A 57,671-nucleotide genomic window follows, 5' to 3' on the forward strand; every position below is an offset into this window, starting at 1 on the left:
AAGCGCGCGCCGACTACACCCTTCAGGCCGCGATCGCCGCCTGATCCACAAAGAGATCGTCTACGAAACTTGACACAGCCCAGTTCGCTGCCGGCTGGTCGGGCGTCGTTCGGCCCGGTCGCACCGCGGCCGTCGTCGGAACGGGGATCCTGCATCGCTCACCTCGCCGGGGTATCCGGTCGAACACAGTGTCAGCTGCGTCGATGACACTCCATCGCCACGCACACGATAGATGTAGTCAGAGTATCAGACGTAGTCGGTGAGCACCCGGACCATGTGATCGGCCATCAGCCGACCCTGCAGGGTCGGGGAGAACCGACCCTCGGCCATCGCCTCGGCGTCGAGGAGTCCCTGCTTGACGAACGTCCGGATCGCCGCTTCGCTGCCGGGGGCGAGCGAGTCGAGGGGCAGTTCGGAGTCGATGCGGGCTGCGAGCATGATCCGCTCGATCTCCCGGGTCGTCTCCGAGAGCACTTCGCGCCCGATCGCCGGGGAGTTCCCGCCGAGCAGCCGGTCGGACCAGGCACGCGGATGCTTCGCGTTCCAGAACCGCACACCTCCGATGTGGGAGTGCGCGCCCGGGCCGAAGCCCCACCAGTCGGCATTGCGCCAGTACGCCATGTTGTGCTCGCACCGGGTCTCCGGTGTCTTCGACCAGTTGCTCACTTCGTACCAGCGCAGACCGGCCGCGGTCATCGCGGCGTCGGCGATCTCGTACTTGTCGGCGAGGTCGTCCTCGTCGGGCATCGGCAGCTGCCCGCGCCGGACCATGGCCCCCATCTTCGTGCCCGGTTCGACGATGAGCGAATACGCCGAGACATGGTCGACATCGGCAGCCAGCGCCGAGTCCAGCGAGGCCCGCCAGTCGGCGATGGACTCCCCCGGGGTGCCGTAGATGAGGTCGAGGCTGAGTTCGAGGCCCGCCGCCTTCACCCAGCGTGCGACGTCGGGGATCTTCGCCGGATCGTGAGTGCGGTCGAGGGTCGCGAGCACATGCGGCACCGCCGACTGCATGCCCACCGAGATGCGGGTGAAGCCGGCACGGGCGAGCGTGTCGAGATACGCGGGATCGAGTGTGTCGGGATTCGCCTCGGTGGTCACCTCGACACCGGGACTCAGCCGGTAGCGGGCGCGGATGTCGTCCATGACCCCGGCGAGCACCTCGGCGGGCAGGAGCGTCGGAGTGCCTCCGCCGAAGAAGATCGTGCCGACCTCACGGTCCCCGGCCCCCACCTCGGCGAGGACCCGGGTCGAGAGATCGAGTTCCCGGGAGATCATCTCCCGGTAGTCCTCCCGGTTGGCTCCGGGACCGAGTTCATCGGCGGTGTAGGTGTTGAAGTCGCAGTACCCGCAGCGGACCCGACAGTACGGGACGTGGACGTAGAGGCTCAGCCCCTGCCCGTTCCCCGCTCCCGCCGAGGCGGGAAGGGAGCCGTCCAGGGGCGGAATCTCACCGATCGGCTGCTCCGGCACCTACTTCTTGGCGTCCTTCTTGTCCGGTTCGTCCGAGGACAGGGCTGCGATGAAGGCCTCCTGCGGCACCTCGACGCTGCCGACCATCTTCATCCGCTTCTTGCCCTCCTTCTGCTTCTCGAGCAGTTTGCGCTTACGGCTGATATCGCCGCCGTAGCACTTCGAGAGCACGTCCTTGCGGATCGCGCGGATCGTCTCGCGGGCGATGATGCGCGAGCCGATCGCGGCCTGGATCGGGACTTCGAACTGCTGGCGCGGGATGAGCCCGCGCAGCTTGCCGGCCATGAGCACACCGTACGAGTAGGCCTTGTCGCGGTGGACGATCGCGGAGAACGCATCGACCTGATCGCCGTGGAGGAGGATGTCGACCTTGACGAGGTCGGCGGCATCCATGCCGTCGTCGGCGTAGTCGAGGGAGGCATAGCCCTTCGTCCGGGACTTCAGCTGGTCGAAGAAGTCGAAGACGATCTCCGCGAGCGGCAGCCGGTAGCGGATCTCGACCCGGTCGGAGGAGAGGTAGTCCATGCCCTGGAGTTTGCCGCGACGGTCCTGGCACAGCTCCATGACCGCGCCGATGTAGTCGCTCGGGGTGAGGATCGTCGCCTTGACCATCGGCTCGCGGACCTCGCGGATCTTCCCGGTCGGGAACTCGCTCGGGTTCGTCACAACGACCTCGGAGCGGTCCTCGAGGGTGACGTCGTAGATCACGCTCGGGGCCGTGGAGATGAGGTCGAGGTCGAACTCGCGCTCAAGGCGTTCACGGACGATCTCGAGGTGGAGGAGACCCAGGAACCCGCAGCGGAAGCCGAAGCCGAGCGCCGTCGAGTTCTCGGGTTCGTAGACCAGGGCCGCGTCGTTGAGCTTGAGCTTGTCGAGCGCGTCGCGCAGCGCCGGATAGTCCGAACCGTCGATCGGGAAGAGCCCGGAGAAGACCATGGGCTTGGGCTCTTCGTAACCGGCGAGCGGTTCCTCGGCAGGGGCTGCGGTCGCGGTGACGGTGTCGCCGACCTTCGACTGGCGGACGTCCTTGACGCCGGTGATGAGGTAGCCGACCTCGCCGACGCCGAGTCCCTTCGTCGCATTCGGCTCCGGGGAGGACACGCCGATCTCGAGGAGCTCGTGGGTCGTGCCCGTCGACATCATCGTCACCTTCTGGCGCGGAGAGAGGTCGCCGTCGACGACGCGGACGTAGGTGACGACGCCGCGGTAGGTGTCGTAGACGGAGTCGAAGATCATCGCCCGTGCCGGGGCGTCGGCGTCGCCCACGGGGGCCGGGATGTCGGTGATGATCCGGTCGAGGACGCCTTCGACGCCCTCACCGGTCTTGCCGGAGACCCGCAGCACGTCCTCGGGGTCGGCGCCGATGAGGTTCGCGAGCTCCTCGGCGTACTTGTCCGGCTGCGCGGCGGGGAGGTCGATCTTGTTGAGCACGGGGATGATCGTGAGATCGTTCTCCATGGCCATGTAGAGGTTCGCGAGCGTCTGGGCTTCGATGCCCTGCGCGGAGTCGACGAGGAGGAGCGCACCCTCACAGGCGGCCAGCGACCGCGAGACCTCGTAGCTGAAGTCGACGTGGCCGGGGGTGTCGATCATGTTGAGCGCGTACGGGGTGCCGTCGGTCTCCCACGGCATGCGCACGGCCTGCGATTTGATCGTGATGCCGCGTTCGCGTTCGATGTCCATCCGGTCGAGGTACTGTGCGCGCATGTCGCGGGGCTGGACGACGCCGGTGATCTGGAGCATCCGGTCGGCCAGCGTCGACTTGCCGTGATCGATGTGGGCGATGATGCAGAAGTTGCGGATCAGCTCGGGTGAGGTCGCGGAGGGTGTGATCCGCTTCAGTGATTGCGCATTCACCTGAGGTGACATTGACGCCCTTTCTTCGTGTCGAACCGCCGGATCGGCCGAACCTCCATTGTTCCATGAAGTGCCCGGCGGGTCTCAATCCGCCGAGGCGGGGCGGGGTCGCGTGCGATCGGTCGTCCGCGCGTGGTCCGCCGCCCGTGGTCGTCCGCGCGTGGTCCGCCTGGTATCGCAGGCGATGCGCGATGATGGTCCTATGAGCGACTTCACCGTCATGAGCTTCAACCTCCGCTACCCGGCCCGCGACGGGCACCCCGTCGAGGCGCGGCTGCCCGTGGCCGCCGAGCTCATCACCGAAGCCCACCCGCACCTCATCGGCACGCAGGAGGGTGAGCTCGATCAGCTCGAGAAGCTCATCGAGCTCCTCCCCGACGAGTACATCTGGCTCGGCGAGGGGCACTCGGGCGGCAACGCCGGAGAGTTCACCGCCGTCATCTGCGACTCCTCCCGCTTCGAGGTCCAAGCCGTCGACATCAGCTGGCTGTCGGAGACCCCGGAGACCGTCGCCTCCGAATCGTGGGGAGTCTCCCATGCCCGGACGCTGACGACGGTCGACTTCACCGACCTCGAGGCCGGCCGGTCCCTGCGCCTGCTCAACACCCACCTCGACCACAAGTCCGAACGGGCGCGTCTCGAGTCCGCGAAGATCATGGCCGAGACCATCGCCGAGGTGGACGTCCCCAGCATCGTCACCGGCGACTTCAACGTCGCCACCGGGGCTCCCGTCTACGAGTACTTCGTCTCCGAGCTCGGTCTCACCGACACTGCCGCGAAAGTGCCCGGTGAGGACATCGGCACCTTCCACCGCTACAAGGGTCCGAAGGCCGGGGCGCCGCGCATCGACTGGATCCTCACGACACCGGGGATCGAGACGGTTGCGACCCGCATCGACACGTACAGTTCGGGCGGTACCTACCCCTCCGACCACTTCCCCGTCGAGGCCACCCTGCGCTGGAGCGAGGTCACCGGGGCGTGAGCCGCCTCGGGCAGAGCGTGGGCTGCGTCGACTAGGCTGACTGGCATGAGCTGGAGATCGATCGTCAACCGCGCCGTCCAGATCGGCGTGCGCGAGGGCATGAAGTTCCTCAGGGAATCACAGAGCAGGTCGCAGTCGCAGAAGGGGCCGAGCAGTGCCCCGGACTCTCGGGGCGCAGACCGCCCCTCCCCGCCGCGCACCCAGGGTCGGTCGTCCGACGGAAACGCGAGGACCACCTCGGCGAGGCAGGGCCGCCCGGATGCGAGCGGCGGGTATCCCGGCGACTACCGCGGTCCCGTGCGGGTCAGCTACTCCCCCGATCTCGACGGGGACGCCGATCCCGGAGAGGTCGTGTGGGGCTGGATCCCCTTCGAGGAGGACCACACACAGGGCAAGGACCGGCCCTCGCTGGTCATCGGCAAAGACGGGGCGTGGGTGCTCGTGCTCATGCTCACGAGCAAGGACCACATCCCCGGCGGCATCGGCGAGGTCCGCTCGGACAACGGCACCCGGTGGATGAACATCGGCAGCGGGGACTGGGATTCGCAGGGACGTCCCTCGGAGGTCCGACTCGACCGCATCATCCGGCTCGACCCGAACGGCATCCGCCGCGAAGGCGCGATCATGGACCGCGGGGTCTTCGCCCTCGTCGCCGCCGAATTCGACTGAGCAGACCGTTCACGACTGAGCAGTCCGATCACGGCTGAGCAGTCCGTTCACGACGGAGACGTCTGAACTGAACAGCGCAGTCCGATCAATAGCCCGAACTCGACTGCTCGGCCCGTTCGTGACGGCGCTCCGGTGCCTTCACCCCATCACTCGGCCTGCGGGTCACCCTGCGACCCGAGTCTCCGAGCCCTGCGCATCTGCAATCGACGCGTCGGCAATCGCCGACCCCGCAGCCCCCGCACCCGCAGACCCACCGCGACGACGGCGAACAGACCGACCGGCACGAGAAGATGCCAGCCGGCGAAGGGCACGGCGATGAGAAGGAGTGAGAACGCGAGGACAGCGACGAGGCGCGCCCTCCCGGTGAACGTCCTCATCGCGGCCGCCGTGCCGATGAGATAGGTCGCGAGCACGAGGACCGCGGGGATGAAGACGAGGTCCTCGGCACCCCAGCCGAACACCGCACACCCAATGAGTCCCGCCGCCCCGATGCCCGTGACGGTGAGCAGGGAGACCGCGGGCACACCTCGGCGATCGAGGACCGCCAACGATCGGGGTGCCCACCCGCGCTGGGCGAGCGAGAACCCCAGACGGGAGACCGACTGCGCGAAGGCGAGCGTCGTGCCGGTGCAGATGACGACCGCGGCCACAGCGACGACGGCCGCCGCCGCGATCCCCCAACCGGTCTCGACGATGAGCCCCAGGGAGATCCGGTCGACCGCAGCTCCCCCGTACGTGCCCGTGCCGACGACGGCCGTGGCGACGGAGAGGTAGAGCACGGTGACGATGAGGACCGTGAGCAGGGTCGCCCGCGGCAGGGTCGTGCGCACGTCCCTGAACTCGGCGGAGAGGTGCGCGATCGCCTCCCAGCCGGCGAACGCGAAGAAGAGGACGACGACGGCCTGCCCGACCCCGGCGATGCCTGCCGGGGCGAAGGGAGCGAACGCCGCGGGGTCGAACTGTCCGAGCGAGACGATGACGACGGTGACGAGGATCATAGCGACCCCGATCGCCAACCCCATCTGCACCCGCGCCCCGATCGCGACATCGGCCAGGGCCGCGGCCACGGCGAGGGCGAGGATGACGAGCCCGAAGACGGGGGCGGCGAACGGCGGGAGGCTCAGTGCTGCGGCGAGGTAGTAGCCGGCGGTCAGGGGGACGATCGTCTGGCCGACGGCGACGGCGATGAAGTACCACCAGCCGGCGGTCGCCCCCGCGACCGGTCCGAAGGCGCGTTCGGCGTAGCTCGCGACTCCCCCGGCGTCGGGGAAGCGGGAGGCGAGCCTGGCGAAGGTGAAGGCGAGGGGAATCCCGAGGAGGGCGCTGATCAGCCACGCGATGAGCGAGGCCGGTCCGGCGAGCGTCGCGACCTGGCCCGGCAGGACGAGGACGCCGGCGCCGAGGATCGCGCACGTGTAGAGCGCAACGCCCTGGCCGAGTCCGATGTGGGGCTGCACGCGGGAGGAGGTCTCAGTGGTCATGGATCCCAGTCAACTCTCGCCCGCCCCGCCTGCCCAGTGGCAGAATGGACGACATGCGCAAGAGTTCTGCCGCACATCGTGTCGTCCTCGCCCTCATGCCGGGTGCCCCGCTGTTCGAGCTCGCCGTGCCGTGCGAGGTCTTCGGCATCGCCCGGCCCGACATCGTCTCCCCGTGGTACGACTTCACCGTCGCCGCGACCGAACCCGACGCCGAGGTGGCCGCCGGTTTCGTCGCCGCCCGGGCTCGCGGGCTCGAGGCGATCGCCGAGGCGGACACCGTCATCGTCCCCGCGTGCACGAACGTCCACGTGTCGCAGCCGCCGGACCTCGTTGCGGCGGTCGCCGCGGCGCATGCGCGCGGGGCGAGGATCGCGGCGATCTGCTCGGGTGCGTTCGTCCTCGCCGAGGCGGGCATCCTCGACGGCAGGCGGGCGACGACCCATTGGATGCACGCAGACGAGTTCGCCCGCCGGTATCCCCGCGTCGAGGTCGATTCGAACGTCCTCTACACGTGCGACGGCACGGTCTTCACCTCGGCGGGGACGGCTGCGGGCATCGATCTGTGCCTCGAACTCGTGCGGCAGGATCATGGCACGGCTGCGGCGAATGCGGTGGCCAGGCGGATGGTCACTCCCCCGCACCGGGTCGCCGATCAGGCCCAGTACGCGCTCGGTCCCGTCCCGCAGGCGGCGGATGCCCCGCTCGGTGCGGTCACGGATTGGGCCAGGGACCACCTCGGCGAGTCGATCAGGGTCGCCGATCTCGCGGCCAGGGCGCATCTGAGTCAGCGGCAGCTCTCACGGAAGTTCCTCGAGGTCCACGGACTCCCGCCGGGTCAGTGGCTGGTGCGGGAGCGGATCCGACTGGCGCAGGAGCTCCTCGAGACGACGGGCGACAGCGTCGAAGCGATCGCGGTGCGCACAGGCTTCGCCACCGCGGCAGGGCTGCGGGCGGCGTTCGCCGCGCAGGTCCACGTCTCCCCGAGTGAGTACCGGCGGACCTGGGCGGCGTGACGGGCGATGAGGATCACCCTTCCTCGGGCAGGCGGCGATTATCGATGGGCACGGGCCCGCTGGTAGGATTGGGTCTCGTATCTTCATCATGGCGTGTGTCTCGCCGAGGTCGGGTGAAGATGCCATCCGCTGCGATGTCGTCGGAGTGTTTCCCCGCCGAGACGATACCTGTCGTACGGATGCGCCCTCACGACCATGCAGTACGAACACGAAAGAGTGTTGAAATTGGCTAATATCAAGTCCCAGATGAAGCGGATCAAGACCAACGAGAAGGCTCGCCTGCGCAACAAGGCAGTGCGTACCGAGGTTCGTGGCCTCGTCCGCAACGTCCGTGAGAGCATCGCCGCCGGCAACAAGGACGAGGCACAGCAGGCTTATGCTGTGGCCGCCCGGAAGCTCGACAAGGCTGTTTCGAAGGGTGTTCTGCACAAGAACAACGCTGCGAACCGCAAGTCGAAGCTGGCCAAGCAGATCAACGCTCTCTGAGTCGATGGCTTAAGGTTTGCCTGAAAGGGCCCGATCCGCCCAGCGGATCGGGCCCTTTCGTCATGTCCGGGCAGATTCTGCGGTGGGTGAGCGACGTCGCGGGTGCACGACTCAGCGCGCGCCCGCGCCAGCGCGGGCGGGACCTAGCGGGTGCGCGAGAGGCGGCAGACCTCGGAGACGAAGGACTCGACTGCGTAGACAGGGTCGCGCCCGCCGCCTTTGACGGCTTCGTCGGCCTCGGCGGCGGCGATGAGCGACTGGCCGAGTGCGACCTCGTTCCAGCGTCGGACCTCCCGGCGGGCGCGGTCGACCTGCCACGGTGCCATCTTCAGCTCGGAGGCGAGCTCACCGCTCGATCCGGAGAAGCCCTGCACCTTCGCCATGCCGCGCAGCTTCATCGCGACGGCGGCGACGAGCGGCACCGGGTCGGAGCCGGTCGACAGGGCATGCCGGAGCAGGCTGAGCGCGCTCTTCGCGTCCCCGGACACGGCGGCGTCGGCGACCTTGAAGCCGGTGGCTTCGACGCGTCCCCCGTAGTAGCGGTCGACGACGGTGTCGGTGATCGTGCCTTCGGTGTCCTCGATGAGCTGGTCGACGCCGGCGTTGAGTTCGGCAAGAACCGAGCCGAGAGCCGACATGAGCGCGGCCATCCCTGATTCGTCGATCTGCCGCTTCGCGGACTTGAACCGCGCCTGCGCGAACTTCGCCCGGTCGCTCTCGCTCTTGAGCACGGCGGCGTCGACGCGCGGGAACCCGGCGGCGTCGAGCTTCTTCACCAGCTTGGCCCCGCGGTTGCCGCCGCCGTGGAGGAGGAGGACGACGGCATCCTCGTTCGGAGCGTCGAGGTAGGCGAGCGCGTCCTCGAGGAACGCCTCGGAGCACTTCTCGACGGCGTCGACGACGATGAGCTTCGCGCTCGAGAACAGCGACGGCGAGGCCGCCATCTCGAGTTCCCCGCCCTGGTATGCGGCGGCATCGAACTCGACCTCCTCGGGGTCCTTCTTCCGGGCGGCGGAGACGATGCGGTCCTTGGCCATGCGCACGAGCACGGACTCACCGCCGGAGATCATCACGACGGGCGCGGGCTTCGCCGAGCTCCACGGGATGAGGGTCTTCTTCGCTGCCATGTCCCCAGCCTATCGTCCGCCCGGGACACGGGGATGCGCGGTGCCGCTCAACGTTCGCATCCGCGGGCCGTGCTGTACCGACCCTCGGCGTAGAGGGCGATCGTCCCGCACAGGTCCGTGCGCAGCACCGGCACCGGGCCGAAGGCGGACAGCGACTCCTCCGTCGGGTGCCCGTACCGGTTCTCCCCGACGGAGACGGCGCCGAGGCGAGCGCCTGCTCCCCGGTAGAAGTCCTCCGAGAGATCACCCGAACCGTGGTGGGGTGCGACGAGCACATCGACCGGTTGCAGGCTCTGTGCGAGCACGGTCTGTTCCTCCTCGCCGATGTCGCCGGGCAGGAGGACGCTCAGCCTGGCGAGGTCGATGCGCAGGACGACCGAATCCTCGTTCCGCGCGGCCGTCCCCGCCGAGGCGTCTCGCGGTGCACCCGGCCGCGTGCCCGCTCCCGCCGAGGTGTCTCCGGGGACACCTGCACCGGTACCCAGGCCCGACCCGACCGCTCCTGCAGGCGCACGGCCTCCGGGCGGCCACAGCACCTCGGCCTGCACCCCGCCGAGATCGATTCCGTCTCCTCGGGAGAGGGGAACCACCTCGGCGCCGGTGTCCCGGACGATCTGTGCGACCTCGGGACCGCCGGCGGCGTTGGCGGAGACCAGCAGCCGTCGCAGGGACCGCGACCATGTCGTCCCCGCATACCCACCGCTGTGGTCGGCGTCGAAATGGGAGATGACGAGGTCGAACTCCGTGATCCCGCTGCCGTCGAGGCACTCGTCGACCGGTGCCGGTTCTTTGCCCGCATCGACGACGAGCCCCCGTCCCCCGCCGAGGTTGACGACCGCAGCCGAGCCCTGACCGACATCGCAGACGAGCACGAGCCAGTCACGGGCAGGCCCCTTCGGACTGCCCGTGACGACGACCACCGCGCCGAGGGCGACCGCGAGGACGATGACCGGCAGCCCCCACAGCCGACGCCGCACGAGCAGGACGATGCCCGCGGTGAGGACGGCGAGGAGGACGAGTGCGATGATCGACCCCTGCGGCGGGTCCGGCCACGCCAGGGACGCTCCCGGCAGTCGCGCGCACACCCGGGCGACGGCCACGATCCACCATGCGCACAGGGATCCCAGCCAGGCCGCGGCATCGGCGAGGATGGGCAGCCAGGGAAGGCCGAGCAGCCCGAGACCGCTGCACACGAGCGAGACGAACCCAGTGATCGTCGCCGGCAGCACAGCCGGCGAGGCCAGGGCGTTCGCGACGACGGACCACCCGCCGATCCGCGGGTCGATGGCCACGAGCACCGGGGTGCACGCAAGTTGCGCAATGAGCGGGACGACGAGGGCGGTGAGCAGGATGCTCGGCACCCGCGGCCAGTGCACGTTGAGCCGTCTGAGCAGGGCCGGGACGGCGAACATGATCGCGCACGTCGAGATCACCGAAAGCGCGAACCCGACGGAGGCGGCGAGCATCGGCAGTGCCGTGAGCAGGAGGCTGACAGTGCCGGCGATGACGGCGACCGGGGCGATCCCGCCCCCGCGGAGGAAGACGACGGCGACCGCGACGGCCATGCCGGCAGCCCTGATCGCACTCGGTTCGACGCCGACGACGAAGACGTAGCCGAGGCACGTGAGCACCCCGACACTCACCCGGGTGCGCGGTCCCGCACGGCAGGCACCGGCAAGCAGTCCCGCGCCGAGGCTGACGATCGTCACGTTGGTCCCCGAGACCGCGGAGACGTGGGTGAGGGAGACGGTGCGCATGTCCTCGACCATCTGCGCATCCTGTGGCGCGGTGTCGCCGATGACGAGCCCGGGCAGCAGGGCTCCCCCGTCGTGTCCGACGGCCGTCGAGTCGGCCCGGAAGCGTTCACGCAGCTGCGCCCGCCACTGCCAGATGCGGTTGGGGGCGCGGATCACCGCCGGCTCACTGCGGCTGATGCGGATGCGGTCGAGGCGGTCGGTGCGCATGCGCACGTGCGCTCCCGCCGGCGGGGTGCCCGGGGAGAGGACTTCGGTGAGTCCGCCCGGGGTGAGCAGTGTCAGCCGTGACCACCCCGAAGGCCCGGGCTGGGTGGAGCCGATGACGATCCCCGTCGTCTCCGCCGGGCCGTCGGGTCCGCGGGCCGCGGTGAGGGACGTGAGCTGGATGCTCGCGAGGCATGCGAAGACGATGAGGCCGACGCCGAGGTGGTGGCGGGTGCGCAGGAGCAGGAACCCGATGAGGCCGACGACCGGGGTGAGCAGCAGTGCCGAGGGTCCGGGGGCGAGCAGCGCGAGCGCCCACAGTCCCGCGGCGCAGGCGACGAGTCGCACGGACCCCGGCCACAGCGTCCCGGTCATCTTCGCCCAGTCGAGGGCAGCACGCCGGCAGCGCCGCAGTGTCGAGCCGAGGTCTGACCCCCTCCCACCGTCGGCTGACCGCAGGGTTCGCCGCTCACCCGACCGTGACACGGTCCTTGAGGCTTTCGAAGGTCTTCGGGCCGATGCCCTTGACGAGGAGGAGGTCGTCGATGCTCGTGAACGGGGTCGCCTCCCGGTAGGCGATGATCGCCTCCGCGGTGACGGGGCCGACACCGGGCAGGGTCTGCAGGGTCGCGGAGTCGGCGGTGTTGAGGTCGATTTTGGCACCCGACTCCCCCGGCCCGGCGGTCGATCCCTGGGAGCTGTCCGCATCGTTGCCCTCCCCCGGCGGACCCCCTCCCGAGGAGTCGGGTGCGGGGCCGGTCGGTGCCGGAGGGGGCGGGCTCTCACCGACGGCCGGAATACGGATCTGCTCGCCATCGGCGAGGACGCGGGCGAGATTGACCGCCTCGGCGTCCGCGTCGGGCGTCAGTCCGCCGGCGGCCTCGACCGCGTCGCGCACGCGTGACCCGCCGGTCAGGGTGACGACCGAGGGGTTCTCGACCTCCCCCGTGACGTGGACGACGACCTCAGCGGTCGGCGGCGCCCCGTCCGCTGCGGCCTCGGCGCGTGCGCCGGTCGATGCCCCGGCGGCCTCGGGTTCGGCAGGCTGCGATGTCGGGGCCTGTTCGGTCTCCGCCGGACGGAAGACGTAGAACGCGAGGCCGAGCACGGCGATGGCGGCGATCGCCAAGGCGATGAGCACGGGCAGGCGGACGCGTCGGGGTTCGACGGGTTCCTCCTCACCCGAAGCATCGCAGGTGACGACGTCACCGGGCACCCAGCCGCCGCGTTCGGCGCTCGAGGTGAGGAGACCGGCGAACCTGTCGTCAGGAGACACAGCCATGCGCGCACGCTAGGCCTCCCGCTCTCGCCATCGCCAGTGCCCGGAAGGGGCCTGTGGAAACCGGGTGAGCGTCCACAGGCTCTGAGCACACGAGTGGACCCGTCATGCACAGGCGCGTGCACTCGAGTGCCGACGATCGCTGAGCCGGGCTCACCCCGACACGGTCACCACGTTGGGCAACCTCCCCGCCCGCGCAGCAACTTCCGAGACGCCCTCAGGGCGTGGTCTGCACCGTGATGCCCAGCGTGCCCGGACCGACGTGAGCGGTGATGATGGGTGAGAGCGTGCGGAAGCTCGGCGACAGACCCCGTTCGTTGAGCTTCTCCTGGAGAGTGAGGACATCGGCGTCGTCGGGGCGGCCGTCGGCCTGCTGGATCTCGACCTCGAGGCTGCGGTCGTCCGCGCTCAGGTCTGCGGCCGCCTCGGCGGCGATGAGGCTCATCCGCTCGAGCGCCTTCGCGCGGGTGCGCACGCGCGCGATCGGGGTGACGACCCCGCCGGTCAGACCGAGCACCGGGACGATCTGCAGGGCCCGACCGAGCAGGGAGGACGCGGCGCCGATCCGGCCACCGCGGCGCAGATGTTCGAGGTTGTGCGGGGCGAAGACGGTCATCGTCTCCGCCGCACACCAGTCGGCGACGGTGCCGGCGATCGAGGCGGCGTCCTCACCTTGGGCGATCCCCGCCGCTGCGACGTCGACGGCCCCGGCCAGTCCCGCCGAGGTGGTGCGGGAGTCGACGACATCGATGAGCACCGGCCGGTCGGCGGCCGCGGAGACCGCGGAATCACGAGTGCCGGAGAGTTCCCCGGACATCGTCACGACGATGATCGCCTCGGCGCCGTGGTCGATGAGGTCTGCGTAGGCGGCGGCGAACTGTCCGGGGGTCGCCATCGAGGTGCTCACCTCGGCGCCCTCATCCATCGCCCGGCACAGCTCGTCGACGTCGAGGTCGCCGTCGGTGAAGGACTCACCGGCGATGAGCACGGTGAGCGGGACGACGCGGAAGAGGCCGCCGGCGGTCTCTTCCAGCCGGGCGACCTCCTCGGCGCGCAGCTGCGCCGTGGAATCGGTGACGAGGCCGATCCTCACGGACGCCCCAGCGCCCGATACGTCCATCCCGCCGCACGCCACTGCTGCGGATCGAGGACGTTGCGCCCGTCGACGAGCACCCGGCCGGAAACCAACCCCGCGACCGCCGTCGGGTCGAGGTCCCGGTACTCCTTCCACTCCGTGAGCAGGAGCACCGCGTCGGCCCCCGTGAGCGCCTCGGTCGTGTCGGTGACGAAGGTGAGCTCCGGGAACGCCCGGGAGGCGTTGGCCACGGCCTCGGGGTCGGTGACCGTGACGACCCCGCCCTGCGTGCCGATGAGCCGAGCCACCGCGAGCGCCGGCGAGTCCCGGACGTCGTCGCTGTCGGGTTTGAACGCAGCACCGAGGATCGTCACCTTCTTCCCGATGAACGACCCGCCCAGTGCCTCCCGGGCGATGTCGACCATCCGCACCCGGCGGCGCATGTTGATCGAGTCGATCTCCTTGAGGAACGCGACCGCCTGATCGGCGCCGAGCTCCCCGGCCCGGGCCATGAACGCGCGAATGTCCTTGGGCAGGCAGCCGCCGCCGAACCCGAGGCCGGCGTTGAGGAACTTCCGCCCGATCCGGTCATCCATCCCGATCGCATCGGCGAGCATCGTGACATCGGCCCCGGAGGCCTCGCAGAGTTCGGCCATCGCGTTGATGAAGGAGATCTTCGTCGCGAGGAACGAGTTCGCCGCAGTCTTGACGAGCTCCGCGGTCGCGTAGTCCGCGACGAGTCGCGGCGTGTCGGCGGCGAGCATCGGGGCGTAGACCTCGTCGAGGGCCTCAGTCGCCGTCTCACCGGCATCGCCGTCGGGCACACCGTAGACGAGGCGGTTGGGGTGGAGGGTGTCCTCGACGGCGTGTCCCTCGCGGAGGAACTCGGGGTTCCACATGAGCACTGCCCCGGACGGCTGGAGGAGTCCGGCCAGTCGGGCGGCGGTGCCGACCGGGACCGTAGACTTGCCGACGACGACGGCACCCGGGCTCAAGTACGGGAGGAGGGAATCCACAGCCGAATCGACATAAGTGACGTCGGCGGCGAACTCCCCGGGCTTCTGCGGGGTGCCCACGCACACGAAGTGCACGCGCGCCTCGGCGGCATCGGCGATGTCGGTGGTGAAGTCGAGGCTGCCCTTGTCCTGGGCGCCCAGCAGGAGGTCGGCGAGGCCGGGTTCGAAGAACGGGGGCCTGCCTGCGCGCAGGGCCGCGATCTTCGCCTCGTCGACGTCGACGCCGACGACCTCGTGGCCAAGAGAGGCCATCGCCGCCGCGTGCACGGCTCCCAGATACCCACAACCGATGACCGAGACCTTCACCCGCACACTCCCCGCTTCGTCAGAGCAATTTCACGCACACTATATGCCACCTGCTTGCACGATATATGGAGGCAGAAACAGTACGCTTGGATTCGTGAAGCGTTTCCTCGATTTCCTCACCAATTCGACGGCTGCGGTGGTCCTCTCGGCCCTCGTCGTCGTCGGACTCGTCCTCCTCCTCATCCCCCCGCTCCACCCGTTCGCGTGGGTGATCGGCATCTTCGTGTGCCTCGGCGCGGCCGCTGCCCTGCTCATCTTCCACGGCGAATGGCGTCAGTCGCAGACCCAGATCGATTCCCTGCGCCAGGCCCTGAGCACCGAACGCGGGCGCCTCGACGCCGTGGGGCTGACCCCCGTCGACGAGGAGGTCGCCCAGATCCCCGACGAAACCCGCGCGCAGCGGATCCTCGCGCTCCTGCCCGACGAGGACGGACTCGTCCAGTCACTGCGCCTCGATGCGACGTTCGGCACGCTCGCCGTCGACGAGCTCGCCCCTCTGCACACGTTCCGTGAGGAGTTCGCGAAGTCGAGCTTCGACAACCCCCGTTCGCACACCGCGTTCATGAACCTCTACCGGGCCGCCGAGGCGCTGTCGATCTGGGTGAACGAGGAGACGCGGGCCCTGTCCGACGACGACACGCAGCGCGAGATCCGGCCCGGCGACACGCGCGAGGGCGGCTGGCGCGAGTACACCGAGGCGCGCAGCCGCGGTGAGGGCCTCGGCGACCGCTTCGTCTCCGCCCGCTGGGAGTTCAAGCAGACCGCGCTCGAGCTCGGCCTCGTCGCCTGAGACGAGCGCCGTCAAGGCATTAGCCGTCGGGGCAGCCCGACTGCACCTTGACGCACAAGCCCACAATCACAGACGACCCCGGCCATGTGGCCGGGGTCGTCTGCTCAGAGCGGAGATCCGTCGCGAGTTCTTCAGTGCCGGATCCACCAGTCGTCAGTGGGGGTGACCGGGGTGCGCCGTTTGTGCTCGGTCGCCCGGTAGCGGGCGATGATCCGGCCGGCGACCGCCTCGGCGACGGGCTTGCCCTCGAGGAAGTCGTCGATCTCCTCGTAGCTCAGCCCCAACGACGACTCGTCGGTCTGCCCGGGATCCTCGTCGAGGAGGTCCGCGGTCGGGGTCTTCGTCGTCAGATGCTCGGGCGCGCCGAGGTGGCGCAGCAGAGCCCGACCCTGCCGTTTGCTCAGACCCGAGAGCGGGATGACGTCGGCGGCACCGTCGCCGAACTTCGTGAAGAACCCGGTGACCGCCTCGGCGGCATGGTCGGTGCCGACGACGAGGAGGCGCTTCTCCCCCGCGATCTCGAACTGGGCGACCATCCGCAGGCGGGCCTTGACGTTGCCCTTCCCGAAGTCGGACAGGGCCTCGCCCATCGCCGCCCGGTACTCCTCGGCGGCCGCATCGGTGGCGGCGCCGATGTTGAACACGACCTCATGGTCGGCGTCGATGAAGGCCAGCGCATCCTGGGCATCGGCCTCATCGGCCTGCACGTGATGCGGCAGGCGCACCGCCCAGAACTCGGCCTTCGCACCGCGCCTGCGCAGATCCTCGACGGCGAGCTGGCAGAGCCTGCCGGCCAGGGTCGAATCCTGACCGCCGCTGATGCCGAGGACGAGTCCGTGCACGCCGGTGGTCAGCACGTAGTCGACGAGGAACTCGACCCGCTTCCTCACCTCGGTCGCCGGATCGATGACCGGGCGCACGCCGAGGGCGCTGCGGATCTCGTCCTGGACGGCGTCGTGTGTGCTCACGTCTGGGCCCTTCCGGATCGGGGAGGTGGGGATCATGCGTCGGGGACGATGTTGACGAGCTTCGGCGCCTTGACGATGACCTTGCGGATCCCGGCGCCGTCGAGGGCGCGCTGGACGTTCGGCGACTCGAGAGCGAGCGCCTCGAGTTCGTCGGCCCCGATGTCGGGGGCGACCTCGAGGCGGGCGCGGACCTTGCCCTTGACCTGGACGACGGCGGTGACGGTGTCGGCGACGAGATGCGCGGGGTCGGCCTCGGGGAAGTCGACGTAGGTGATCGACGACTCGTGCCCCAGCCGCTTCCACAGCTCTTCGGCCAGGTGCGGGGCGAAGGGCGAGAGCATGATCGCCAGCGGCTCAAGGACATCCGCCGTGGCATCACCCTGCTTCGTCAGGTGGTTGGTGAGCACGATCAGCTTCGAGATCGCCGTGTTGAACCGCAGGTGGTCCATGTCGTCGCGGACACCCGCGATGACCTGGTGCGCGACCTTGAGGGTCTCATCGTCGGCCGTGCCGGAGGCGATGACCGATTCACCGGTGGACTCGTCGACGAAGAGGCGCCACACCCGTTGGAGGAAGCGCTGCGCACCGACAACGGCGCGGGTCTCCCACGGCCGGTCCTGTTCGATGGGACCCATCGACATCTCGTAGACGCGAAACGTGTCGGCCCCGTAGGCGTCGTACATCTCATCGGGCATGACGGAGTTCTTCAGGGACTTACCGATCTTGCCGTACTCACGGATGACCTGTTCGCCCTCGTACCAGAACGTCAGCTCACCGTCGGCCTCGACGCGCTCCTCCACCTCGGCGGCGGGAACGTAGACGCCGCGGGCATCCGTGTACGCGTAGGCCTGGATGTAGCCCTGGTTGACGAGACGGTGGAACGGCTCGGACGAGCTGAGGTAGCCGAGGTCGTGGAGGACCTTGTGCCAGAAGCGCGCGTAGAGGAGGTGGAGCACCGCGTGCTCCTGGCCGCCGACGTAGAGATCGGCGCCGCCGCGCGGCTTCGATTCCCGCGGACCCAGCCAGTACTCCTCGTTGACGGGGTCGACCACCGCGGTCTCGTTGTGCGGGTCGGCGTAGCGCAGCTGGTACCACGAGGATCCCGCCCAGTTGGGCATCGTGTTCGTCTCGCGGAAGTACGTGCGCGGGCCGTCGCCGAGGTCGAGTTCGACCTCGACCCAGTCGCGGTTGCGGCCCAGCGCCGGCTCCGGCTGGGAGTCCGCGTCGTCGGGGGCGAAGGTGCGGGGAGCGAAGTTGTCGACCTCGGGCAGTTCGACGGGCAGCATCTCATCGGGCAGCGCGATCGGGGTGCCGGTCTCGTCGTAGACGATCGGGAACGGCTCGCCCCAGTAGCGCTGCCGGGAGAACAGCCAGTCGCGCAGTCGGTACTGCGTCGACTCCTCGGCCAGGCCCTTGTCGGACAGCCACGCCGTGACGCGGGCCTTCGCCTCGTCGACGGCAAGCCCATTGACATCGACCTCGGCGTTGGCCGAATTGATCATCACGCCGGACCCCGTGTACGGGGTGTCCTCGTCGTGATCGGCCGGCGGCTGCACGGTGCGCACATAGGGCAGACCGAAGGCCTTCGCAAACTCCCAGTCACGGGCGTCCTCGGCCGGCACGGCCATGATCGCGCCGGTGCCGTAGCCCATGAGGACGTAGTCGGCGACGAAGATCGGGATCTGCTGCCCGGTGGCCGGGTTCGTCGCATACGACCCGGTGAAGATGCCCGTCTTCTCCTTCGACTGCTGCCGGTCGGCGTCGGTCTTGGCCGCAGCCGTGCGCTGGTAGGCGGCGATTGCCTCGGCGGGGCTCACCTCACCGCCGCGCCACGCCTCCGGTGTCGCAGGATCCCAGGCGTCGGCCGTGAGTTCTGAGACCTGCGGGTGCTCGGGGCTGAGCACGAGGTAGGTCGCACCGAAGAGCGTGTCGGGTCGGGTCGTGTAGACCTCGACGGCGGATTCGCCTCCGGCCACGGGCAGGCGCAGCAGGGCGCCCTTGGACCGGCCGATCCAGTTGACCTGCATGCGGTGGACGGCACTGGGCCAGTCGAGGGCGTCGAGGTCGTCGATGAGACGGTCGGCATACGCCGTGATCCGCATGTTCCACTGGCGCAGGGTGCGGGTGTAGACGGGGTAGTTGCCGCGTTCGGACAGGCCTTCGGCGGTGACCTCCTCGTTCGCGAGCACGGTGCCGAGTCCCGGCGCCCAGTTGACCGGTGATTCGGAGACGTAGGCCAGGCGGAACTCCTGGAGGATCGCCTCGTGTTCGGCGGGGCTGAGCTCCGCCCACTCCCGACCGTCGGGGGTGCGGCGCTGACCCGAGGCGAACTGCTCGATGAGCGTGGAGATCGGCCGGGCGGCACCGCGGCTGTCCTCGCCCGGGGTCGTCGCCTCCGGGTCGTACCAGGAGTTGAAGATCTGGAGGAAGATCCACTGCGTCCACTTGACGAAGTCGTCGTCGGTCGTCGCGAAGCTGCGGCGTTCGTCGTGGGCGAGGCCGAGCCGGCGCAGCTGGCCCTTCATGTTCGCCATGTTCGCATCCGTGGTGATGCGCGGATGCTGTCCGGTCTGGACTGCGTAGAGGTCGGCGGGCAGACCGAAGGCGTCATAGGACAGGGCATGCATGACGTTGCGGCCGCGCATGCGCTGATAGCGGCCGTAGACATCGGTGCCGAGGTAGCCCAGCGGGTGACCGACGTGGAGTCCCGCCCCCGAGGGGTAGGGGAACATGTCCATGATGTAGAGCGATTCCCGCTCGCCGAGGTCGTCAGGCGGCCCGTACGAGGAACCCTCGAGGTCCTGGCTGAGGTCACCGGTGGGGTTGGGCGTGTGGAATGTGCCCGCCTGCTCCCACGTGTTCTGCCAGGACGTCTCGATCTTCTCCGCCAGCTCCGCGTCGTAGCGGAAGCCCGGATCCTCAGGGTTCGTCGTCATTACCAACCTTTAACAGACTTGAAGTTTGGTCCATCGTAGCCTGCGCGATCAGCCCATCGATTTGGCTAGACTGCTGATGAGACCTCGCAGGCCGGAAAAGTGAGCGATTTCACTACTGAACGATCGCACACTAAGATCACTGGGCAGTAACTTATGTCCCGAAGGAGTACACATGAGCGCATCGACAATGCCCCAGTCATCCACTCCGGTCGTCGGGTTCGAGGTGGACACCGAGTCATCGACGACCGACGTCCTGCTCCGACGGCTGGACTCCCATCCCGATCATCCCGCGCTCGCGAAGCCCGCGGGCGAGAGCTGGTCCGAGGTCTCGACCGCTGACTTCGTCGATCAGGTCCGGGCGGCGGCCAAGGGGCTCATCGCCGCAGGCGTCGGCTTCGAGGACAAGGTGGCGATCTTCGGTCCCACCTCGTATGACTGGACGCTGTCGGACTATGCCGTGTGGTTCGCCGGCGCGATCTCCGTCCCCTTCTACGACACGTCCTCTCAAGATCAGCTCGCGTGGATGCTTGAGAACGCCGAGGTGTCCAGCGGCCTCGTCGCGACGAAGGAGCATGCCGAACGCGTTCGGGACGCCGCCGCGGTCGCCGGGCTCCCCGTTCCGCAGCTGTGGATCTGGGACGACGGCGCCTTCCTTGACCTCGCCGCCGCCGGCGAGGGGATCAGCGACGCCGATCTCGAGGCTCGCCGCGCCCAGGTGGGCAGCGAATCGATCGCGACGATCATCTTCACCTCCGGCACCACCGGTCGGCCCAAGGGCTGCGTGCTCACGCACGCGAACTTCGTCCAGACCGCGCAGGCCGCCGAACACCAGATCCCCGAGGTCACCGGCGAGGACGGCCGCTGCCTCCTCTTCCTCCCGCAGGCGCACGTCTTCGCCCGCTTCATCGAGGTCCTCTCCGTGTCAACGGGCGCTCTGCTCGCCCACCAGTCGGATCTCACGAAGCTCACCGACGCCCTCGGCAGCTTCAAGCCGACGTTCATCCTCGGCGTCCCCCGTGTCTTCGAGAAGGTCTTCAACTCCGCCCTGGCGAAGGCCCAGGCCGGAGGCAAGGAGAAGATCTTCCGCCGCGCCGAGAAGGTCGCCGTCGCGTATTCGAAGGCCCTCGACGCAGGCAAAGTGCCGGCGTCCCTGCGCATCCAGCACGCGCTGTTCGACAAGCTCGTCTACAGCAAGCTGCGCGAGATCATGGGCGGCAACGTCAAGTGGGCGGTCTCCGGCGGCGGTCCGCTCGGCACCCACCTCGGCCACTTCTACCGCGGCATCGGCCTCATCGTCTTAGAAGGCTACGGGCTGACGGAGACGACGGCGCCGATCACGGTCAACGTCGTGAAGAACTCGAAGATCGGCACCGTCGGCGTCCCCCTGCCCGGTGCGACCGTGGCGATCGCCCCCGACGGAGAGATCCTGGCCAAGGGGGTGCCCGTGTTCCGGGAGTACTGGAAGAACCCGGAGGCCACGGCCAAGGAGTTCCACGACGACTGGTTCGCCACCGGCGACCTCGGCTCCCTCGACGAGGACGGCTACCTGAGCATCGTCGGACGCAAGAAGGAGCTCATCGTCACCTCGAGCGGGAAGAACATCGCCCCCGCTCCCCTCGAGGACGCGCTGCGCCGGCACCCGATCATCGGCCAGCCGGTCCTCGTCGGCGACAACCGCAAGTACATCACCGCGCTCATCTTCCTCGACCCGGAGATGCTGCCGACATGGCTGAAGAACCACGACCTGCCCCCGATGACCCTCAAGGAGGCCGCGGCCGACGAGACGGTGAGGGCGACGATCGAGAAGGCCGTCGAACGGGTCAACCGCACGGTCTCCCGAGCCGAGGGGATCAAGAAGTTCCGGATCGTCCCCGTCGAACTCAGCGAGGCCAACGGCTACCTCTCGGCCAAGCAGTCGGTCAAGCGCCACATGCTGGGCAAGGACTTCGCCGACGAGATCGAGGCCCTCTACGCCGACTGAACGGTGCGCTCTCCGGCAGACTGAGTAGTATAGATTTCAACCATCGGTGCGGTTCGGCCGCCGGCTCCCCTCCGGCGACCGGCCCCCACCGAGGGCTCAGTCGCAACAGAGAGGACATCCCCATGTCGAAGGACACCGAGACCACTGACACCTCCGGCTCGTACGTCGAGAAGGGTCAGGAATTCAACCGCGACACCAACTACATCGAGGACCGCATCCTCGACGATCCGGACGCTCAGTGGCCGGTCGAACCCGGCCGCTACCGTCTCATCGCCGCCCGCGCCTGCCCGTGGGCCAACCGCACCGTCATCGTCCGCAGGCTGCTCGGACTCGAGGACGTCATCTCGCTCGGGATGCCCGGGCCCACCCATGACCAGCGGTCGTGGACCTTCGACCTCGACCCCGGCGGGGTCGATCCCGTCCTCGGGATCGAACGCCTCCAGCAGGCGTTCTTCAAACGCTATCCCGACTACCCGCGCGGCATCACGGTGCCCGCAATCGTCGACGTCCCCTCCGGCGTGGTGGTGACGAACGACTTCGCGCAGATCACCGAGGACTTCTCGACCCAGTGGACGGCCTACCACAGGGACGGTGCGCCGAACCTGTGGCCCGAGGAGTCACGGGACGAGATGGAGTCCCTCATGCGGATGATCTACACGGAGATCAACAACGGCGTCTACCGGTCGGGCTTCGCCGGTTCGCAGGAGGCCTATGAGAAGGCCTTCGACCGTCTCTTCACGGCTCTCGACACCGTCGAGGAGCGGCTGGCGACGCGGCGTTACCTCATGGGTGAGTCGATCACCGAGGCCGATGTGCGCCTCTTCACGACGCTCGCACGCTTCGACCCCGTCTACTACGGGCATTTCAAGGCCAACCGGACGGCTCTGCGCGACTTCCCGAACCTCTGGGGCTACGCCCGCGACCTCTACCAGACGCCGGGGTTCGGCGACACGATCGACTTCCGCCAGATCAAGGACCACTACTACATCGTCCACAAGGACGTGAATCCCACGGGAATCGTTCCCGTCGGGCCGGACCTCTCCGGATGGCTGAGCCCGCACTGTCGTGAGGAGCTCGGCGGTTCGCCGTTCGGCGACGGCACCGCCCCCGGTCCCGTCGCCGCGGGCGAGGAGGTTCCCTTCGAGAGCACCGCGGCGGCCTGGGTGAAGTGAGAGACCCCGCCGAGGCGGTGCGGCCGAGACTCAGGAAGCGCCGTCCGCCTCGGTGCTCTGCCGCCGCTCATAGTCGGTGTCGCGGGTTCCCGTCGCCCGCTGCCGCCGGCGCTTGCGCACCTTGAGCACCACCCAGACGACGAGGGCGATGACGACGGCGACGATGACGAGCGTCTGGAAGTACCCCGCATAGGTCTCGACGATCGACCAGTTCTCCCCGAGGTAGAAGCCCGCGACGATGAGGATCGTGTTCCAGATCGTGCTGCCGGCGGCGGTGAGGAGGAGGAACTTGACCATCGGCATCGCCCGCATGCCCGCGGGAATCGAGATGAGGGAACGGAAGATGGGGATCATCCGTCCGAAGAAGACGGCCTTGTCCCCGTGGCGGTCGAACCAGGAGATCGTCCGGTGGACGTCCTCGACGTCGACGAGCGGCATCTTCACTGCGACCCGGATGATCCGGTCGAGCCCGATCCAGCGGCCGATCGCGTAGAGGACGAGGGCGCCGACGACGGAGCCGATCGTGGCGAAGACGATCGCCAGCACCAGGCTGAGCTGGCCGCGGCTGGCGGTGAAGCCGGCCAGGGGGAGGACGAGTTCGCTGGGGATCGGCGGGAAGATGTTGTCGAGGAAGACGAGGAACCCGACTCCGAGGGGACCGAGCGCCTCCATGATGCGCACGGTCCAGGCGGAGAAGCCGCTGAGGTTCTCCGCGGCACCGGAAGCAGCTGACGCTGTGAGCAGACCGGTCCCGGTGATCGATGCTGTGATCGCCATGCGCCCAAGTCTAGGCAACGGCCCCGTCTCCCCCTCACAGAGCGCTCCCAGAGGTTAGTGTGGGAACGGACACCTTGTCGAACGAGCACTCAGTGACATGAAGGAGCACTCAGTGACACCAGCGAAGATCCTGGCTTCCCGCAGTCCTGTCGCCGAAGCCGGACACAATGCGATCACCTCGCCCGGCCCGGCGCACCTCATGCGGGCGGTGCAGCGCTTCCTCCAACGCCTGGGCAACCAGTTCGGCGCCGCGATCACGTACTTCCTCGTCCTCGCCGTCGTCCCGATCGCGATGTTCACCTTCGCCGGCCTCGGGTTCGTCCTCGATGTCCTCCGCCCCGACCTCGTGCCGGTCATCACCGAGCAGATCGAGGCGTTCTCCCCCGGCAACTCAGCGCTGACCGACCAGCTCGAGAGCTTCCTCAACGACTGGCAGGCGGTCGGGATCTTCGGTATCCTCGCCGGCCTCTACACGGGGCAGGGATTCATCGGCAACCTCGGCGCCGCCGTCCGCGCCCAGCTCCACGACGAATTCGACGACGAGGTCAACCAGCCCTTCGTCAAGAAGTTCGTCGGCAACACCGTCACCCTCCTCGGGCTCATCGTCGGGCTCCTCCTCACCGTCGCCCTCACCGTCGTGGGCACGGGGCTGCGGGCCTTCATCACCGACCTCTTCGGACTCTCCGGCTGGATGTCCGGCCTCCTCGTCGTCGTCCCGCTGCTCATCACGTTCGGGGCCTCGTGGCTGATCTTCATGTTCCTCTTCACGATGCTGCCCGAGCACCCGGTGGACAAGCAGGCGAAGGTCCGCGGTTCGCTCATCGGCGCCGTGTGCTTCGTCATCCTCCTCAATCTCGCCACCGTCTTGGTCGACCTGTTCTCCGCCGGCAAGGCCGCGGGCGTGTTCGGGTCGATCATCGCGATCATGATCACTCTCAACATCTTCGCCCGCATCATCCTCTTCGTCGCCGCATGGATCGGCACGGCCCGCGTCCCACGGCCGAAGGAGGACGAATCCGCTGATCACAGGTTCATCGAACCGAAGGCTCAGGTGCAGACGCTCGGGGCGCTCATGGCCGGTGCCGGGATCGTCGCGCTCACCCTGCTCGGTTTCAAGCGCTTCGAGGAGAGGCGGTCGGGAGACTCCGCGGCGAGACGGTAGACTTGAGGGGGAATTCGTCAACTGAATATAAGGGGATTCGACCTTTGACTGAAGCAACCACGGCTCGTCTCGACGAGTGGGCGAAGAAGCAGACCGCGGCTGAAGACCTCATCCCGCTCGTCGGCCGCCTCTACCGCAACAACGACGTGCTGCTCACCCTCTTCGGCCGTTCGCTGCAGGGCAAGTCCGTGACCGGCATGATCAAGGCGCACCGCTATGCCCGCCACTTCCTCGGCGAAGAGCTCGACATCGAGACGACCCTCGAGGTCGTCCGGGCGCTTGCCGACCTCGACCTCGGTCCGGCACGGATCGACCTCGGTCGCCTCATCGTCAAGCTGAACGAGCAGTCGGCTCCCACCGCGGAATTCCTCGCCGCCGAGCTCGACTCGGTCATCGGCTCGGATTCCGAGGACGGGGTGCGCGATGTCGTCCTCTACGGCTTCGGCCGCATCGGACGCCTGCTCGCCCGCATCCTCATCGACCGTGCCGGCGGCACCGGCATGCGCCTGCGCGCGATCGTCGTCCGCAAGGGCGGAGAGAACGACATCGTCAAGCGCGCCTCCCTGCTGCGCCGCGATTCGGTGCACGGGAAGTTCGACGGCAGCATCGTCGTCGACGAGGAGAACTCGACGATCCTCGCCAACGGCACCCTCATCCAGGTCATCTACTCCGATGATCCCTCGCAGGTCGACTACACCGCGTACGGCATCAACGACGCGATCATCGTCGACAACACCGGCAAGTGGCGCGACGAGGAGGGCCTGTCGAAGCACCTGCAGAGCAAGGGCGCCTCGAAGGTCCTGCTCACCGCTCCCGGCAAGGGCGACATCAAGAACATCGTCTTCGGCGTCAACGACTCCGACATCACCGATGCGGACACGATCCTCTCGGCCGCCTCGTGCACGACGAACGCGATCACCCCGGTCCTCAAGGCCCTCAACGATCGCTTCGGTGTGCGCAACGGCCACGTCGAGACGGTGCACTCGTTCACCAACGACCAGAACCTCATCGACAACTTCCACAAGGGTTCGCGTCGCGGCCGTGCGGCGGGCCTGAACATGGTGCTCACGGAGACGGGGGCGGCGAAGGCCGTGGCCAAGGCGCTGCCGGAACTGAAGGGCAAGCTCTCGGGCAACGCGATCCGCGTTCCCACCCCGAACGTGTCGATGGCGATCCTCAACCTCAACCTCGAGACGGCGACGACCGTCGATGAGCTCAACGCGTTCCTGCGTGAGACCTCGATGAACTCGCCGCTGCGCAACCAGGTCGACTACGTCGCCTCCCCCGAGCTCGTCTCGACCGACCTCGTCGGCTCGAAGCGCGCGGGTGTCGTCGACGGTCTCGCCACGATCGTCGACGAGGACCGCGTCGTCGTCTACGTGTGGTACGACAACGAGTTCGGCTACAGCTGCCAGGTCATCCGTTGCGTCGCGGAGATGGCCGACATCGACACCCCGGCATTCCCGGAGGTCACCGAGGCCGTTGTCGAGACCGAGGTCGAGCAGCCCGAGGTCGCACCGGTCTGATCCGTTCGACTCAGTCGGCTGACGCAGCCGTCTGAGTCGGTCACCTCAGTTCGCACAGTGAAGCGGCGCCCCCAGAACATCGGGAGCGCCGCTTCCTCGCATTCACGGCCGCAGCTTCCCTCGCCGAGGTGGCTCAGTCTTCTCACCGAGGTGCTCAGTCCCCTCGGCGTTCGCTCAGTCCTCCCGGCGTTCGCTCTCGACGGCGTCGTGGAGCCAGATCGGGGTGAAGGTCTCAAACCGCGTGGCCAGCTCGTCATCGGAGGCGAGGATGAGCGCGAACCGGTCATCGGCACTCGAGAGCTCACGGGCCCAGATCGGTCCGAGGCAGGCGAGCAGGAGGCACGCGAGGACGACGGCGACGGCGAGGATCGGCGTCTGCGCCCACAGGAGGAATCCGAGGAGGAGTCCCACGACGGCGAAGCCGATCGCGATCGCCATCCCCCCGCCCGGGGTCCGCGGGGCACGGGTGGTGGCCGGTCGCCTCGCCGCCACGGAGTCGAGCGGGTCCCGGCCCAGCCGGGTCCACGCGATGATCGCACCGATCGCGCAGACGATGCCGATCATGATGAGGCTGAAGGCGGAGAACAGGAGCACCGCATCGGTCCTCTCCCCCTGCGCTTGGAAGGCCGCGCCGAGGCCGGCGACGAGCATCGCCGCGGCGAGGACGAGCATGCTCAGCAGCCGGGCCCGTCTGATCGCCGTGAGTTCGGCGAGCACCCGGGCGAGATAGGTGCGCTCCGCATCACCGTCGAATGTGCTCATCGGACGAATCCTGCCTTCTTGTCGACGGTGTGGGGAAACGGCGTACCCGCCCGGTGGAGGGCGAAGAGTTCGAGGAACTGGTCGGCCAGCCGCATGCGCCAACCGTTCGTGTCACCGGACATGTGCGGGGTGATGATGACGTTGTCCGCTCTCCACAGCGGATGGTCGGCCGGCAGCGGTTCGACATCGACGACGTCGAGGGCGGCACCGGCGATCGTGCCGGAGTCCAGTGCGTCGACGAGCGCTGCGGTCTCCACGGTGGCCCCGCGCCCGACGTTGACGAAGAACGCATGCTCCTCCATGGCCGCGAACACGCTCGCGTCGAAGAGACCGCGGGTGCGATCGGTGAGCGGGGCGACGTCGATGACCCAGTCGATGCCGGAGAGGTGGGCAGTCAGCTCCCGGGAGTCGATGACCGTCGAGAAGTCGTCATCGCCGTCGCGGGCGTGACTGCCCGCACCGACGACCTCGACTCCCAGAGCGGCGAGGACGCGGGCGACCTCCCTCCCGATCGCTCCGGTCCCGACGACCAGTGCGCGCGTGCCGGCGAGATCGCTCGTCGACCGCCGGTTCCACCGCTGCCGACTCTGATCGTCCAATGACGCGACGCTCGACTTCGCGTGCATGAGCAGGAAGCCCAGGACGAACTCCGCGATCGGCCGGTCGAAGACGCCGCGGGCGTTCGTGACGACGACCTCGGAGTCGACGAGCTCGTCGAAGAGCAGCGAGTCGACCCCGGCGGCCGCCGCATGGACCCACCTCAGCGCATCGGCACGGTCGAACGTGTCGGCCAAGGCGGTGGAGAAGAAGTCCCAGAGGAGGAGCACCTCGGTGCCCGGCAGCGCCTCGGCGAGCCCGTCCGCGGTGACGATGCGGACCTCGACGTCACCGGACCGGGCGAGGTCAGTCAGTCGCTCGGGCACCTCGTCGTGGGGTGTCGTGAGAATCGTCAGAGTCGTCATCCGCTGCTTTCGGTGTCGTCGGCACGCCCAGACTATCCGATGCCGGAGAGGCCGCGGCAACCTCGGCGTGGTCATGGACGGCGACATGCTCACGGGCCGCCTGATCCTGCTTCTTCAGGGTCTGCGCAAGCGGAGTGTTCGGCAGGAAGAGGAGGATGAGGAAGCCTGCGAAGGCGAGCGGCGCGACCCAGAGGAAGAGCGGGACGAGCGCATCGTTGTAGGCGGTGATGATGAGGTTGTGGATGGGTTCGGGCAGCTCGGAGACGATCTGCGGGGTCAGACCCGTGGACGAGACCTGCGGCAGTCCCCCGCCGTCCCCGCCCGCGGAGAGTTCCCGCATTCCCGAGGTGATGTTCTCCAGCAGGCGCTGCGTGAACACGGAGCCGATGAACGCCATGCCCAAGGTCGCGCCGACCTGGCGGAAGTAGTTGTTCGCGGCCGTCGCGGTGCCGACCATCTCGACGGGGAAGGCGTTCTGGACGACGAGGACGAGGATCTGCATGCTCAGACCCAGGCCGAGGCCCAAGAGGGCGAGTCCGACCATCGGCTCCCACGCGGGGCTGTCGGCCTGCAGCGTCGAGAGCAGGACGAGGGCGGCGCCGATGAGGAGGATGCCGATGAGCGGGTAGCGCTTGTAGTTGCCGGTGCGGGCGACGACGAAGCCGACGATCGTCGAGGACAGCAGCATCGTGCCCATCATCGGCACCATCATCAGACCGGCGACGGTCGCGTCGATGCCGTGGACCATCTGCAGGTAGGTGGGCATGTAGGACAGCACGCCGAACATGCTCACCCCGATGAAGAGGCCGGCGATGGTCGAGAGGAGGAAGTCGCGGCTCTTGAACAGCCACAGCGGGATGACCGGTTCGCTCACCTTGGACTCGACGATGATGAAGGCGATGATCGCGAGCGCCCCGGTGATGATGAGACCGTTGATCTGCCACGAACCCCATTCGTAGTCGTGTCCGCCCCATGCGGAGACGAGGACGATGCACGAGGTGACCACGGAGATGAGCGCCATGCCGCCGACGTCGATCTTCGGCCGCGGCCCCCCGTGGTGCTTGGGGATCTTGAGGAAGACCGCGGCGGCGACGAGCGCGATGGCACCGAGCGGGAAGTTGATCGCGAACGCCCAGCGCCAGCCGGGTCCCTCCGTGAGCCAACCGCCGATGAGGGGTCCGGCGACGGAGGAGACGGCGAAGGCCGAGCCCATGATGCCCATGTACTTCCCGCGTTCACGCGGGGGCACGACCGAGGCGATGATCGACTGGGAGAGGATCATCATCCCGCCGCCGCCGATGCCCTGGAGGACACGGCCGAGGATGAGCATCGACATCTCGTTCGCGATGAGCGCGAACACCGATCCGAGGAGGAAGCAGCTGATGGCGAACATGAACAGGGGCTTGCGACCGAAGAGGTCGCCGACCTTGCCGTAGATGGGCATCATGATCGTCGAGGCGAGCATGAACGCCGTGGACACCCACAGCATCTGGTCGACGCCGTCGAGTTCGCCGACGATCGTCGGCAGGGCCGTGGCGAGCACGGTCTGATTGAGGGAGAACATGAACATCGCGATCATCAGTCCCACGAAGAGGAGGATGATCGCCGAGGTGGTCATGGGTTGGGTCTCGTTGGTGTGGTTCTCGGGTGCGTTGGTCATTGTCCCGGTCCTGAAGTCTTCGTTGCTTCTCATCTCAGCTTTCATCGCAGTCGGTCGAGCACCTTGAGGAAGAGCCCCAAGGAGTCGTCGTAGACGTCCTTCGTTCCGCCCGGCTCGGCGACGAGGTCGGGCGACCGCTTGACCACACGTCCCGCGTGCTGGAGCGGCACCATGCACATCTGGGTGAGCATCCGCGCACTGCGCCACGCCGAGTCCTCACTGGAGAACTCCTGCCCGAGGTGGCGCAGCCGGGCGAGCACATGCGCGGAGACGAGCTCCTCGAGGGCTTCGACCTGCTCGAACCGCTTCGTCACGAGCTCCGGATAGGCGGCGAAGAGCTGCCGCCGCCTAGTCGACAGGCGCGGGTCGGTGCCGACGAGGAGAGCCTCACGGACGAAGTTCGCGGTGTCTTCGGCCAGGGTCTCCATGCCGTTGTCGGATTCGACGTAGTCGGTCACCAGCTGGGCGTCGATGCTCGAGGTGTCGAGGCCGACGATCGCATCTTCCTTCGTCTGGTAGTAGTTGAAGAAGGTGCGCGGGGAGACACCGGCGTCGGCGGCGATCGCCGCCACGGTGACCGCGTCGAGTCCCTGGTCGAGGACACGGGTGATCGCCGCCTCATGGAGGGCGGTGCGAGTCTGTCGCGCCTTCTTCGTCCGCAGGGATTCGTGTTCGGCCATGCCGACAATCTTGCACCATCTGCAAGTTTTCATCAACTGCAAAATTGCAATTGTGCAGTATTTCACGCAGCCGGTGGGGTGCGCCGGTCTCAGAGGGCGGCGGGCCGAGTCACATCATGAGTTCGCGCAACCTCACGCGGTGCTGTTCGAGGACCTGGAGCTGGCGCAGCAGCGCCGTCTGCGCGTCCGCGTCGGAGGCGGACTGCCGCTGCAGACGCGAGTGGAGTTCCTTGGCGATGCGTTCGAGGTCGAAGTCGAAGAGCTTCGCGACGATGCCCTGCGCGAACTTCTCAGCGCTCACGCCTTCGGACACCGGCAGCGGGGTGACGAGGAGCTGAGCGATCGCGGGCTTGAGTTCCTCATCAGCCGCGCCCATGACGGACTCGATCCAATGTCCGGGGTCCCCGGCACCCGTGCGCAGACCGCCCGCCGCGGAGATCACGGCTTGGACGCGGCGGTAGCCGGGGTGTTCGAAGGCGTTGGCCGAGAGCGAGTCGAAGAGCTTCGCGTTGACGAACTCCGGATGCTGGAGGGCGACCATGAGGGCGCCCTTCTCCGTCTTCAGGCGCGTTGGGCTGATCGGCGCCGAGAGGTTCGAGACGTCGGGGCGTTCGTCGTAGACGTATTCGATGCCCTGCTCATCAGCGCCGGCTGCCCGGTCGGGGGTCTGTGCGGGCGCGGTGCCCTGGCTGGCTGGGCCCGGTCCGTTGCCCGGTCCCCCGCCCTGGTTCTGACCATTCCGATTCGCCCCGCCGCGGTTCGCACCGCCGACGTGGGGCCCGCTCTGCTGAGGCCTCCCACCGTTCGGGGCGCCGCCGTTCGGACCGCCTGAACTCGGTCCTCCGCCGTTCGGTCCGCCCGCACCCGTGCCTCCGCGCGGCTGTCCGCCGTGCGACGACGGAGCTCCGCCGGCACCCTGCGCTCCACGATGATCGGTTCCGGTCGACCGGGACTGCTGGGGTCGCGGGTGCCGGCGGGCGGTCTTGACCGCCGCCTCCACCTCGGCGATGTCGACGCCGATGCGGCCGGCGACGAAACGGTGGTAGTGGCTCAGACTCGTGCGGTCGCGGATGCCGGTGAGCACGGCGGCGGCGGCATTGACCGCGCCGATGCGGCCTTCGACCGTGTCGAGGTCGAACTGGGCGATCGCGGTGGTGATGACGAACTCGAAGAGGGGTTTGCGCTCGTCGACGAGTTCGCGGACGGCAGCATCGCCCTTGTCCACCCGCAGGTCGTTGGGGTCGAGCCCGGAGGGTTCGACGGCGACGAAGGTCTGCGCGGTGAATTCGGAGTCGAACTCGAAGGCTTTGAGCGCGGCCTTCTGACCGGCCTCGTCACCGTCGAAGGTGAAGATCACCTGACCGGTGGGGTCATCGCCGATGAGACGGCGGACGACCTTGACGTGTTCGGCGCCGAAGGCCGTGCCGCACGTCGCGACGGCCTGTGTGACACCGGAGAGGTGTGCGGCCATGACGTCGGTGTAGCCTTCGACGATGACGACGCGCTTGGACTTCGCGATGTCGCGTTTGGCGAGGTCGAGGCCGTAGAGGACCTGGTTCTTGTGATAGAGCGCGGTCTCGGGGGTGTTGAGGTACTTCGGACCCTGGTCGTCGTCGAAGAGCCGCCTGGCGCCGAAGCCGATCGTCCGTCCCGTGAGGTCGCGGATCGGCCACATCACGCGTCCGCGGAACCGGTCGTAGATCCCCCGGCTGCCTTCGCTGGCGAGTCCCGCGGCGAGGATCTCCTCGTCGGTGAATCCGGCCCGGCGCAGGTGACCGGTGAGCGCATCCCATGACTTCGGGGCGAAGCCGACGTCGAAGCGGGCGGTGTCCGCGGGCGGGAATCCCTTCTTCGCGAGGAAGTCCCGCGCGATCCCACCGGCCTCCTCGGTCAGCGCCTGCGCGAAGAACCTTTGGGCGACCTCGTGCATCTCGAGCAGACGCTGCCGCCGGCTCGCCTGCTCCCGGTCGGGGCCCTTCCCGTCCTCGTAGCGTAGGTGCATCCCCACTCGTCCGGCGAGCATCTCGACGGCCTCGACGAAGCTGAGCTGCTCGACCTTCTGGAGGAACGTGAAGACGTCGCCGGACTCCCCGCAGCCGAAGCAGTGGTACATGCCCACCTGCGGGCGGACCGTGAACGACGGGGTCTTCTCGTCATGGAACGGGCACAGTCCCTTGAGCGAGCCGATGCCCGCGGTCTTGAGGGTGACGAACTCCCCGACGACCTCGTCGATGCGCGTGCGCGAGCGCAGTTCGTCGATGTCCTCGCGCTTGATGAGTCCGGCCATGGTCTAGAGACGGTCTCCCGTCCCCGCTTGGATCCGGTGGTAGAGCGTCCACGCCGAATGGTCGGTCAGCGACGCGATCTGGTCGGCGATGACCCGCAGGCGCGCCGCATCGCCTGCGGCCTCGGTGTGATCGGCGGCGAACATCGGATCGAGCCTGTCCGGATGGTCCTGGTACCACTCGGCGAGGGCCGTGATGACGGTCTCCTGGATCTCGTGGAGGCGCAGGCGATCCTCGGCGACCATGACGGTCAGGGTCGCCATGCCCTTGAGCACGGCGATCTCGACGGCGGTCGATTCGGGCACGACGAGGGAAGCTGCGTACCGGTTGAGCGGTTCCCACCCGTACTCCTCCCGGGTCGCGGCCTCCGCGGCGCCGACGAAGCGGCCGATGAGCTGGCTCGTCATGTGCTTGAGCGCGGCCTGGGCGCGCCGGGACCCGTCGAAGTCGTCCTTCGGCCAGTACGCGGCGGCCTGGAGGCGGGTGAGCGCCCTGTCCATCTCCGCGTCGTCGGTCTCGGGCAGGTACCACTGCCGGGTGATCTCGAAGAGTTCGAGCCGGCGGACCTCATCGGTGAATTCGCCGAGGCGGAGGTGACCTGCGACGATCGCGTCCTCGACGTCGTGGACGGAGTACGAGATGTCGTCGGCCAGATCCATGACCTGGGCCTCAAGGCACCGGCGGCCGTTCTCGACACCGGCGCGGTAGAAGTCGAACACGGCGATGTCGTCGTCGTAGACCCCGAACTTCCGCACCCCCGAATCCCGGCGGCCGGCAGATGCCTCGGCCCGGGGCCACGGGTACTTCGTCAGGGCGTCGAGGCTCGCGCGGGTGAGGTTGAGTCCGGCCGGGCGACCGTCGGGGGCGAGCACCTTCGGTTCGATGCGGGTGACCAGCCGCAGGGTCTGCGCGTTGCCTTCGAAGCCGCCGATGTCGGCGCAGAGCTTGTCGAGCACGGTCTCCCCGTGATGGCCGAAGGGCGGGTGCCCGAGGTCGTGGCTCAGGCATGCGGTGTCGACGATGTCGGGGTCGCAGCCGAGGTAGCGGGCGAGTTCGCGTCCCACCTGGGCGACTTCGAGGGAATGGGTGAGCCGGGTGCGGACGAAGTCGTCGGTGCCCGGCGAGACGACCTGGGTCTTCGCGCCGAGGCGCCGCAGCCCCGAGGAGTGGAGGACACGGGCGCGGTCGCGCTGGAACGCCGAACGGCGCGGGTTCTTCGCCGGCTCGATGACCCAGCGCTCTTCGTCGCGCGGCGTGTAGTCGGCGACGAGCCCGGAGGCCTGGGCGATGCGGGCAGAGGTCTCGGTGGGCATGCTCATCCTCCGGAGATGTCGAGTTCGGCCTCGGCGAGCAGCGCGGTGCCGCTTAAGTCGAAGACACGGGAGTCGAGCCAGCCCTCGGGCAGGTGGGGCCGCTTCGGACGGGTCGTGCGACCTCTGGAGCCTTCGGCGGCCTCACCCGGGTAGGGAGCGTCGTCGAGTTCGTTCAGCAGGCCGTCGAGTTCCTCGAGGGAGGAGACCATCGCGAGCCGGCTGCGGAGGTCGCCGCCGACCGGGTAGCCCTTGAAGTACCACGCGATGTGCTTGCGCAGGTCGCGCACCCCGTAGAACTCCTCGCCGTAGTAATCGACGAGGTACTCCCCGTGCAGGCGCACGGCACGGGCCACCTCGGTCAGCCCGGGGCGGTGGCGCTCCGCACTGCCGTTCAGCGCGTTCGCGAGGTCCCCGAAGAGCCACGGCCGTCCCTGGCAGCCGCGACCGATGACGACGCCGTCGCAGCTGGTGCGCGCCATCATCTCCAGGGCATCCTCGGCGGAGAAGATGTCCCCGTTGCCGAGCACGGGCACGGTGTCGCCGAGGTGGTCCTTGAGGCGGGCGATCGCGTCCCAATCCGCGGTCCCCGAGTAGAGGTCCGCGGTCGTGCGACCGTGCAGGGCGATCGCCGCGACCCCGGCGTTGCGCGCGGTCTCGCCCGCGTCGAGGTACGTGTGGTGGTCGGCGTCGATGCCCTTGCGCATCTTCACCGTCAGCGGGATGCCCCCGCGGTCGGCCTCACGGACCGCGGTGGTGACGATCGAGGTGAAGAGGTCCTGCTTCCACGGCAGGGCCGAACCGCCGCCCTTGCGGGTGACCTTGGGCACAGGGCAGCCGAAGTTGAGGTCGATGTGGTCGGCGCGGTCCTCGTCGACGAGCATGCGCACAGCCTGCCCGATCGTCACCGGGTCGACGCCGTAGAGCTGGACGGAGCGCGGGGTCTCGTACGGCTCGTGGTGGATGATCCGCATGCTCTTCGGGCTGCGTTCGACGAGCGCCCGCGAGGTGACCATCTCAGTGACGTAGAGGCCGGCACCGTATTCGCGGCACAGCCTGCGGAACGCGGTGTTCGTGATCCCGGCCATGGGGGCGAGCACGACCGGAGAGGACAGCTCGATGGGACCGATGCGCAGAGGCTTGACGGCCGGGGACGTGGATTCGCTGATGACACTCACCGTCCCATTATCCCAAAGGCTGGCAAATCGGATACCGTCCCGGCCGTTCCCTGCCTCACAGTGCTCGCCTCCCACCGGTCACAGGGCGACCTCCTCGTGTGCCCCGGCCGCGTCCGCGGGCATGCTGCTGCCGCGCGCGGAGTCGCTGCCGCCAGCAGGCTCCGCGTGGTCGCTGCCGGCGGCAGAGTCGCTGCCGCCCCGGAGATCGCGGACGTCCCATTCGGTGTCGACCCCGAGGTCGGCTGCGAGCCGGTCGTCGTGGGTGACGAGCAGCATCGCTCCCCCGTATCCCTCGAGCGCCGAGGTGAGCGCCCGTTGGGAGGCGAGGTCGAGGTTGTTGCCCGGTTCGTCGAGGATGAGCAGCTGCGGGGCCGGATCGGCGAGCAGGGATGCGGCCAGCGCCACGCGGAACCGCTCCCCTCCCGAGAGCGTCCCGCAGCGCTGCTCGGTCCGGCCGGCCCGCAGTCCCATCGCGGCGAGCACCTCGTGGACGCGGTGCTTCTCCAGCCCCGGGTTCGGGTCACGGACGGCGTCCATGACGGTGGCATCGGCGGGCAGACGATACTGCTGGTCGAGGTGGGCGATGGGCACGTGGACGGCGGTGCTCAACCCGGGGAAGAGCTCGGCGACGGGCACTCCGGGTTCGAGGCGCCCCCGGATCGCTGCGAGCAGGCTCGACTTCCCGGCCCCATTCGGACCGGTCAATCGGATCCGTTCGGGACCGACGATCGTCCACGGCCGCTCGAGGTCCGCGGTGTCGACCTCGAGCACTCGCTTGCCCGCGTGGACCTCGGTCTCAGGCAGGTGGAGGGTGATCGAGGAGTCCCGGCGCAGGGCGTCCTTCGCACTCTGCACGTTCGTTTCGGCCCGGGCCTCGTCGGCGGCCTTGTCACCGCGACGCTTCGCCGCCGACTTCTGGGCGAAGTCGCTCAGTCCGTTCATGACGATCTTCGGCCGACGCTTGTTCGCCTTGTCCGTCGCCGCCTTCCGGTCGGAGCGCGCCAAGGCGGTCTCGAGTTCGATGCGCTGGCGCTTCTCGATGGCATGGGTCTTCTTCGCCTCGGTGAGTCGAGCCCGTTTGGCCGCCTCCTCGGCCGCGACCATCTCTTCGTACGCGGTGTATGCGCCGCCGTAGACCCGCAGCTCATCGGTCATCTCGACGATCGCGTCCACCGTCTCGAGGAGGTCCCGGTCGTGGGAGATGACGAGTGTGGGCCCGCTACGACGGGAGAGCAGGTCGGCCAGGAGCTCACGACCGGTGCCGTCGAGGTTGTTGCTCGGCTCGTCGAGGATGAGCCACGAGGAGCCGACCATGGCCGCCCGGGCGAGGCCGATGCGCATCGCCTCACCGCCGGAGAAGGTCCTCAGCCCCCGATCGAGGTCGGCGGTCTCGAGACCGAGCCCCACCTCGGCGAGAGCGGACAGGGCCCTCTCCTCGATGTCCCAGTCCTCACCGATTATCTCGAAGTCAGCCTCGTCGGCGCCGCCGGAGAGCGCGCGCAGCAGGGCGGAGCGGATCCCGGTGATGCCGAGGGCGGCCGCGACGGGAGCATCCCGGTGCGGGAGGAGCTGGTCGATGTGGACGGCTGCCTCGGCACCGGTGACGGTGCCCGCGGTCGGGGTGAGGGTGCCGGCGATGATGCCGGCGAGTGTGGATTTCCCGATCCCGTTGTCGCCGACGAGTCCGACGGTGCCCGTCGGGATCGTGGCCGTGAGACCGGAGAGGATCTCGGTGTCATCGCCGAGGCGGTATCCGAGTCCGGAGATGGTGATGGCAGAAGGCATCAGTGACCTCATTTCGTGCACGCTGAACATGTGCGGGGCCGAATCGCCCGCGGGTGCGGAAATGAGGTGTCACTTCATCTCAGGTGTGTCCTTCGTCGGGAATGGGACCCGACAAGGATGCCCGAGGGGCGGTCCGTGCGTCAACCCTTCCCGGGCAGATTCGCCCGGATGTTCTCCGCGAACGTCGCGCGCAGATCGACGAGTTCGGGGCGCTCGGCGAACATCGCGACCTTCGGCGCGGACATGTCCCGGCTCTGTGAGAGGACGAACTGGGTGAAGCTCTCGGAAGCGTCCTCGACGACGTCGGTCTCCGCGTAGCTGTTGACGAACTCGGGGTCGGCCGTGGCCTGCGGGGACCAGAACCGGGACCAGAATTCGAAGAGCACGGCGTCCTCGGCGAAGCACCCCTCGTCGACATAGAGGGTCGGGCAGGAGCGCTTGGATGCCGCGGTGAAGGCACTGTCGCCGAGGGTGACGATGTGGAAGGCCTCGTGGACGATCGTGCGGATGAACTCCGGGTCGTCGGGGTCGCTGTCGGTCGTGTCCAAGAGCATCCTCCAGCCGCCGTCGGAGGCACCGGTGGGCTCGACCGCGGCCAGGTCGCCGCCGGCACCGTCGGTGAAGAACCGCACCTCCGTCACGGCGTCCAGGACATCGCCCGGGACGGTGCCCACGACCGCGTCCCACGCCGCGGCGTCGGCGGCCGACACCGGCTCCGAGAGGCGGGACTCGTCGTCGAGGACGACGGTGGTGCCGTGCTCGCTCGGGTCTTCAGCAGTGTCGGGGTCGGATTCGGCGCCGGGTTCGGGACTGGATTCTGGAGCCGAGTCGGACTCAGCCCCGGCATCGGCGGCGGCGGCGTCGGGATCGGCTTCGGAGGACACCTCGGCCTCCGCGGTCGACTCGTCGGTCTCCGCGGTCGACTCGTCGTCGGAGAGGTCGTCGATGCCGGGGTAGGCGTCTTGGATCTCCCGCACCGCCGCATCCGCCTCGGCGAGCGAGGGCATGCCTCCGGGTTTCGAGCAGCCAGCGACACCGGCAGTGAGCACTGCTGTGAGGGCGAGCGCGACCACGGTTCGCGCCGGCCTGCGACGTGGATGAGTGCGCACCGTCGTGGCCGACGGCGCTGTGGGACGGCGGTACGACATCAGACGATGATGAGCATGAGTTCGGCGGGGCGGTCGCCGGGGTTGGCGACTTGGTGCGGCACGTCGCCAGGTGCTTGGGCGCAGTCACCGGCGCGCAAGGTGGTGCGCCGGTCGATCGTGACGATCTCGACGATGCCGGAGAGGACGTAGAAGGTCTCACGGGCCCCCGAACGGTGGGCGGCGATCGCCGTGGTCTCGCTGCGCGGGTCGAGCGAGTAGTGGATGACCTCCATGTTCTCCGTCGGCGAGGGGAGGTCGCGGCGCCACGTGCCCGGGCCGTAGCTGGACAGGGCGAGGATCGATTCGCTCGGGGTGATGACGACCTCAGGTTCGGCGAGGAGTTCGCCGACATCGACGCCGAGGGCGCGGGAGAGCCCCATCGCATTGGACACGGAGGTGTCCTGCTCCCCACGTTCGATCTTCGACAGGGCCGCACGGGAGATTCCGGCGCGGGCGGCGAGTTCGTTGAGCGTGAGGCTGCTGTGCCGACGGCGGGCTCTGACCCGCGCGCCGAACACCCGTGCCCCCGGGTCCTCTGACTTCGCCATGCCTCCATCCTAGTGTATTCTCAGATAGTAGATTTCGATCCATGAAGAGCGAAAATGTTCGGTGTCCTTGCGCTCTCCCCCCTCGTGCTCGCGATCGTCCTGCTTGCGTTCAGGACTCCCACCTGGGTGTCGGCGACGGCAGGCCTGCTCGGGTCGGTCGTCTGTGTGCTCGCGGTGTTCCCCACGCCGCTGTCCGTCTTCGCCTCCGCTGCCCCGGACTATCTTCCGCTCGTCCTCGAGGTCGGGCTCATCCTCCTCTTCGGCATGCTGCTCGCCGCGATCCTCGAGGTCACCGGGGCGATGCATGCGCTCTCCGGCTGGGTCGAGGCGACCGTGCCGAGCCGCTCGCTCGGTGCCGCGCTCGTCGTGTTCGGGATCGTGCCGTTCGCCGAATCCGTCACGGGCTTCGGGATCGGTGTGACCATCGGGGTGCCGATCCTGCGGCATCTCGGCTATTCGCTCCGGCATTCTGCGCTTCTCGGTCTGCTCGGCCTCATCGCCGTGCCGTGGGGCGCGCTCGGCCCGGGCACGACGGTCGCGGCGGCACTGTCCGACCTCGACGTCGATGCGCTCGGTCTGGCGACGGGGTGGGTGAATGCGATCCCGGTGGCCGTCGTTCTCGTCGCTGTCCTGGTCATCGCCCGGCCGCGTTTGCTCAGCGCCGTCGGCATCGCTGGAGCGGCGGTGCTGCTGTGGGCGGGGATCCTACTCGCGAATGTCGCGCTCGGCATGGCTCCGGCGGGGATCGTCGGTTCGCTCATCGTCATCGTCGGTCTCGGCCTGCCGCTGTCGATCCGGAGCAGGTTCCGGGGCGTCGACCGTGCGCTCGGCCGCGCCGTGCTGCCCTACGGAACACTGACCGTCGGCATCCTGCTCGCCCGCGAGGTCCTCGCCGTCGCCCCGTCCCCGGTCACGGCGATCCTCGCCTCGCCGCCGTTCTGGCTCGCGATCGCCTGCGTCGTCGCGGTCCTCGTCGCACCCCGGCGGACGAGCGACGGCGTGTTCACGGACGCGGGCAACGAGGAGTACCGTGGTACGGACGTCGAGGGGTCGGCGGGCACGGGCGACGGGAACGGTGCGACCACCTCGGCGAATCCGGCGTTGCGACGAGTCATCGGGTCAGCGGCACGGGCATGGGTGCCGATCGGGGCGGCGACGGCGGCGTTCATGCTCATGGGCTGGGTGATGACGACGAGTGGGATGAGCGATGCGATCGGCACCCTCGTCCCGGCCGGCCTCCTCCTCGTGACACCGTGGCTGACGGCGGCCGGAGCCGCGCTCACCGGGTCGAACACGGGAAGCAACGCGATGTTCGCCGGCACCCTCTCCTCGGTGGCCGAGGCTTCGGGGACCTCGGCGATGACGGTCGTCGCCGCCGGCAACGTCGCCGGCTCCTTCGCCGCCCTCGCCGCTCCCCCGCGGGTGGCGATGTCGGTGCAGCTCGCCGGCGGGATCGGTGCGCATCCGCGTGACGGCTCGTGGGTGCTCGGCCGCGCATTCGCCATCGTCACGATCAACGCCCTGGCCATCGGACTCTGGCTGCAGTTCCTCGCCTGACCTCCCCACTCGACTCCCCTGCCGCACACACCACCTGCACCCCACACACACCACCCGCAGCGGCACGTCCAATCCGCGACCGCACACACCACCCGCAGCCTCACAGACCACCCGCCACTCTGCAGCGCCTACGTGCAGCCGCACGTCCTACCAGTCCACGGGTGGTTCATCGCGCGACCCCTGAGGGCTGCGATTCGCCTCTCCCCCCGCCGAGGCGGTCGTCCCTTCCAGCGCAACTCTGCCAGTTGCCAGGGCCGCCACCGCCCCGTCGGCGTCGCCAGCAGCGTCGGCGTCCCCCTGCCATCGCCGTCACTGCCTGCGGACACGGCGCCTGGCCTCAGCGTCGACGTGTTCTGGGCGGATCCCCATGCCGATGATGCGTCCGGGCACGTGGGCGAACGCTGGGAACCGGGCGACGAGACGCAGGGGCAGAGGCGGACGCGAGTCGGGGCGATCGGCGAGGAGCACCGGTTGGATCCGCAGTTGGATCCACTGGATGACCGCCGCCGGCCACGCACGCCGCCTCTGCACTCGCCGCAGCTGTGCGACCGTCGGTGCACCCGTGCGCAGGCCCGGTCCGAGGATGCGAGCCGCGGCGACGGCGTCCTGGATGGCGAGGTTGATGCCGACTCCCCCGGCCGGTGACATGGCATGGGCGGCGTCTCCGATGCACAGCATCCCGGGGGCGTACCAGGCCCGCAGCCGCTCCAACCTCACTCGCAGGAGCCTGACATCCTCAAGCCCAACGCGCTCCATCCGCTCCCGCAGCTGCGGCGAGGTCCGACCGACTCGACCCCGCAGGGCTGAAACCGCCCCCTCCGACGGGACCCAGGTGCCTGCCGTGATCGCGTTGGCGACCTGGAAGTACTCTCCGCGGTCGATGGCGATGAGAAGACCGGCGCTGGCCTGCCCGAACGGGAGGGACTCCGCGTCGGCCTTCGGCACGCGGAACCAGAGCACGTCCATCGCCGTCGCCAGCCGCCGGGGGTGCAGACCCGCCGCGTCCCGCACGGTCGAATCCCGACCGTCGGCCGCGATGACCAGGCGTGCCCGCAGGGTCTCCTCCCCTGCTGACGATCGCGTGCGGACCCCGACGATCTGCTCTCCCGCCCGGAGGACGTCGATGGCCTCGGTGCTGCGCAGCAGGGTGAACGTCGGCTCGCGCTCGCCGGCGCGGGCGATGAGATCGAGGAACTCCCACTGCGGCATGAAGCTGATCGCCCGGCGCCGAGTCGGCAGCCGCGAGAAGTCCGCGAGCACGAACTCCTCATCGTTCCACCGCAGCCTCACGCGGGGCATGTCCGCATGCGGCAGGGTGAGGAACTCGTCGAGGAGGCCGAGCTCGGCCAACAGGTCCTGGGTCGAGGGATGGATGGTGTCGCCGCGGAAGTCGCGGAGGAAGTCATCGTGCTTCTCCACCACTGTGACCCTCACCCCGAGACGGGCGAGCACGAGCCCGCAGACGAGTCCGGCGGGACCGCCGCCGACCACGATGCAGTCCGTGTCCGCCGCCGCGCCGAGTCGCCCCGAAGCGTCGCCGGCGACCGTCTGATCCTGTTCGCTCCGCTGTGCCTTCATGGCTTCAGACTGCGCCCGCGACATGGGACACTTCCACCATGGTCAATAAACGACCGGGTCGGCCCTCGGGGTCGTCGGACGCCCGGCAGAGACTCGTCGCCGCGGCTCAGCTGCTGCTTGCCGACGGCCATCCAGCGACGATCACCGCTCGTCAGATCGCAGAAGAGGCAGGCCTGAGCCACTCGCTGGTCAATTATCACTTCGGATCGAAGGACGAGCTCCTCATCGCAGCCCTCGCGCTCACCGTCGCCCCGCACCACGTCGTGACCGCGGCGACCGAGCACGGCAGCCTCGACGTCCGCGCCCTGGCTGAGGGCATCGTCACGGTGTGGGAACATCCCGTCCACAGCCCCCGCCTCGTCGCGTTCGCCAGGGAGCTGGCGGCCGACGGTGCCCGGGCCCAGCTGCTCAGCCGCTACCTCGAGCGGACCGTCTTCGGTGCCCTCGCCGAGGCGGTCGGTCGCACCGCCGCCCGGCGGCTCGCCGTCGTCATCGTCGGTACGATCTTCACCCGCTACGTCCTCGCCCTGCCGATGATGGCGACTCAATCCCCCGCCGAGGTGGTCGGCCAGATCGTCGCTCTCGCCGGTCGGATGCCGGCTCAGAGGCGGATGAGCTCCCGCGGGAAGTCCGTGAAGGTCTCGACACCCGAGTCGGTGATGAGGATCGACTCCGAGAGCTCATAGCCGTAGCCGTTCATCCACATTCCGCAGATGAGGTGGAAGGTCATGCCCGCCTGAAGGATCTGGTCGTCCTCGGTGCGGATGGAGATCGTCCGCTCACCCCAGTCCGGCGGGTAGCCGATGCCGATGGAGTATCCCAGGCGGCTCGGCTTCTCGAGGCCGTGGAGAGCGAGCATCCGATTCCAGGTGCGGGCGAGCTCGGCCGTCGGCACCCCCGGGGCAGCCGACTCGAGAACCGCAGCGAGCGCCTCGGCGACAACCCCCTCGAGCCGGACGAGCTCCTGCTTCGGACGCCCGATCACGGCGGTGCGCGCCAAGGGCACGTGATACCGCCGGTGGACGCCGGCGAGTTCGATGCTCACCGACTCATCGGCGGCGAACTCGCGGTCGGTCCAGCTCAGATGCGGGGTGTCCGCGCTCTCCCCGGTGGGCATGAGCGGCACGATCGCCGGATAGTCGCCCCACGACTCCCCGCGTCCGCGGGTCTGAGCAGCGGTGATCGCCGCCGCCACCTCATGCTGACCGACCCCTTCCCCGATCGTCGACAGAGCCGCGTCCATCGCCTCGGTCGTCACCTCGGCGGCCCTGCGCATGAGGGCGATCTCTGCCGGGGACTTGATCGCCCGGATCCAGTTGACGAGTTCGAACGAGTCGACGAGTCGCCACTCGGGCACCCCGTTGACGAGTGCCCGGAAGGCCCGCGGGGAGAAGAAATGGGAGTCCATCTCGACCCCCACCGGCGAGGTCGAGGCACGCGCGACCTCCCACCGCTGACGCAGTGCGAACGCCACCCAGTCGAAGGGGTGGATGTGGGGGCGCTGCACATAGCGTTCGGGATAGCCGACGATGTCCTCGGGCGGCAGCCACGAGGTGTGGCTCGCCCCTCGGGCGTCCATATCCCGCATGAACAGGGTGAGCGGGCCTGAGGCGGGGACGAAGAGCAGCTGTGGGGTGTAGAAGGACCATGCGTTGTAGCCGGTGAGGTAGTAGATGTTCGCCGGATCGGTGACGATGAGCGCCGAGAGCCCCTGATCGCGCATCCGACCGCGGACGGCTGAGATCCGCGCGAGGTACTCCTCGGGCGCGAACCCGAGGCTGCGCGCACCGATCGTGTCGACCTCGCCGGGGCGCGGTTCCGGCCGCGCATTCACCTCGGCGCCGGCACCGCCCTGGTCGGCACCCGGTCGCATCCCCTGCACCTGCGCCCGACTGTCCGTTCGGCCGGGAAACATCTCACCTTCATCCATCCGCCCAGTCTCGTGACGCCGCTCACACGGTGTCAATGACCGCCGCCTCGGCGAGGAACGGCACACGAACCGCCCGACAAGCCCCGCTGTGACGAATACAGAATGAATTTTCATGAGAATCAACTGAATCCGCACAGAGGACTACGCATTCCTACTGATTCGATGGTAGATTGATCTGAGACTCACATCACGGAGGTGAAGAATGGCCCACTCGCTGCCGAGCGTCAGCAATCACCGCCTGGGCAACCTCGACGAGAAGTCCAAGGCGATCATCGTCGAACTCCAGCACGACGGACGCAAGTCCTACTCCGCCATCGGGAAGTCCGTGGGACTCTCCGAGGCGGCCGTGCGACAGCGGGTGTCACGGCTCATCGAATCCGGCGTGATGGAGATCGTGGCCGTGACCGACCCGCTCAGTCTCGGATTCGCCCGACAGGCCATGGTGGGAGTGAAGGTCCGAGGAGACATCTCCAAGGTCGCCGACAGACTGCACGGGTACGACGAGATCGACTATCTCGTCGTCACCGCGGGGTCGTTCGACCTCCTGGTGGAGATCGTCTGCGAATCGGATCGACACCTCATCGAATTCGTCAACGAGGAACTCCGGTCGATCGACGCCGTCGTCGACACGGAGCTCTTCATGTACCTCTCACTCGAAAAGCAAAAATACAATTGGGGGACACGATGACCGACAACGTCACCACAGCCGGCACTCCGTATCAGGAGGCCGTGCGCAACAACGTGTGGATGCACATGAGCCCACACCAGGCCCTGTTCAACGGCGGACAGGCGCCGATCATCACCCGTGGCGAAGGCCACTACATCTTCGACGACCAGGGCAAGCGCTACATCGACGGCCTCGCCGGCCTGTTCACCGTCCAGGTGGGCCACGGTCGCGAGGAGATCGCCAAGGCGATGTACGACCAGACCCTCAAGCTGCCCTTCATGCCGCTGTGGTCGTTCGCGCACCCGCAGGCGATCGACCTCTCCGAGCGTCTGGCCTCCTACGCCCCCGGCGACCTCAACCGCGTGTTCCTCACCTCCGGCGGCGGAGACTCCGTCGAGTCGGCGATGAAGCTGGCGAAGAACTACTTCAAGCTCACCGGCAAGCCCGGCAAGCACAAGATCATCTCCCGCGCCACCGCGTACCACGGCACCCCGCACGGCGCCCTGTCCGTGACCTCCCTGCCGGGTCTGCGCGAGCAGTTCGCTCCCCTCGTCCCCGGTGCCCACAAGGTCCCCAACACGAACTTCTACCGTGCACCGGAACCGTACGCGCACGATGAGAAGGCCTTCGGCCGCTGGGCCGCCGACCGCATCGCCGAGGCGATCGAGTTCGAAGGCGCCGACTCCGTCGCAGCCGTCTTCCTCGAGCCCGTGCAGAACTCCGGCGGCTGCTTCCCGCCGCCCCCCGGATACTTCGAGCGGGTGCGCGAGATCTGCGACGAGAACGACGTCCTCCTTGTCTCCGACGAGACGATCTGCGCCTACGGCCGCATCGGCGACATGTTCGCGTGCAACGATTTCGGCTACGTCCCCGACATCATCACCTCGGCGAAGGGCATCACCTCCGGTTACGCCCCGCTGGGTGCGATGATCGCCTCGGACCGCCTCTTCGAGCCCTTCGGCCCCGGCGGCGACGCGACGTTCTACCACGGCTACACCTTCGGCGGACACCCCGTCGCCTGTGCCGCCGCGATGGCGAACTTCGACGTCTTCGAGAACGAGAAGCTCAACGACCACGTGCACGAGAACGCCGGTGCGTTCAAGTTCACCCTCGAGAAGCTCAAGGACCTCCCGATCGTCGGCGACGTCCGCGGTGAGGGCTTCTTCTACGGCATCGAACTCGTCAAGGACAAGGACACCAAGGAGTCCTTCACCGAAGAGGAGTCGGAGCGCATCCTCAAGAACTTCGTCTCGGCGAAGATGTACGAGAACGGCCTCTACTGCCGCGCCGACGACCGTGGCGACCCGGTCATCCAGCTCTCGCCCCCGCTGACCGTCGGTCAGAAGGAGTTCGACGAGATGGAGCAGATCATCCGCGGCGTCCTCCAGGAAGCGTGGACGATGTTCTGATCCCCGCCTTCCGGCAACGGCAACGGCCCCGACACTGTGGTGTCGGGGCCGTTGTCGTCGGTGCTCGGTGCCTCAGGGTGTCTCAGACGCCGCCGAGGTGGTCGGCGAGGTAGGACTCGACCCGGTCGAGGCTCACGCGCTCCTGGCTCATGTCGTCGCGCTTGCGGATCGTCACCGCGCCGTCGTCGAGGGAGTCGAAGTCGTACGTGATGCACAGGGGCGTGCCGATCTCGTCCTGTCGACGGTAGCGGCGGCCGATCGCGCCCGCGTCGTCGAAGTCGATGTTCCAGCGTCCCCGCAGGCGCGCCGCCAGGGCCTTCGCCTCAGGGGTGAGCTTCTCATTGCGGCTCAGCGGCAGCACGGCGGCCTTGACCGGAGCCAGGCGCGGATCGAGCTTGAGCACGATGCGCGTGTCGGTGCCGCCCTTCGTGTTCGGCGCCTCGTCCTCGGTGTAGGCGTCGATGAGGAAGGCCATCATCGACCGGGTGAGACCGAACGCGGGCTCGATGACGTACGGGGTGTAGCGGTCCCCGCTGGCCTGGTCGAAGTACTGCAGCTTCGCCCCCGACGCCTCGGTGTGGGTGCTCAGGTCGTAGTCGGTGCGGTTGGCCACGCCCATGAGCTCGCCCCACTCCGAGCCCTGGAAGCCGAAGCGGTACTCGATGTCGATCGTGCCGGCCGAGTAGTGGGCGCGCTCGTCCTCGGGCACGTCGAAGCGGCGCATGTTCTCCTCGCTCAGGCCCAGGCCGAGGAACCAGTTCCAGCAGTCCTCGACCCATTCGTCGAAGAGCGCGGGAGCGTCGTCGGGGTGGACGAAGTACTCGAGCTCCATCTGCTCGAACTCGCGGGTGCGGAAGATGAAGTTGCCCGGGGTGATCTCGTTGCGGAAGGACTTGCCGATCTGGCCGATGCCGAACGGCGGCTTCTTCCGCGAGGCGGTGAGCACGTTGTTGAAGTTGACGAAGATGCCCTGCGCGGTCTCCGGACGCAGGTAGTGCAGACCCGCCTCGGAGTCGACGGGGCCGAGGAAGGTCTTGACGAGTCCCGAGAACTGCTGGGGCTCAGTCCACTGGCCACGGGTGCCGCAGTCGGGGCAGACGACATCGGCCATGCCGTTCTCCGGAGACTTCCCGTGCTTGGCGACGTACGCCTCGACGAGGTGGTCCTCACGGTGACGGTGGTGGCAGTGGAGGCATTCGACGAGCGGGTCGACGAAGGTCTCGACATGGCCCGAGGCCTCCCACACCCGCTTGGGCAGGATGATCGAGGAGTCGAGGCCCACGACATCCTCACGACCGCGGACGAAGGTCTGCCACCACTGGGACTTGATGTTGTCCTTGAGTTCGACACCGAGCGGGCCGTAGTCCCACGCCGAGCGGGAACCGCCGTAGATCTCCCCCGCCTGGAAGACGAATCCTCTGCGCTTGGCGAGGGCGATGACGGCATCGAGCTTGGACTGTGCCACGTTTTCTCCTTGGTCTTCGTTGGGCCGACGGCCGGCTGCCGTGGCGCACACACCAGCCTATCGGTTCGCGCCCACAGCCCGGGAGAGGGCGGCAGGCGATGGAACTCACACTCGATCGACAGGACGAGGACCGCCTCGGCGGGGATGGGCACGGTAGACTGGTGCCACACCCAAACCTTTCTCCGTACCGATGGCCGTGCCCGCGCACGACCGCAAGGATGTGTACGGTTCCGGCCCGGATTGCCAGTCATGATCGCACAAGCGGCCGCAGGGTAGATCGCCACTACAGTCATCTGCGATCAAGTGTGTGCCGACGTGAGAGAGAAACACTCATGACCGAAGAATCCACTTCAGAGACCATCCCGACCTTCGCCGAGCTCGGCCTCCATCCCGAGGTGCTGCGCGCCGTGGAGTCCCTCGGCTACGAATCGCCCTCCCCCATCCAGGCGGCGACGATCCCCGCCCTCGTCGACGGGCGCGACGTCATCGGGCTCGCCCAGACGGGCACGGGCAAGACCGCGGCGTTCGCGCTGCCCGTCCTCTCCCACCTCGCCGAGGCGGGTCGGGCCGAGGACGGACCGTTCGCCCTCGTGCTCACCCCCACCCGTGAGCTTGCGCTCCAGGTCGCCGAGGCGTTCACCTCGTATGCGACGAACCTCGACGACTTCTCCGTGCTGCCGATCTACGGCGGTCAGTCCTACGGTCCGCAGCTGGCCGGCCTCAAGCGCGGCGCGCAGGTCGTCGTCGGCACCCCGGGTCGTGTCATCGACCACCTCAAGCGCGGGTCGCTCAAACTGCAGAACCTCCAGCACCTCGTCCTCGACGAGGCCGATGAGATGCTCAAGATGGGCTTTGCGGAGGACATCGAGGAGATCTTCAACGCCACCGGCGACTCCCGCCAGGTCGCACTGTTCTCCGCGACGATGCCCACCTCGATCCACCGCCTGACCGGCAAGTACCTCAACGACCCCGAAGAGGTCCGGGTCGCGGCGAAGTCGCAGACCGGCTCGAACATCCGTCAGCGCTACCTCATGGTCCAGCACTCCCACAAGCTCGACGCGCTCACCCGCATCCTCGAGGTCGAGGAGTACGACGGCATCATCATGTTCGTCCGCACGAAGCAGGCCACCGAGGAGCTCGCGGAGAAGCTGCGCGCCCGCGGCTTCAAGGCCTCGGCGATCAACGGCGACATCCCGCAGCAGGCCCGTGAGCGCACGGTCGAGATGCTGCGCGAGGGCAAGATCGACATCCTCGTCGCCACCGACGTCGCCGCCCGCGGTCTCGACGTCGAGCGCATCTCGCTCGTCGTCAACTACGACATCCCGCACGACACGGAGTCCTACGTCCACCGCATCGGCCGCACCGGTCGTGCCGGTCGCTCCGGTGAGGCGATCCTCTTCATCACCCCGCGCGAGCAGCGTCTGCTCGGGTCGATCGAGCGCGCGACGAAGCAGAAGGTCGAGCCCCTGACCCTGCCGAGCGTCGAGGAGCTGACGAACACCCGGGTGGAGAAGTTCACCAAGCGCATTGACGACGCCCTGGCGACGACGGAGCTGAGCGAACTCGCCACCGTCATCGAGCAGTACGAGCTCAGCCGCAACGTGCCGGCCACGGACATCGCCGCGGCGCTGGCCTCGATGGTCCTCGAGTCGAACTCGCTCAAGGCCGAGCCGATGCCCGAGCCCGCCCGCGGCAAGCAGGGTCGGGACCGCGACGGCAAGCCCGGTCGTGAGCGCGGCGGTCGCAGCCGTGAGGGCATGGTCACCTACCGTCTCGCGGTGGGCCGCAACGAGCGCGTGCAGCCGGGCTCGATCGTCGGCGCGATCGCGAACGAAGGCGGCATCACCTCGAAGCAGATCGGCCACATCGACATCCGTTCGAACCACACCCTCGTCGACCTGCCCGAGGATCTCGACCCGGGCGTGCTCAGGAAGCTCGCGCACACCGAGATCCAGGGGCGTCCGATCGACATCCGTCCCGACTCGGGTCGCCCGGGCCGTCCGTTCAAGAAGCGCAACTTCGACAAGCAGCCCGGCGACAACCGCAACTTCCGCGGCGACCGTCGCGGCGGGGGCAAGAAGTTCGGCGGCCGCGACCGCGACCGTTCACGCGACCGCTACTGAGAGTATCGGCGGCCGCGGCCGTCGGCGCCGAGCTGTGGCCGCGCCGGCAGCTGTTGTCGCTGTCCGCACCCGGTTCGGGCTCACCTGAGTCTCGAGAGCCCAGTTCACGACCTGTGCCCTGCAGACCGAAGTGAGCTCAACCGTCGATCACTGCCCCACCGAGGCGGCTTCTAGTGCCAGGACACGCGAAAGGCTCGCAGCATCATCGCTGCGAGCCTTTCGCGTGCCTGCGACCGAGCACTCGGGTACGTCCGACGGTAGGCGCCGAGCCGTGGCGATCGGCGCCGAGCCGTGGCCGCGCCGGCACCCGGTTCCAGCTCACCTGAGTCCCAGGAGCCCAGTTCACGACCAGTGCCCTGCAGACCGAAGTGAGCTCATCCGACGATCGCGCCCCATCGAGGCGGCTTCCGGGTGTGAGGGCGCTTGCTCCCGACCACAGTCGAGGGTGAAAGACCGGTTTGCGCCAGGAGCTCGCACCCAGGCGCCGGGCACTCACGCCCCGGGGGTCTCCTCAAGCGTCACGCCCCCGGGGTCTCCCCCGGCTTGTCGACGGCGCCGCCGAAACGGCGGTCGCGGCGCGCGTACTCCTCGATGGCCGCCCACAGGGTGCGCCGGTCGACGTCGGGCCAGAGCACGTCCTGGAAGACCATCTCGGCGTACGCGGACTGCCAGAGCAGGAAGTTCGAGGTGCGCTGCTCTCCGGAGGACCGGAGGAAGAGGTCGACGTCGGGCACCTGCGGGGCGTAGAGGCGCGAGCGGATGGCCTTCTCGCTCACCTTTCCGGGTTTGAGCTTCCCGGCGGCCACCTCGGCGGTGATCGCGTTGACGGCATCGACGATCTCCGAGCGCCCGCCGTAGTTGACGCAGAACTGCAGGGTCAGACCCGTGTTGTGCTTCGTCATCTCCGCAGCGGTCTCGAGCTCGTCGATGACCGACCGCCACAGGCGACCCCGCCGCCCGGCCCAGACGATGCGCACCCCGAGCGCATTGAGCTCGTCCCGTCGACGCCGGATGACGTCGCGGTTGAAGCCCATGAGGAAGCGGACCTCCTCAGGAGAGCGCTTCCAGTTCTCCGTCGAGAATGCGTACGCCGACAGGTAGTCGACGCCGATCTCGATCGCTCCGTGGATGACGTCGAGCAGGGACGCTTCCCCCGCCTTGTGGCCTTCGGTGCGGGGCAGGCCGCGCTCGTTGGCCCACCGGCCGTTGCCGTCCATGACGACGGCGACGTGGGCGGGCACGAACTTCGCATCGAGGCGCGGCGGCCGCGCACCGCTCGGATGGGCGGGAGGGGCAGGGTAGGTCACGTGCGCTCCAGGACAGACAGTGATCGGATGTTGCGTTCGAGGTGCCACGAGACCCAGTCGGAGACGAGCTTCGACCCGTCGATCTGGTCGTGGAGGTCCGAGGCCTCTGCACTCTCCCAGTCCCCGGTGAGCAGGGCGGCGAGGTGGTCGAGCGCGTCGGTGTCGGGCAGGGCCGCGCCGCTGGGCCGGCAGCTCGAGCACACCGCTCCCCCGAGGGCTGCGGAGAACGCGCGGTGCGGTCCCGGCGACCCGCATTGGGCGCAGTCGAGCAGACTCGGTGCCCACCCGGCCACGGACATCGCGCGCAGCAGGTACGCGTCGAGGGACAGCCTCGGCGGGTGCTCACCCTTGCACAGGGAGCGCACGGCGGCGACGAGGAGGAGGAACTGGGGGCGGGAGACGGGTTCGGCCTCCGTGATGCTGCGGGCCGTCTCCGCCATCACCGAGGCGGCCGAGTAGGCGTCGAAGTCCGCCCCGATGCCGCGGGCGAAGGGTTCGATGAGCTCGACCTGGGTGACGATGTCGAGGTTGCGTCCGACATGGCATTGGATGTCGACGAGCATGAACGGCTCGAGGCGGGAGCCGAACCGCGACTTCGTGCGCCGGACCCCCTTCGCGACGGCCCGGACGAGTCCGTGGCTGCGGGTGAGCACGGTGACGATGCGATCGGCTTCGCCGAGCTTGTGGCCCGTGAGGACGATGCCCTCATCACGATAGCTGTGCACCGATCCATTATCGCAGAGCGCGGCGGGGATCGTCCCGCCGCGCCCTGTGAGTGTCGCGCAGCTGAGCGGCCGTGCCACGGGAGGCGCGGTTCGCTGGGCGCGTTCGCGCCTGTCGCACGTGCGCGCCTGTCGCAAGGGTCTCGTTCCACGCGTGCGCGCCTGTCGCACGTGCGGGCCTGTCGCAAGGGTCTCGTTCCACGCGTGGGCGGTGACGTCGTGCTCGATCCACGCGTGGCCCGAATTCCGCGTCGCCCCGGGCGCGGATTTCCAGCTGGGCGTGGATCGAGTTCGGCTGCGCGTGGATCGAGCGCGGCTGGTCGCGGCTGAGAGTCACCGGTCCGCCGAGGCGGCCGCCCCGCACCGTGCGATCGCCGCGCCCCAGCGTCGCCGCCGGCTCACTCCTCGCGGTCGCGCACCGCCCGGTTGACCGCGGAGATGACGGCCTTGAGGGAGGCCTTCGTGATGTTCGGGTGCAGGCCCGCACCCCAGCGCACACGGTCGTCGATCGCGAGTTCGACGTAGGCGGCGGCCATCGTGTCCGCGCCCGAGCCGATCGCGTGCTCCGTGTAGTCCTGCAGGCGCATGTCGATGTCGAAGTTGTCGTTGAGCACCCTCACGAGGGCGTCGATCGGACCCTTGCCGCGGCCTTCGTACGTCCGCTCCTGACCGTCGACGATGAGGTCGACCTCGATGCGCTCCGAGGAGGACGTGTCGTCGACGGCACCGGACTCGGTGCGCAGACCCACGATCTGGAAGCGGCCCCACGACTGGTCGGGGTCGTCGCTGGGCAGGTACTCGTGGTTGAAGATTCGGCGGATCTCCTCGGCGGTGAGCTCACCGCCTGCCTCAGTGTGCTGCTGGACGGCCTTGGAGAACTCCACCTGCATGCGACGGGGCAGGTCGAGGCCGTACTCGCTCTTGAGCAGGTACGTCACTCCGCCCTTTCCCGACTGCGAGTTCACGCGGATGATCGCCTCGTACGACCGGCCCAGGTCCTTGGGATCGACGGGCAGGTAGGGCATGTCCCATTCCATGAGGTCGACGGGAACGCCGTCGGCCTTCGCATGGCGCTCACGGTCGGCGAAGGCCTTGTTGATCGCGTCCTGGTGGGAGCCGGAGAAGGAGGTGAAGACGAGGTCGCCGCCGTAGGGGTGACGTTCGTGGACGCCGATCTGGTTGCATTCGGTGACGGTGTGGATGACCTCGTCGATGTCGGAGAAGTCGAGTTCGGGGTCCACGCCCTGCGTGTAGAGGTTGAGGGCGACGGTGACGAGGTCGAGGTTGCCGGTGCGCTCGCCGTTGCCGAACAGGCAGCCTTCGATCCGGTCGGCGCCGGCCATGATGCCGAGTTCGGCGGCCGCGACCCCGGTGCCTCGGTCGTTGTGCGGGTGGAGGGAGACGGCCACCTCGTCGCGGTAGGGCATGTTCCGGCAGAACCATTCGATCTGGTCGGCGTACGTGTTCGGGGTGCCGCGTTCGACGGTGGCGGGCAGGTTGACGACGGTCTCCCGGCCGGCGCCGGGCTGCCACATGTCGAGGACGCTGCCGACGATGTCGAGGGCGAACTCGGGTTCGGTGTCGACGAAGATCTCCGGCGAGTACTGGTATCCGAAGTCGGAGCCTGCGAGCATCGTCTCGGCGTGCTTCATCACCGCCTGCGTGCCCTGGAGGGCGATGTCGCGGGTCTGGTCGTAGCCGTCGCCGTCGAAGCCGAAGACGACCTTGCGGAAGACCGGGGCGGTCGCGTTGTAGAGGTGGACAGTCGGCATCTTCGCGCCGACGAGCGATTCCACGGTGCGTTCGATGAGATCCTCACGGGCCTGCGTGAGCACGGAGATCCGCACGTCGTCGGGGATCGCGTCGTCCTCGATGATCGAGCGGACGAAGTCGAAGTCGACCTGGCTCGCGGCGGGGAACCCGACCTCGATCTCCTTGAACCCGAGCTTGACGAGGAGATCGAACATCTTCCGCTTGCGGTCGGGGGTCATCGGGTCGATGAGCGCCTGGTTGCCGTCGCGCAGGTCCGTGCTCAGCCAGCGGGGGGCCTTCCGGATGACCTGGTCGGGCCAGGTGCGGTCGCTCATGTCGAGCGCGATCCGGTCCTGGAACGACTTGTACTTGCGATACGGCATGGGGGTCGGCTGCTGCAGTTTCATCATTCCTCGTCATCTCTCGTCGTGGGGATCAGCATGGAGGACTCCGCGACGAGGATGCTGTCCGTTCAGGACTCGTCGCGGCACGGAAGGAGGAGGAACCTGTGAGCCACGCCTCCACCGTAGTCCGCGATCTCGCCGAGGCGAACGTCATGTCCACATCTCAAGACGATCCGACTCGCCCGCCGAGGTGGTGGGTCGACGGGCGGTCGTGGAGTTCGTCGCCGAGGTGGTCGGCCAGCGCCGGTAGCTCGGTCGCCGGGACCTCAGTCGCCGAGGAGGTCGACCGGCGGCTGTGCCGTGGTCTCGGTCGCCGGGACCTCAGTCGCCGAGGAAGTCGACCGATGCCCGGCGGACGGTGAATCCGACGCCGGTGGAGTCCGAGGTGCAGGTCATGCCCTGCTCCGAGGACGTGCACGTCATCCCGGAGGCTGAGACCTTCTCGCCGTAGCCGAGCACCCGGGCCGGGCCGGCGTTCGCCGGCGCCTCGCGGCATGAGAAGCCCGCGCCGTCCTTGTTGGCGACGACGACCGAACCCCAGTTCTCCATCTGGCAGTCCGCCGGCTTCTCCGGAGGCGTGTAGTCGAAGGACTTGATGACGCAGCGTGCGCGTTCGTCGTCGATCGTGCATTCGATGTTGCCCGAGGGTGAGGCGAATGTCTCGACCGCGGCCGGCGGGCTCGTCGTCTCGGTGGACCCGGTGTCCTCGGTGGGTTCGAGGCTCGGTTCGGCGCTCGGGGACACGGGCGCCGAGGTGACGTCGTCCTTGCTCTGCATCGAATCCCAGACGATGTAGCCGACGATGCCGAGTGCGAGCACGAGGGCGAAGGCGGCGAGCACCCACAGCCAGGCCGGGACGCGGCTCGTCTCGGGCTCACGACGGTACGGCCCACCCGGACCAGCAGGGCCACCTGGACCACCCGGCCCGCCCGGACCAGCGGGACCACCGGGGCCGGCGGGGTAGTTGCCGTAGCCGTTCGCATAGCCGGCGCCCCCCTGCGGGGCAGGAGTGCCTCCGCGCGGACCCGTTCCGCCGCGCTGGGGGCCGTACCCGCCGGCCGCAGCGCGGGGAGCCGAAGCACCGGGAGCTGCGGCACCGAAACCGGCGTCACCGCGTCCGGGTCCCTCTGCTCCGCCGTAGTGCGGGGTGCCCTGCGGGTTCCACTGCCGAGGTGCGGCCGCGGCCTGCGCCTCGGCGATGTCGGACGAGCTCGCCCGGCGCGGCAGCGGCCCAGTCTCCTCGTCGGGCTGACCGCCTTCGGCGGCTGCGAGTGCGCGCAGTTCGTCGAGGCTGAGGACCTCGGTGGCTTCGGTGCCGTCGGCGGAGACCATCGAACGCAGACGCTCGATCTCCTCGGCGCTCAGCGCCTGGGTCGAGCCGTCCGCCTCGGCGGGCTTGTCCTGGCCGATGAAGAGCTGGGTGGTGATCGAATCCGGAGTCTCCTCGGCCGGTTTCCGGCGCCCAGGGCGCGGAGGATGGTTCGGCACGGGTGGAATGCTCATGCGGACCATTTTCTCACAGACGCGCCCGGAGCCCCTCTCAGGACCGTGAGAGGATGGCCTCATGTTCAGCCGTCGCACCCGCCTGTGCGCGGGCATCGTCGGGCTCGCCTTCGCACTCGCCTCGTGCGGGCCCACCGACGAGGCTCCCGACCGGGGCATCGCCGCTCCGGCCCAGCAGCCGAGGGTCGGCGACTTCGCCGTCCCCGCCCAGCTCGACCCGCAGAAACCGGGAGACGCCTCGGCCAACGGGCCCGGGACCGCAGCCGGAGCGATCCCCGGGCTGGGAGCAGAGACCTCCGCGCAGATCCCCGCGGAGACGAGCCAGGTCATCGTCGTCAGCAGTGAGAAGGCGAGCGCGGATTCCGGTGAGCTGAGCTTCTACGAACGTGAGGACGGGGGGTGGGAGAAACGGAAGACCTTCCCCACCCACAACGGGTCGAAGGGCTGGCTCGCCGACCGTCGCGAAGGCGACAAGACGACGCCGATCGGCGTCTTCACCCTCACCGATGCCGGCGGGTACAGGAAGAACCCGGGCACGAAGCTGGGCTATACGCAGGACGACGGACTGCCCGCCTCGGCGACAGCTGCCTACGGGGAGGACTACACGCGGGTCTTCGACTACATCGTCGCCATCGACTACAACCGCAGACTCGGCACCCCGCCCACCGATCGGACCCGCCCCGAGGGCAAGGAGAAGGGCGGGGGCATCTGGCTCCACCTCGACCACGACTCGGGCACGAACGGCTGTGTGACACTCAAGGAGAAGGACCTGCTGTGGATCATGAGAACCCTCGACCCGAAGGCGCACCCGCGGATCGCGATGGGACCCGTCGCGGAGCTCAAGCGGTGACGCGCACGATCACCATCGCCCTGGTCCAGACGATCAACGGCGCCTACGCCCACGACGGGTGGTCGACCGGTGTCTCGACGCCCACGGACTTCGCGTACTTCGTCTCCCTGCGCCGGCGGGCCGGGGCGATCATCATCGACCGGCGCACCGCACTCAACCCGAAGCTGCCGGTCATCAACGCCCCCGGCAAGGCCCTCGAGCGCACCCCCGTCCACGTCCTCACGGAGTCCGATCCGCAGGCGCTGGCCGCACAGCTGGCCGAGCGCGGCCTGAACTACCATGCCGTGGGTTTCACTCCGGACACCCTGCCCGAGGTGGTCGCCGGCCTGGAGTCGAACAGCGACGAGATCCTCTGCGAGTCCGGCCCCAACCTCGCCTACCGGGTGCTCGCGCACTACCCGGACACCGAACTGCATCTGAGCATCACTCCCCGCTACCTCCACGACGAGCGCACCCACTTCTCCGGTCTCGACGCCGACATCGAGCTGCAGGTGAACGGCGTCGAGCAGCGCGGTGACCAGGTCATCGTCCGCTATGCGAAGGCCGATCCGCCCGCCGAATGAGCGGACGCGTCACGCGCTAAGCGGTGTCATGCCGGGTGAGCGGACCGGACCGGGGTCACGCCGGGTGAGCGGACCGGACCGGCGTCACGCCGGATGAGCGGGCTGGACCGGTGTCACCCCGGATGAGCGGGCTGGACCGGTGCTGAGGGAGCGGACTGCGGAGCATTCGGCGGAGTGAGCCGGGTGAGGACCTCGGTGGTGCCGAGAGTGAGGATCCTGGCGACTGACTCGGCGACGACGTCGATGCCGATCGTCTCGACCCCGCCGTCGAGGTCGTTGCGGCCGTCGCCGTGCAGCGGGGCGAGGATCGTCAGCTCGCGGAAGTCCACGGTCTCGGATTCGGCGTCGGCGACGCGGATGAGCATCTGCTGCCCGGCCCCGAACACGCTGATCGCCCCTGACCCCACGCAGGCCTCGATGCTCGCGACGCCGTTGAGCGCCAGATGGGTGCCCACCCCGAGGGACGCGGCGACCGTGCACGCCGAGAAGTGCGCACGCAGGTAGGTGTCGAAGTCGGTGTCGAAGGACTCGAGTCCACGCTCGAGCATCGGCCCATCGACGTACCAGCCGCCGACGGCCGCGAGCGTCGCATCGACGCTGAGATCCCGGTCGGCCAGCGCCGCGGCGATCGTGTGCGGCGAGCGCACCCAGTCGGGGACCTCGAGCGGAGTGAAGGCGACGGGAGAGCTCGGTGCGGAGCGGACGACGCCGATGACCTCGTGGTCGGTCGAGAGGTGCTCGGCCAGGCGCGTGCCGACCCAGCCGGAGGCGCCGAAGAGGAGGATGCGCATCCGCCCAGTCTAGGGCGCAGCCTCCCCGCCTCAGCCCGCGAAGACCCTCACCCCTTCGCTCGAGGTAAACGTCATGTACCCCTTCTCGAAGTTCTGGCGGGTCTTGCCGCCGGAGGAGAACTCCCCGGTCGTCGGCAGGCCGAGGCTGCTGCGCTCCCAGCCGAGGGCCTTCCACTTCGTGAGGAAGCCGCCGCTCAGCGGTTGGCCCTTCGTCGTCGACGAGTACGTGATCATCCCGTTGACGAAGTTCTGGTAGACCGCGCTCGTCCGGTACTTGAAGGTGACCTCATCACTCGTGGGGAAGCCGAGCAAGCCCTTCTCATACCTGAGAGCACCATAGGCGGTTCTGATCCCGCCCTTGTTGAGGTGGGCACCTGTGGCCTGCGACCAGTAGACGGTGCCCTTCGCGAAGTGCTGGTAGGCCCCGTCCGGGTTCGTCAACGGTCGTTCGACGCCGGTGGGTTCGCCGGTCTGCGCCCGATGCTCACGGTAGTAGGCCCCGATCGCCCCCTTCGTCACATAGCCCAGCCAGGACTGGAGCTGGCCCGCGGCGGTGCGGATCGCGCCGAGGCGGTTGTAGAACGCCGTGCCCGGACAGTCCGTATAGCTGGTGTCCCGGTGGCCCGAGACCGTCTTGAGTGTGACCTTCCGACCCTCGGGGTACTTCGAGGTGCCTCCCCCGCCGGAGGTCAGCG

The 57,671-nt window shown here is 68.5% G+C and carries 46 protein-coding genes (1 of these 46 running past the window's edge); 16 read left to right on the forward strand and 30 right to left on the reverse strand.

What is annotated here, in order from left to right; genetic code table 11:
- Positions 1-246 precede the first annotated feature (246 nt).
- Together hemW and lepA are read right to left on the reverse strand one after the other, a co-directional pair.
- Positions 247-1,473, reverse strand: coding sequence for a radical SAM family heme chaperone HemW (hemW, locus tag AAHA49_RS07060; protein ID WP_342037774.1), 1,227 nt, complete (start codon positions 1,471-1,473; stop codon positions 247-249).
- Complete coding sequence (gene lepA, locus AAHA49_RS07065; RefSeq protein ID WP_339392786.1) at positions 1,474-3,342, reverse strand: translation elongation factor 4; 1,869 nt, start codon at positions 3,340-3,342, stop codon at positions 1,474-1,476.
- Positions 3,343-3,532: 190 nt separating this feature from the next.
- On the opposite strand from lepA, the gene AAHA49_RS07070 reads away from it, so the two are divergent.
- Together AAHA49_RS07070 and AAHA49_RS07075 are read left to right on the forward strand one after the other, a co-directional pair.
- On the forward strand, positions 3,533-4,312 hold the full coding sequence (locus tag AAHA49_RS07070) for an endonuclease/exonuclease/phosphatase family protein (RefSeq protein ID WP_342037775.1): 780 nt from the start codon (positions 3,533-3,535) through the stop codon (positions 4,310-4,312).
- A 45-nt stretch (positions 4,313-4,357) separates the two neighbouring features.
- On the forward strand, positions 4,358-4,981 hold the full coding sequence (locus AAHA49_RS07075) for a type II toxin-antitoxin system PemK/MazF family toxin (RefSeq protein ID WP_342037776.1): 624 nt from the start codon (positions 4,358-4,360) through the stop codon (positions 4,979-4,981).
- A gap of 146 nt (positions 4,982-5,127) precedes the next feature.
- Here the strand turns inward: AAHA49_RS07075 and AAHA49_RS07080 are convergent, their stop codons facing one another.
- Entirely contained in the window at positions 5,128-6,462 is a 1,335-nt protein-coding gene (locus tag AAHA49_RS07080) for an APC family permease (RefSeq protein ID WP_342037777.1), read from the reverse strand.
- 53 nt (positions 6,463-6,515) lie between these two features.
- On the opposite strand from AAHA49_RS07080, the gene AAHA49_RS07085 reads away from it, so the two are divergent.
- A complete protein-coding gene (locus AAHA49_RS07085) occupies positions 6,516-7,475 on the forward strand; it encodes a GlxA family transcriptional regulator (protein WP_342037778.1) in 960 nt (319 codons plus the stop codon).
- A gap of 225 nt (positions 7,476-7,700) precedes the next feature.
- A complete protein-coding gene (gene rpsT, locus AAHA49_RS07090; protein WP_009377103.1) occupies positions 7,701-7,961 on the forward strand; it encodes a 30S ribosomal protein S20 in 261 nt (86 codons plus the stop codon).
- Between the two features lie 143 nt (positions 7,962-8,104).
- Here the strand turns inward: rpsT and holA are convergent, their stop codons facing one another.
- The 5 genes from holA to AAHA49_RS07115 all read right to left on the reverse strand — a co-directional run bounded on the left by holA (position 8,105) and on the right by AAHA49_RS07115 (position 14,725).
- A complete protein-coding gene (gene holA / locus AAHA49_RS07095; protein WP_342037779.1) occupies positions 8,105-9,088 on the reverse strand; it encodes a DNA polymerase III subunit delta in 984 nt (327 codons plus the stop codon).
- 47 nt (positions 9,089-9,135) lie between these two features.
- Entirely contained in the window at positions 9,136-11,424 is a 2,289-nt protein-coding gene (locus AAHA49_RS07100; protein ID WP_342037780.1) for a ComEC/Rec2 family competence protein, read from the reverse strand.
- Positions 11,425-11,518: 94 nt separating this feature from the next.
- A complete protein-coding gene (locus tag AAHA49_RS07105; protein ID WP_342037781.1) occupies positions 11,519-12,331 on the reverse strand; it encodes a helix-hairpin-helix domain-containing protein in 813 nt (270 codons plus the stop codon).
- Positions 12,332-12,545: 214 nt separating this feature from the next.
- Entirely contained in the window at positions 12,546-13,421 is an 876-nt protein-coding gene (locus AAHA49_RS07110) for a DegV family protein (protein ID WP_342037782.1), read from the reverse strand.
- Positions 13,418-14,725 carry a UDP-glucose dehydrogenase family protein gene (locus tag AAHA49_RS07115; RefSeq protein ID WP_342037783.1) on the reverse strand — a complete coding sequence of 436 codons (1,308 nt, stop codon included), beginning with the start codon at positions 14,723-14,725 and terminating at the stop codon, positions 13,418-13,420. Before AAHA49_RS07115 ends, AAHA49_RS07110 begins: the two co-directional genes overlap by 4 nt.
- Positions 14,726-14,819: 94 nt before the next feature.
- On the opposite strand from AAHA49_RS07115, the gene AAHA49_RS07120 reads away from it, so the two are divergent.
- On the forward strand, positions 14,820-15,515 hold the full coding sequence (locus tag AAHA49_RS07120; RefSeq protein ID WP_342037784.1) for a hypothetical protein: 696 nt from the start codon (positions 14,820-14,822) through the stop codon (positions 15,513-15,515).
- A gap of 131 nt (positions 15,516-15,646) precedes the next feature.
- Here AAHA49_RS07120 and nadE read toward each other — a convergent pair whose 3' ends face one another.
- Together nadE and leuS are read right to left on the reverse strand one after the other, a co-directional pair.
- Positions 15,647-16,519: an ammonia-dependent NAD(+) synthetase gene (nadE, locus tag AAHA49_RS07125; RefSeq protein WP_422614426.1), complete on the reverse strand. Its 873-nt coding sequence runs from the start codon at positions 16,517-16,519 to the stop codon at positions 15,647-15,649.
- Positions 16,516-19,419: a leucine--tRNA ligase gene (gene leuS / locus AAHA49_RS07130; protein WP_339392798.1), complete on the reverse strand. Its 2,904-nt coding sequence runs from the start codon at positions 19,417-19,419 to the stop codon at positions 16,516-16,518. The genes nadE and leuS overlap by 4 nt, the downstream gene beginning before the upstream one ends.
- 172 nt (positions 19,420-19,591) lie before the next feature.
- Here leuS and AAHA49_RS07135 point away from each other — a divergent pair, with 172 nt between their 5' ends.
- Both AAHA49_RS07135 and AAHA49_RS07140 read left to right on the forward strand, forming a co-directional pair.
- A complete protein-coding gene (locus AAHA49_RS07135; protein WP_339392799.1) occupies positions 19,592-21,400 on the forward strand; it encodes an AMP-dependent synthetase/ligase in 1,809 nt (602 codons plus the stop codon).
- 122 nt (positions 21,401-21,522) lie between these two features.
- Positions 21,523-22,572, forward strand: a complete 1,050-nt coding sequence (locus tag AAHA49_RS07140; protein WP_339392800.1) for a glutathione S-transferase family protein — start codon at positions 21,523-21,525, stop codon at positions 22,570-22,572.
- A 30-nt stretch (positions 22,573-22,602) separates the two neighbouring features.
- Here AAHA49_RS07140 and AAHA49_RS07145 read toward each other — a convergent pair whose 3' ends face one another.
- Positions 22,603-23,349 carry a DedA family protein gene (locus tag AAHA49_RS07145; protein WP_339392801.1) on the reverse strand — a complete coding sequence of 249 codons (747 nt, stop codon included), beginning with the start codon at positions 23,347-23,349 and terminating at the stop codon, positions 22,603-22,605.
- A gap of 112 nt (positions 23,350-23,461) precedes the next feature.
- On the opposite strand from AAHA49_RS07145, the gene AAHA49_RS07150 reads away from it, so the two are divergent.
- Together AAHA49_RS07150 and AAHA49_RS07155 are read left to right on the forward strand one after the other, a co-directional pair.
- Positions 23,462-24,511, forward strand: coding sequence for a YhjD/YihY/BrkB family envelope integrity protein (locus AAHA49_RS07150; RefSeq protein WP_339392802.1), 1,050 nt, complete (start codon positions 23,462-23,464; stop codon positions 24,509-24,511).
- 44 nt (positions 24,512-24,555) lie between these two features.
- Entirely contained in the window at positions 24,556-26,037 is a 1,482-nt protein-coding gene (locus tag AAHA49_RS07155; protein ID WP_339392803.1) for a glyceraldehyde-3-phosphate dehydrogenase, read from the forward strand.
- A 174-nt stretch (positions 26,038-26,211) separates the two neighbouring features.
- On the opposite strand, the gene AAHA49_RS07160 is transcribed toward AAHA49_RS07155, so the two are convergent.
- The 10 genes from AAHA49_RS07160 to AAHA49_RS07205 form a co-directional block, all read right to left on the reverse strand.
- Positions 26,212-26,799, reverse strand: a complete 588-nt coding sequence (locus AAHA49_RS07160; RefSeq protein WP_342037785.1) for a hypothetical protein — start codon at positions 26,797-26,799, stop codon at positions 26,212-26,214.
- Entirely contained in the window at positions 26,796-27,761 is a 966-nt protein-coding gene (locus AAHA49_RS07165; protein ID WP_342037786.1) for a D-2-hydroxyacid dehydrogenase, read from the reverse strand. The genes AAHA49_RS07160 and AAHA49_RS07165 overlap by 4 nt, the downstream gene beginning before the upstream one ends.
- The gene (locus tag AAHA49_RS07170; RefSeq protein ID WP_339392806.1) at positions 27,703-29,421 is read right to left on the reverse strand and encodes a DHA2 family efflux MFS transporter permease subunit; all 1,719 of its coding nucleotides are present in this window, start codon (positions 29,419-29,421) and stop codon (positions 27,703-27,705) included. The genes AAHA49_RS07165 and AAHA49_RS07170 overlap by 59 nt, the downstream gene beginning before the upstream one ends.
- Positions 29,422-29,462: 41 nt before the next feature.
- Positions 29,463-30,101: a TetR/AcrR family transcriptional regulator gene (locus AAHA49_RS07175; protein WP_339392807.1), complete on the reverse strand. Its 639-nt coding sequence runs from the start codon at positions 30,099-30,101 to the stop codon at positions 29,463-29,465.
- Between the two features lie 109 nt (positions 30,102-30,210).
- Positions 30,211-32,388 carry a DNA primase gene (dnaG, locus tag AAHA49_RS07180; RefSeq protein WP_342037787.1) on the reverse strand — a complete coding sequence of 726 codons (2,178 nt, stop codon included), beginning with the start codon at positions 32,386-32,388 and terminating at the stop codon, positions 30,211-30,213.
- Positions 32,389-32,391: 3 nt separating this feature from the next.
- Complete coding sequence (locus AAHA49_RS07185; protein ID WP_342037788.1) at positions 32,392-33,699, reverse strand: deoxyguanosinetriphosphate triphosphohydrolase; 1,308 nt, start codon at positions 33,697-33,699, stop codon at positions 32,392-32,394.
- Between the two features lie 2 nt (positions 33,700-33,701).
- Entirely contained in the window at positions 33,702-34,874 is a 1,173-nt protein-coding gene (gene dusB / locus AAHA49_RS07190) for a tRNA dihydrouridine synthase DusB (RefSeq protein ID WP_342037789.1), read from the reverse strand.
- A 78-nt stretch (positions 34,875-34,952) separates the two neighbouring features.
- Positions 34,953-36,659, reverse strand: a complete 1,707-nt coding sequence (locus AAHA49_RS07195; protein WP_342037790.1) for an ATP-binding cassette domain-containing protein — start codon at positions 36,657-36,659, stop codon at positions 34,953-34,955.
- Positions 36,660-36,799: 140 nt separating this feature from the next.
- Positions 36,800-37,666, reverse strand: coding sequence for a hypothetical protein (locus tag AAHA49_RS07200; protein WP_342037791.1), 867 nt, complete (start codon positions 37,664-37,666; stop codon positions 36,800-36,802).
- 140 nt (positions 37,667-37,806) lie between these two features.
- A complete protein-coding gene (locus tag AAHA49_RS07205; protein ID WP_339392812.1) occupies positions 37,807-38,355 on the reverse strand; it encodes a helix-turn-helix domain-containing protein in 549 nt (182 codons plus the stop codon).
- Between the two features lie 54 nt (positions 38,356-38,409).
- On the opposite strand from AAHA49_RS07205, the gene AAHA49_RS07210 reads away from it, so the two are divergent.
- Positions 38,410-39,912, forward strand: coding sequence for an L-lactate permease (locus tag AAHA49_RS07210; protein WP_342037792.1), 1,503 nt, complete (start codon positions 38,410-38,412; stop codon positions 39,910-39,912).
- Between the two features lie 309 nt (positions 39,913-40,221).
- Here the strand turns inward: AAHA49_RS07210 and AAHA49_RS07215 are convergent, their stop codons facing one another.
- Positions 40,222-41,490 (reverse strand): FAD-dependent oxidoreductase, encoded by a 1,269-nt coding sequence (locus tag AAHA49_RS07215; protein ID WP_342037793.1) that lies wholly within the window; start codon positions 41,488-41,490, stop codon positions 40,222-40,224.
- A gap of 38 nt (positions 41,491-41,528) precedes the next feature.
- Between AAHA49_RS07215 and AAHA49_RS07220 the strand changes: the two genes are divergently transcribed.
- Complete coding sequence (locus AAHA49_RS07220) at positions 41,529-42,176, forward strand: TetR/AcrR family transcriptional regulator (protein ID WP_342037794.1); 648 nt, start codon at positions 41,529-41,531, stop codon at positions 42,174-42,176.
- Here AAHA49_RS07220 and AAHA49_RS07225 read toward each other — a convergent pair.
- Positions 42,092-43,420, reverse strand: coding sequence for a M24 family metallopeptidase (locus AAHA49_RS07225; RefSeq protein WP_342037795.1), 1,329 nt, complete (start codon positions 43,418-43,420; stop codon positions 42,092-42,094). The two genes, AAHA49_RS07220 and AAHA49_RS07225, sit on opposite strands and share 85 nt — an antisense overlap.
- 202 nt (positions 43,421-43,622) lie before the next feature.
- Here AAHA49_RS07225 and AAHA49_RS07230 point away from each other — a divergent pair, with 202 nt between their 5' ends.
- Both AAHA49_RS07230 and AAHA49_RS07235 read left to right on the forward strand, forming a co-directional pair.
- Positions 43,623-44,108, forward strand: a complete 486-nt coding sequence (locus tag AAHA49_RS07230) for an Lrp/AsnC family transcriptional regulator (protein ID WP_339392817.1) — start codon at positions 43,623-43,625, stop codon at positions 44,106-44,108.
- The gene (locus tag AAHA49_RS07235) at positions 44,105-45,496 is read left to right on the forward strand and encodes an aspartate aminotransferase family protein (protein WP_339392818.1); all 1,392 of its coding nucleotides are present in this window, start codon (positions 44,105-44,107) and stop codon (positions 45,494-45,496) included. Before AAHA49_RS07230 ends, AAHA49_RS07235 begins: the two co-directional genes overlap by 4 nt.
- A gap of 82 nt (positions 45,497-45,578) precedes the next feature.
- Here the strand turns inward: AAHA49_RS07235 and AAHA49_RS07240 are convergent, their stop codons facing one another.
- Positions 45,579-46,961 (reverse strand): glycine--tRNA ligase, encoded by a 1,383-nt coding sequence (locus tag AAHA49_RS07240; protein WP_342037796.1) that lies wholly within the window; start codon positions 46,959-46,961, stop codon positions 45,579-45,581.
- Positions 46,962-47,293: 332 nt separating this feature from the next.
- Between AAHA49_RS07240 and AAHA49_RS07245 the strand changes: the two genes are divergently transcribed.
- Positions 47,294-49,084, forward strand: coding sequence for a DEAD/DEAH box helicase (locus tag AAHA49_RS07245; protein WP_342037797.1), 1,791 nt, complete (start codon positions 47,294-47,296; stop codon positions 49,082-49,084).
- A 518-nt stretch (positions 49,085-49,602) separates the two neighbouring features.
- Here the strand turns inward: AAHA49_RS07245 and AAHA49_RS07250 are convergent.
- From AAHA49_RS07250 to AAHA49_RS07265, 4 genes are all read right to left on the reverse strand, one after another.
- Positions 49,603-50,391, reverse strand: coding sequence for an isoprenyl transferase (locus AAHA49_RS07250; RefSeq protein ID WP_342037798.1), 789 nt, complete (start codon positions 50,389-50,391; stop codon positions 49,603-49,605).
- Positions 50,388-51,116 carry a DNA repair protein RecO gene (gene recO, locus AAHA49_RS07255; RefSeq protein ID WP_342037799.1) on the reverse strand — a complete coding sequence of 243 codons (729 nt, stop codon included), beginning with the start codon at positions 51,114-51,116 and terminating at the stop codon, positions 50,388-50,390. Before recO ends, AAHA49_RS07250 begins: the two co-directional genes overlap by 4 nt.
- A 395-nt stretch (positions 51,117-51,511) precedes the next feature.
- Positions 51,512-53,275 carry a 2-isopropylmalate synthase gene (gene leuA, locus AAHA49_RS07260; RefSeq protein ID WP_342037800.1) on the reverse strand — a complete coding sequence of 588 codons (1,764 nt, stop codon included), beginning with the start codon at positions 53,273-53,275 and terminating at the stop codon, positions 51,512-51,514.
- 315 nt (positions 53,276-53,590) lie between these two features.
- Complete coding sequence (locus tag AAHA49_RS07265) at positions 53,591-54,772, reverse strand: hypothetical protein (protein WP_342037801.1); 1,182 nt, start codon at positions 54,770-54,772, stop codon at positions 53,591-53,593.
- Positions 54,773-54,833: 61 nt separating this feature from the next.
- Here AAHA49_RS07265 and AAHA49_RS07270 point away from each other — a divergent pair, with 61 nt between their 5' ends.
- Complete coding sequence (locus tag AAHA49_RS07270; RefSeq protein ID WP_342037802.1) at positions 54,834-55,622, forward strand: L,D-transpeptidase family protein; 789 nt, start codon at positions 54,834-54,836, stop codon at positions 55,620-55,622.
- Positions 55,619-56,185: a dihydrofolate reductase family protein gene (locus AAHA49_RS07275; RefSeq protein WP_342037803.1), complete on the forward strand. Its 567-nt coding sequence runs from the start codon at positions 55,619-55,621 to the stop codon at positions 56,183-56,185. The genes AAHA49_RS07270 and AAHA49_RS07275 overlap by 4 nt, the downstream gene beginning before the upstream one ends.
- A 113-nt stretch (positions 56,186-56,298) precedes the next feature.
- On the opposite strand, the gene AAHA49_RS07280 is transcribed toward AAHA49_RS07275, so the two are convergent.
- Together AAHA49_RS07280 and AAHA49_RS07285 are read right to left on the reverse strand one after the other, a co-directional pair.
- Positions 56,299-56,976, reverse strand: coding sequence for an NAD(P)-dependent oxidoreductase (locus tag AAHA49_RS07280; RefSeq protein ID WP_342037804.1), 678 nt, complete (start codon positions 56,974-56,976; stop codon positions 56,299-56,301).
- Between the two features lie 30 nt (positions 56,977-57,006).
- A protein-coding gene (locus AAHA49_RS07285; protein ID WP_342037805.1) for an N-acetylmuramoyl-L-alanine amidase crosses the window boundary here: on the reverse strand, positions 57,007-57,671 show its 3' end. 1,063 nt of this gene lie beyond the right edge of the window; only the last 665 of its 1,728 coding nucleotides appear in the window; its start codon lies beyond the right edge, outside the window; the stop codon is at positions 57,007-57,009.

Origin of the sequence: Brevibacterium ammoniilyticum, from assembly GCF_038429965.1 — a bacterium.
Lineage (GTDB): Bacteria > Actinomycetota > Actinomycetes > Actinomycetales > Brevibacteriaceae > Brevibacterium > Brevibacterium ammoniilyticum.

Excerpts from the sequence above, each read along its gene's own strand:
- lepA (WP_339392786.1), bottom strand. The coding sequence starts at position 3,342 with ATGTCACCTCAGGTGAATGCGCAATCACTGAAGCGGATCACACCCTCC.
- AAHA49_RS07070 (WP_342037775.1), top strand. The coding sequence starts at position 3,533 with ATGAGCGACTTCACCGTCATGAGCTTCAACCTCCGCTACCCGGCCCGC.
- AAHA49_RS07075 (WP_342037776.1), top strand. The coding sequence starts at position 4,358 with ATGAGCTGGAGATCGATCGTCAACCGCGCCGTCCAGATCGGCGTGCGC.
- AAHA49_RS07080 (WP_342037777.1), bottom strand. The coding sequence starts at position 6,462 with ATGACCACTGAGACCTCCTCCCGCGTGCAGCCCCACATCGGACTCGGC.
- AAHA49_RS07085 (WP_342037778.1), top strand. The coding sequence starts at position 6,516 with ATGCGCAAGAGTTCTGCCGCACATCGTGTCGTCCTCGCCCTCATGCCG.
- holA (WP_342037779.1), bottom strand. The coding sequence starts at position 9,088 with ATGGCAGCGAAGAAGACCCTCATCCCGTGGAGCTCGGCGAAGCCCGCG.
- AAHA49_RS07100 (WP_342037780.1), bottom strand. The coding sequence starts at position 11,424 with ATGACCGGGACGCTGTGGCCGGGGTCCGTGCGACTCGTCGCCTGCGCC.
- AAHA49_RS07105 (WP_342037781.1), bottom strand. The coding sequence starts at position 12,331 with ATGGCTGTGTCTCCTGACGACAGGTTCGCCGGTCTCCTCACCTCGAGC.
- nadE (WP_422614426.1), bottom strand. The coding sequence starts at position 16,519 with ATGATCCCCACCTCCCCGATCCGGAAGGGCCCAGACGTGAGCACACAC.
- leuS (WP_339392798.1), bottom strand. The coding sequence starts at position 19,419 with ATGACGACGAACCCTGAGGATCCGGGCTTCCGCTACGACGCGGAGCTG.
- AAHA49_RS07135 (WP_339392799.1), top strand. The coding sequence starts at position 19,592 with ATGAGCGCATCGACAATGCCCCAGTCATCCACTCCGGTCGTCGGGTTC.
- AAHA49_RS07140 (WP_339392800.1), top strand. The coding sequence starts at position 21,523 with ATGTCGAAGGACACCGAGACCACTGACACCTCCGGCTCGTACGTCGAG.
- AAHA49_RS07145 (WP_339392801.1), bottom strand. The coding sequence starts at position 23,349 with ATGGCGATCACAGCATCGATCACCGGGACCGGTCTGCTCACAGCGTCA.
- AAHA49_RS07160 (WP_342037785.1), bottom strand. The coding sequence starts at position 26,799 with ATGAGCACATTCGACGGTGATGCGGAGCGCACCTATCTCGCCCGGGTG.
- AAHA49_RS07165 (WP_342037786.1), bottom strand. The coding sequence starts at position 27,761 with ATGACGACTCTGACGATTCTCACGACACCCCACGACGAGGTGCCCGAG.
- AAHA49_RS07170 (WP_339392806.1), bottom strand. The coding sequence starts at position 29,421 with ATGACCAACGCACCCGAGAACCACACCAACGAGACCCAACCCATGACC.
- AAHA49_RS07175 (WP_339392807.1), bottom strand. The coding sequence starts at position 30,101 with ATGGCCGAACACGAATCCCTGCGGACGAAGAAGGCGCGACAGACTCGC.
- dnaG (WP_342037787.1), bottom strand. The coding sequence starts at position 32,388 with ATGGCCGGACTCATCAAGCGCGAGGACATCGACGAACTGCGCTCGCGC.
- AAHA49_RS07185 (WP_342037788.1), bottom strand. The coding sequence starts at position 33,699 with ATGCCCACCGAGACCTCTGCCCGCATCGCCCAGGCCTCCGGGCTCGTC.
- AAHA49_RS07195 (WP_342037790.1), bottom strand. The coding sequence starts at position 36,659 with ATGCCTTCTGCCATCACCATCTCCGGACTCGGATACCGCCTCGGCGAT.
- AAHA49_RS07200 (WP_342037791.1), bottom strand. The coding sequence starts at position 37,666 with ATGCCCTCGCTCGCCGAGGCGGATGCGGCGGTGCGGGAGATCCAAGAC.
- AAHA49_RS07205 (WP_339392812.1), bottom strand. The coding sequence starts at position 38,355 with ATGGCGAAGTCAGAGGACCCGGGGGCACGGGTGTTCGGCGCGCGGGTC.
- AAHA49_RS07210 (WP_342037792.1), top strand. The coding sequence starts at position 38,410 with ATGTTCGGTGTCCTTGCGCTCTCCCCCCTCGTGCTCGCGATCGTCCTG.
- AAHA49_RS07215 (WP_342037793.1), bottom strand. The coding sequence starts at position 41,490 with ATGAAGGCACAGCGGAGCGAACAGGATCAGACGGTCGCCGGCGACGCT.
- AAHA49_RS07220 (WP_342037794.1), top strand. The coding sequence starts at position 41,529 with ATGGTCAATAAACGACCGGGTCGGCCCTCGGGGTCGTCGGACGCCCGG.
- AAHA49_RS07225 (WP_342037795.1), bottom strand. The coding sequence starts at position 43,420 with ATGGATGAAGGTGAGATGTTTCCCGGCCGAACGGACAGTCGGGCGCAG.
- AAHA49_RS07230 (WP_339392817.1), top strand. The coding sequence starts at position 43,623 with ATGGCCCACTCGCTGCCGAGCGTCAGCAATCACCGCCTGGGCAACCTC.
- AAHA49_RS07235 (WP_339392818.1), top strand. The coding sequence starts at position 44,105 with ATGACCGACAACGTCACCACAGCCGGCACTCCGTATCAGGAGGCCGTG.
- AAHA49_RS07245 (WP_342037797.1), top strand. The coding sequence starts at position 47,294 with ATGACCGAAGAATCCACTTCAGAGACCATCCCGACCTTCGCCGAGCTC.
- leuA (WP_342037800.1), bottom strand. The coding sequence starts at position 53,275 with ATGATGAAACTGCAGCAGCCGACCCCCATGCCGTATCGCAAGTACAAG.
- AAHA49_RS07265 (WP_342037801.1), bottom strand. The coding sequence starts at position 54,772 with ATGAGCATTCCACCCGTGCCGAACCATCCTCCGCGCCCTGGGCGCCGG.
- AAHA49_RS07270 (WP_342037802.1), top strand. The coding sequence starts at position 54,834 with ATGTTCAGCCGTCGCACCCGCCTGTGCGCGGGCATCGTCGGGCTCGCC.
- AAHA49_RS07280 (WP_342037804.1), bottom strand. The coding sequence starts at position 56,976 with ATGCGCATCCTCCTCTTCGGCGCCTCCGGCTGGGTCGGCACGCGCCTG.